We start from the raw sequence: 46,308 nt of genomic DNA on the forward strand, positions 1-46,308 counted from the left end.
CTGTGCGTGCGGCCCGATTCGCCGCTGGTGCAGCGCGCCGAGGTGCGGAAGAGCGACTTGGCGGGGCAGACGGTCGCATGCCTTACGCCCACGGAATTCAAGAACGTGCGCGAGGAGCTTCGCCCGCTTGAAGAGGGCGAAGAGAGCTGCACGTTGCTTTATGGCGACGAGATGATCGAGGTCCTCGAGCTTGCCATGCAGAACGATTGCTGCGCCATCACGCTTCGTCCGCATATTCCCATTTTCGCGAAGGAAGGCTTCGTGGCCATTCCGATAACCGATGCGTCCTGGGGCTTTTCGCTCGCGTGGCGTGCCGATCGCGCGCTAAGCCCTGCCGACCAGGAATTCGTTTCGGCCATGGAGGCCCATCGCGTCATGCACTGCTAGCGATAGCGTTCTGCTCGCTTTCCCATTCGGTCTCCGTGCACTAAAAAGGGAAGGCGATATGCTCGCCTTCCCCATTCCGAGTTTTGTATGTGGCTGCGAAGCCTACAGGGCGTACCAGGCTACGCCCTCGCCCGACCAGCCCAGGCCAACCAGGGTAACATGCTCTTCCATGCTCGTCGTGAAGTTATGGGCACCGGCGATGGCGTTGGGGTTGTACTCGCGCCAGACGGGCGTGCCGTCCTTGCCGGCGGAGTACCAGCCAATGCCCTCGTAGTTCCATCCGAGCGACACCAAGACGTCGCGCTCATCGGAGCTCATCGTGTAATGATGGTCGCCCGCGTTGGGGTTGTACAGGCGATAGACGGGCGCGTCGGACTCCACGGGAGCAACCCAGCCAACGCCTTCGTAGGTCCAACCGGCATCAACGACGTTCTGTCGCTCCGCCTCGTTCGACGTGTAGAAGTGCTCGCCCGAATTCGGGTTGTACAGGCGGAACATCATCGCGCTTTCTTCCTCGTCGCCCTGCGCGTACGCGGCCATATCGTCCGCGTAGGTCACGGGGTCGGTCAGCTCGCCCTGCGCGTTCAGGCCGGTGGAAGCGAACGGCGTGGAGAAATCGCCCTCGCTCAGATATGCACGCAGTTCGGTGAGCAGGGCATGCGCATGGTCGTAGACCTCGCGCGCGGCAACGGAATTCGCCTTGTTCGCGAAAGCGGTGCGTGCCTCGTCGCCTTGGGCGGCCTGCATCAGCTCGTCGACGGAATCCTGCTGCTCTACGATTTCAGCCTGCAGTGCGTCGAGATACGCACGCACGCCATTGGCGGTGTCGGCGCGATGGTTGTATGCCAGGGTGTTCAGGTCCATGAACACGTAGGCAAGCGCCTTGGAATCGGCGTCTTCCATGGCCCGCGCCTCGTTGGCGGCAACCTTCGTGGCATCATTGCCCTCGTTTTCGTAGCCTACGTGCGACGTGTCGTCGTCAAACGTCTCGGCGGAGGGGTAGTATTCGGCATCCGTCTCGGTGAGGAGTGCGGAATAGCTCGGCACGAACACGCTGAATTCGCCGCGCGAAAGGGCCATCCACTGTACGGTGGCCAGCTGGTCGTCCAGCCCCTCGCGGCACTGGAAGATATGCCCCTCGACGGTGCGGTTGTTGCCGATGGCGTACAGATCTGCGTTCTCATTCGCGTCGACGTCGGTACCCTCGCCACGAGCGGCAATCGAACGCAGCACGTTGGTGAGCGTGTAGTCGCTGCCGCCCGGCTGGAAGAACAGCTGCGGGTCGGCGATGGAGGCCACCTGCCCCTTTTCGTTCAGCGTGTAATCGGTGCCTGCGACCAGGTTGTCGCCAAAGTACTTATGTCCCTGCACGTAGCGGGTATTCTGGCCCACGCCATCATTGTCGAGGCCATAGCTTTTGGCCACATTGATGGAGTTGTCTTCGAAGGTCGCAATCGTGCCAGCTTCGGTGGGGACGGCCACCAGGCCTGCGGAATGCAGGCAGCGCGTCGTGTCGTTGATGTCGACCGCGTACTGCAGGCACGACATGTTCGGATTCACGGACGCGACATCGGAGTCCATGCGAATGGCAATCCACTGATGGCCGGAGAGCTGCTGGAAGTTCCACACCTCATCCGGATCGCCAATCCAAATCTGGTTGCAATCCTGCGAGCCCTGTTCGTTGATGATGGAGCCAAGGAGCTCTACGCCCTCGCGCGCCGTGGAGGCCTCGGAGAGCACGACGTCGGCGATGCTGTATTCGCCAATGCCGTTGTCGAGCAGCGGGTCGATGTTGCTCACGGCGTCGTTCACGGCGGTCGTGAGCGTGGAGTCGACGGTGACGCCCTTTTCGTTGATGCCCGCTTCGGAGTAGGCGTTGGGCGCGTCATCCCAATCGGAGGGCAGGTCGCGCACGTAGGTATAGCGGAACGTGGCCCCCGGGGACGTGCGCGTGAAGTTCTGGGCGGAATCCTGTTCGGGGCCGTTTTCGCCACTCCAGTACGTCTTGCCCGCGGTTGCCTGCTCGACGCCAAACTGCTTGATGTAGCGGTTTGCGGCGTCTTCCGAACGACCGTAGATGGTGTCGCCCGAGCTCGTGAGGTCGGAGCCCACGTAGACCTGCGTGCAGGCCAGCGCGGTGGCGGGCGAAATCACCAAGGACAGTGATAATGCGCCTGCGGCAAGCGCTCTCGACATTCTGGAGAATCTGAAATGCACACTCATGTTCTCATCCCTTTCGTTGTCCTTGCGATGGAGGCGTACCTTCTCTTTGTGCCATTCGAAGACGCGGCAGTGATATTGCGCGAGACCCCAAATGCGCCCCATCCAAGTCGGCCATGGCATCTCCCTTGTCATAGCCGGCATTCCCAAACGGCCTGCATTATACCTTCACAATTCGACCGCAAACCCCACAAACTTTGAAAGCTTCGCCAGTTTTTCCGCGAATGCGATATTGGTAATTTACCTGGGATTATGCAGATATGTGCATATAATTGCACGTGTTTTCATTTCGCCTGAGCATCGCCCCAGCGGAAGCGATGACGCCATTCGGAAAACTGTTGCACACGTAGGCTAGAAGTGCTGAGACCTCGCGAGGGGTTGATGTGGCTCGTTATGCGGGATTGCGTAAGGCAACGGCGAGAGGTCGGGGTGGCTTCGGGGGTTATGCGGGCTGGTCACATCATGCATCGTTTGGGGCGCGCGATGCGCTCTTCGATGTTGGATTGTTGCATGGGATTTCTTCGCGTTCCCGGGCTTTCTGGCGTGACGCGGCCCCGTCACGCCAGTGCGAAGGTGTTGAGTTTGCGGGTGAAATTATCGCATGGGCGATTTTGCCGTGCCGTTTTTGAATGCATTTCGTAACGTTGCGAGCATGGGGCGGGTTTTGCGCCCGGGCGTTTTGCGCTGCGGATGGGAAAGTTTTTTCGAGCTGCCACTTGCAAAAGGTAACATCTGTCTCTAATATGGAGACAGATGTTACTGATGTAACAGGAAAGGAAGAACAATGCATAGCACGAAGGGCCCCTTGCCCGAACCTCCCATCTCGTTGCAGCAGCAAGGTGTTCCGTCCCATTCGATGGGGGTCGCCGCGCCGACGCCGCAGCCGCAAACTCATGCGGCGCCCGCGCCCGTTCCCTCGCAGGCCTCGGCGCCCGCGTATGTTCCCCCCGCTCAGGTGCGAGCCGCATCGGCTCCCGTCCCTCCTGCGTCGATGCCGCTTGCTCCGAGCGCGGGGCAGTACGCCCCCGTGGCTGCCGCGCCGGCGGGCGCTTCATGTTCCCCGGCTCCCACGCTGACTCCGTCGGCCCCTGCCGCCGGTGCGGAAGAAGTGCTTGGCCGTAACGTTACGGCTATCCTGGCCTCCGTCCTGGTGTTCGCCGGTCTCCTTCTGCTTGGCGTGACCATGATCCCGCTCTTCGATGACGTGCTGAAGGTTGCGTTCATGTTCGCGCTCTCGGGAACACTGGCGGTTGCGGGCAGCCTGCTTGCCATCTTCAAGCGCAATCCCTTCTCGTCGGCGCTCATGGGGTGCGGCATGGGGTCGCTGTTCATTTCAATCTTCGCGACGCACGTGCATTTCGGCATGCTTAGCGAGCTACCGGCGTACGCGCTCCTGTTGCTCTGGATGGCGGTGTGCATGGTGCTCATCTGGAAGACCGAGTCGATGCTGCTGGAGATTGTGCTGCAGCTGGGCCTGGCTTTTTCGGTGTGTCTGGGCTGTGCAGCGGATAGCCCGAAGCTGCCGCTGGTCGTGGGCTACCAGATTGGCGCGAGCTCCATTGTGATCGTTGGCAACTTGCTGGTGTTTCGCAAGATGTATCGCACGAGTGTGCTGGTGGCGCTGGCGCTGAGCGTTGCCGTGGGGCTGCGTCTGTGGGTGAGCTTCGCCTTCACGTTCGGCCACTCAACCAGCGGCGATGCCGTCGGCTGGGCTGTCGCACTGCTGTTCGTGCAGTTTGCCACCACGCTCGCGCTTGCCTGCCTGCTGTTCGCCTCGATTTGGAGCGAATGCAAGAGGCTTGCTCCCGCCGACCGGTATCGTGCGCTTTCGAGGTGGCGCTTCCTGGTGGTTCTTGGCGTGCTGGCACTCGCCACGGCGATGCGCGTAAACGTGTTCAGCACGCTGGCTCAGGCGATTCCCACGATGTTGGTCGGCCCGAGCGACATCGTGAACTTCACGGCCGAGACGTGGGCCATCCTGGTTTCCGCCATTCTGTTTGGCCTCGTCATGCTCGCGCTCGTACTGTTCGCCCGCAGCATCGCGAGCCGCAATGCCGCCGTTGCCGGTCAGCTTCCGGCCGATTCCTCGCTGGTTGATTGCGCAAGGCGCTTGGCCGTGTTCGCGGTAACGCTGCTGCTGAGCATCGAGGCGCTGGCCCTTTGCGTGTACGGCGTGCACACGCTCTTCTTCGATTGCGTTCCCATGCTGGGCGTTCTCTGGCTGGTTGCGCTGAGCGCGATGGCGCTGCGCCGGGGCCTCGAAGCCGTTGCGTTCGACATAGTGGCGTTCGTGCTGCTCTGCGTCGATGCGGCGTTCATGACGTTCTTCGGGTTCCCGGAATTCACCGAGTGCCTGGACGTTTCCACTTCCGTTGCGCTGGGTGCCGTGTACGTTGTTGGTCTGGCGCTGGCCATTGGCTTGCAGATGCGCGCGATGAAGATGGGGCAGACGGGCGCCGTGCTATTCGCCGTGGGCGTGACGGGTATGGTGCTGTCGTGCCTGCTCTTCTGCACGCCCTGGGTCGATGGTGGCATCGCATGGAGCATTGCCTGCATGGCCTGCGCGCTTGTATGCGTCATCGTGGGGTTTGCGGCACGCATGAGCGGCCTGCGCCTGTACGGCCTGATTCTGGTGCTGCTGAGCGTGCTGAAGCTCGTGACGATCGACCTGCTGTTCCTCGATTCGCTTGCGCGCGTGATGGGTCTGGTGATTGGCGGCCTCATCTGTTTCGCAATCAGCGCGCTGTACAGCTTTGCGGTGAAGAGCCTGCGGCAGGCGTAGGGCACGTAATTGGCTGTGGCCAGCGTGCGTGTCGGGTCGCCCCGTAGTTGAAAGCCTGCCCTACCTGGGTTGTTTCCTGGGTAGGGCGGGCTTTATTGCTGGCGTTCGTACCGCGAGCCAAGTCTGCGTGCGAGCTTGCTATCCCCTGGCGACTAGCCCGCCAGCATATGCGGCGCCAACGCATAGTACGCAGGTGAGCGCTACGTAGCCAATGGCGGCCAGCCAGGCATCGCGGGTGGCTAGGTTGACCACCTCCAGGCTGAATGTCGACATGGTGGTGAAGCCGCCGCAGAGCCCTACGCGCAGCATTAGCGATACGCTCTCGTTGTCAATCGTTCCGCGAAAGACCAGGCCAGCGATGAGGGCTAGGGCAAAGGACCCCACGACGTTTATGGCTAGCGTTCCCCAGGGAAACATGTCGCTGGGAATGATGCTTCCAATGAGGTAGCGCAGGATGGACCCGATGAATCCTCCCGCACCTACGGCGAGACAGTTGATAAACATGGTGCTCCTTCGTTTGCTTGCGCGCTTTACAATAAGCCCCAGCAGACGATCGACCTTCCAGGAGGCCCGATGAACAACCTAAGTCCATTTTGCACGTGTACCGATTTGGAATGCCCTATGCATCCCACGAACCAGGAACGTGGATGCGGCCCGTGCATTGCCAAGAACCTCAAGGAGCGCGAGATTCCGTCGTGCTTCTTCAATTCGCTTGATTTGGCGGAAGAGCCCAAGTCGTACTTCTACGAGGACTTCGCCCGCGCCGTGCTTAGCCAGGAGAAGGCCAATTAGCCTACCCCGTGAACGCGGCTTCTCGGTGAGGGTCGGCTACGTGCAACAGCGCTGCAGTACGCTGGGTGATTTCCTGGCAGGAAAGCTGCGGATGATCCATGAGCCAATGTTGCACGATGCCGAACAGCCCCGACACCACGAAGTGGAAGAGGAACTCCACGTCGGCGGGCGAAAGCTTCGGATTGGCCGCCTCCCATGCCGCACGGTAGCGCGCAAAGAGGTCTTCCTGTACGCGGTCCACGAAATTGCCCTCGCCACGATTTGCGAACGCCGCCTTCACGAGCACGCGGTTCTTGTCCGCGAACGCGACCAGCTCGGGCGTGAGGGTGGTGATATCTGCCGGCTTGCCATCCAGCAGATCCTTGTAGTCTTCGAACAGGTCGTTCTGCATGGCTAGCAGCAATGCGAACTGGTCGGAATAGTACTTGTAGAAGGTCTTGCGCGAAATGCCCGCGCGCTCGCACACCTCGATGACCGTGATATCGTTCACGGGCTTTTCCGCGAGGAACGTCAGGAACGATTGGTAGAGGCTTTCCTTCGTGTAGCGAAGGCGGGAGTCTCGGGGGTTCCGTTCGATTGCGGGCATGATACCTCTTTCTACAGATGTAACCTATTGCCCATTATAGACGCTTTTCATGCCCTCTGTCGCACAAGATGCAGCTTAAAGGCACAATACGCGACCCCAATGACAGCGTACGTAACTGCAGTGGAAACGTACCCCGCGAAGTCGGGCGATGCAGGGCCAACGTAGACGGCATGCCCAATCGCCAGCAGCAGGCCCTGCAGCGCCAGTAGCGCCATGAACGGATACGCCAGACGCTGCAGCCTTTTCCACTTCCTGCCGCTCATGCGCTTGCGAACGCGCTTGAACGACGTGATCCAGGGAACGAGGAAGCAGACAAGCAGCGGTACGCCCACGAATGTCGTGGCAGCGAGCATCCAAGGAGCTGCGCTGCCCCAGATGGAGCCCCAGTACGACGTTAGCGATAGCGGCACCATCGCTACGACGCGAATCGAGTGCGCCATGATGATGAACCCAGCCAGGATGGAAAGCTCGCTCCGCGCGGAAAGAAGCGTGCGCGTGAAGCTCCATCTGCGGGGCAGTGCGCCCGCGAACATAACCAGCAGATAGAGCGCCACGCCCGTGTACACGCTTCCCATCAGGCGCGCAACGGCGTACAGCGCCGGGATGCCCTTAACCGCGCTGATGGATGCGATTATTGCCGCAACGATGACTGCGACGTAGAACGGCGCCGGATGCTTCCGAAGCGTGTTGGCGCAGAGCAGGGTAAATGAGATCGCCACCACGAGCGCTTGCACGATGTTCGGCACGATGGTGGGGATGAATGGAAAGAGGGATGTTGGCTGCATGCATGTCTCCTTGCGTGGGTTGCGCCGAGGTGTGGTGGGGCGCGATGGGTCGCATGATGCTCGCGACGTCAGTGAAGCTCGGTCGGGCTATTTGCGGTTTTGCTCGCATCCTAGCGGGTCTCGTCGTAGTGCGCTGTTGTTTCTACAACGTTAGAGCGCTGTCCTTGGCAAATGCTTTGGAATCGTGCGGCTGATCGCTACATGCAGAAGATGCGCATCGAGCGCTTCAGCTGGGCATGGCGGGCCGCGACTTGCTATCATCGGGAAAACCCCGCGCATCGGAAGGACGCACGCTGTGAAGTACAAGCTGCTGCTCGTTTTGGCCACCGTAATCTGGGGCAGCTCGTTTGTAATCATGAAAGACCTGGTGAACGACTTGCCGCCCGCATGGCTGCTCTGCGTGCGCTTCGGCATGGCCACTCTCGTCATGGCGCTCGTGTTCCTGAAGCATCGCAAGCTCTATTTCGATCGCGACCACATCAAGTACGGCATCATCATCGGCCTGCCCCTGTTCGCGGGCTACTACTTCCAAACGCTGGGCATCACCGATACCACGCCGGGCAAGAACGCGTTCCTCACGGCGTCATACTGCGTCATCGTGCCGTTCCTGAACTGGGCATTCTCGCGCAGCAAGCCCAACCGCTTCCACGTGGTCGCCGCATTCATGTGCCTGGCTGGCATCGGTCTCATCAGCTTGAACGGCGACTTCAGCGTAAGCTTCGGCGATGGCATGACGCTCATCGACGCCTTCTTCTACGCCTTGCAGATCATCTTCATGGCGAAGTGGGGCAGCGGGCGCAACCCCGTGGTGCTCACCATGTGGCAACTCGCCACCATCTCGGTGGGCTGCGGCCTCATCTCCCTGGTCACCGACGTGCCACCCGCGCTCTCCAGCGTCTCCGTCGAGGCGTGGCTCTCCATCGTCTACCTGGCGGTTGTGGTCACGGCGGTCGCCATCCTCTTCCAGAACGTGGGCATCGCGCATGTGGAGCCTGCCACGGCCGGTTTGCTCCTTTCTCTGGAATCGGTGTTCGGCGTGCTCTTCAGCATCGGCCTGGGCTACGAAAACCTCACGCTTCGCGTGCTCGCGGGCTTCGCGGTGGTGTTCGCCGCCATCGTCGTTTCCGAATACGTTCCCCAAGCGCTCGCGCGACGGCGGGAGTAGCTGCGCGTTCGGGTACAATCGCGGGGGAGGGATGACCATGAAGCTGAAAATAGGGACGGTGGCCAAGCTCACGGGCTTTTCGCCCAGCGGCGTGCGCTACCTGGAAAGCCGCGGCGTCGCCAGCCCATCGGGCGGCCGCGAGGGCACGTATCGCATGTACACGCTCGACGACGTGGCGCGCCTGCTGGAATGCCGCAACTACCGCGAGTGCGGGTTCGACATCGAGGAAACGGCCGAGCTCTTCCACGCCGAAGAGGCATCCGCCGTTGCCGGCAAGCTGCAAGATCGCGCCAGCGCGCTGCGCGAGGAAATCGCCTTTCTGGAAAACCTCGAGGCGTTCATCGAAGACCGCGCTCGCGACACGGAGGCCATCGGCGCAGGTTGCAACCCCGTTCTGATGTCTTCGCCCTCGCTGTACTGGGCCCCGTTGTGGATCCCCGAGGAAAAGGAATCCTCCGCGTACCCCATTCCCGACGGCAACGACGGCTTCGACATCCCCTTTGCCGACTCGAGCGTCATCATCGAGGGCGGCGTGCAGGAACCCACGGGCGTTCGCGTCGGCTACGCGATGATGCGCCGGTTCGCGGCGCGCGTGCCCAGCAGCCCCGAAGCGCAATTCGTGCCTGCGTCGAAGGCTGTGAAGGCCATCGTGCGCATCGGGAAAGACTTCGAGCCCGATCGCAGCGACCTTGCCTGCGTGGCGGAATTCATTCGGCGGCACGGCCTGGTGGCGAAGGGCGATGCCCACACGCAGCGCCTGTGCACCATCCACGTTCCAAACGAGGTGCGCTACGACGTGCTGTGGCAGCCAGTGAGCGAGTAGAACCCTACAGCGGCTGTAGGGTTTGCCGCCGTTTTCCCCTGGAATTGGGTGCGTTTTCCCGCGAAACTCGCGCTTGACTTTGCAGTGGCTGAAGCATCGATGATGCTCCCAGAGGCCTCGGAGGGAGGCCGTGAAATCAAGGGAGGATCCACTATGGAATCTATCGATGTGAGCCGCCGCTCATTCATCAAGGGCGGCCTGGCTGGCGCGGTTGCGCTGGCTGCTGCAGGTTCGCTCGCCGCGTGCGGCACTGCCAAGAAGGATGCCGCGGGCGACGCCCCTTCTGCTAAGGAGCAGATCGCCGTCGAAGAGACGCGCGAGGCCGACATCGTCGTCGTAGGCCTGGGCGCATCCGGCCTGATGGCAGCCCTTTCCGCTGCCGACAAGGGTGCGAATGTCATCGCCATCGACTCTGCCCAGAACTTCGAGGGCACCACGAACACCCATACCACGGGCGCATGGATGATTGGCAGCAAGGAGCAGCTGAAGCATGCCGACTACCTTACCGAGCAGGAAGCGTTCGAATGGATCGAGCCCGGCACGCATTACCAGAGCAACGGCAAGGTGCTGCGCAACATCATTCGCTCCAGTGCGCAGGCCGCGAACTACCTCATCGACGGCGGCGTGAAGCTCATGTACGCCTTCGAGGGCTCCACGAAGGACACGCCGATGCTGTCTCGCGGTGGCCACATCTACCTGGAGGAGGGCGAAGGCCGCGCGAATAACTTCCGCGACATGTGCGCCCAGCGTTCCAACCTGGAAACGATCTTCAACTGCAAGGCCCAGCAGCTCGTAGTCGACGACTCCGGTGCGGTAACGGGCGTTATCTGCAAGAACGGCAAGACGGAAACGCAGATCAACGCCAAGGCCGTTATCGTGTGCTCCGGTGGCTTCCTGGCGAACCCCGACATGATCAAGGAGCTGTTCGCGGGCGCCGTGCTGGTGAACCAGGGCATGGGCCAGAACGACGGCGGCGGCATCAAGATGTGCCAGGAAGCCGGCGCGCAGATTGGCAAGAACTTCTCCATCTCCTGCAATGAGATGGGCGCTGCCAATCTGAAGGCTTCGCCTGCCTATTCCTGGGCTCCTGGCCGTGGCACGAACCCCTGCTTCTACCTGCCCCTGTTCGGCAACATCCTGCTGGACAAGCGCGGCGAGCGCTTCATGAACGAGCAGCAGATGTGCGAGCTCACGATGTTCTCGGGTGAGCCCATGCTGCGCGACCCGTACTACTACACCGTCATCGACCAGGCCTACGTCGACCGCGTAAAGTCGAGCCCCGTGTTCGACTTCCTCACGGAAGGCACGAAGGTGAACATGGGCCCTGCGCTGCTCATGGGCTTCCAGGACGTTACGCTTTCCGACTTCGATAAGAAGATCGAAGAAGCCATCAGCCAGGGTTGGGCCGCGAAGGCCGATAGCCTTGATGAGCTGGCCAAGAAGTTCGGCCTTACGAACCTTCCCGAAACCGTGAAGACGTACAACGACTCCTGCGCCAAGGGCTACGACGACGAGTTCTTCCTGCCCGCCGATTACATGCATGCTATCGATCAGGGCCCGTACTACGTGTTCGAGTACAACCCTGGCGCGTGGGTAACGCTTGGCGGCATCAAGACCGACGGCTTCTGCCGCGCGGTCGACGCCAACAACGACGTGATCGATGGCCTGTACGTGGCTGGCGTTGACGGCGACTTCTGGAGCGTGCCGTACTTCCAGGGCGGTTCCTGCAACGGCTTCTCGCTGGCGAGCGGCGTTCTGGCTGGCAACACGGCGAGTTCCGACATCTAATTCGCATACCAACTGCCGCGTTCCCCATTCCCCTCCTGGGTAAACGATAGGCGATTCGCCCCGCGTGTCTGCAGCATGCGGGGCATTTTTGTTGGAGGAGCGTGTCTGCGTGTTCGTGGGGCGAGGCGTTGACGCGCAACGCGGTCCGTTGCCGTGCGTCTTGCGTTCGTTCACCTTAAACGTTGTGCGTTTTCGCAGGAGGGTGCTCACATCCGCATGGTAGAAGATAAGCTATCGTCGCTGGCGTGTCGGCTCGTTTGCGATATGGGTGCAAAAGAAGGACATTATGGAACAAGGCCACCTCTTTTCGTTCGTCATTCCGGCGTACAACTGCGCCGACTATTTGCCCGACGCCATCGAGAGCGTCTTGAGCCAGGACATCGGGTTCGAGCAGAACATTCAGCTCATTATCGTAGACGACGGCAGCATCGATAATACCGTCAGCGTGTGCAAGGCCTACGTCGATTCGTTTCCCCAGAACATTACGTTCATCCGCCAGGAAAACGCCGGTGTGACCGCCGCGCGTCTTGCGGGCCTGAAAGTGGCCGACGGTGCCTACGTTAACTTCCTGGATGCCGATGACAAGTGGAGCGAGGACGCATGTTCCAGCGTCTTGCCGTATCTGCGCGAGCATCCCGAAATCGCGTTCTGCGCGGCGAAGCACCTGTTCTTCGAGGCTAAAACGGGCGAGCATCCGCTGGGCTACAAGTTCAAGCACGATGCCATTTTCGATTTGGAATACGACTGGGATAAGCCCCAGCTTTCGATGACCAACGCATTCATCAGGCGCGAGCTCATCAAGCCCGAGTATTTTGACGGGAGTCTGCGCTGGAGCGAGGACTTCCTGGTCATCAATTGCATCTTGCTGCGCAATCCCCGCTATGCCGTGGTATCCACGCCAGTGTACTGGTATCGCAAGCGCTATGCTTCCGGTTCGGCCATCGACACTAGTGACTCGATGGTGGAGTGGTACGAGAAACCGGTTGAGCGCTGCAATGCTCGCCTCTTCGAGGAGTCACGGTCGCTGTATGGGCGCGTGCTGCCGTTTATCCAGCACACGGTGATGTACGACCTGCAATGGCGCGTGAAGTCCGTGCGCCCATGTCCGCTCGACGACGCCCAGATGGCGAAGTATAAAGAGCGCCTCGTGAACCTTATTCGCGATATCGACGAGCCAATCATCTTCTCGCAGCGCAATCTGTATCGCATTCAGAAGCTGAGCGTGCTTGCGCTGAAGTACGACGCGCCTTTTAGCGAGATTCAGAAGCGCCTGCATTTCACCGACCGTGGCCTCTTCTTCGAGAAGGACGGCGCGGACCCCGTTCTGTGCTGGGGTGCTGGTGGCGAGGCGCGCATGCGCGTCGATTTCCTGCAGCGTGAGGGCGATTGCCTGAAAATAGAGGGTCGCCTGCATACCTCGGTGGACGCGGATCGCGTGGGCGTTCGCGCGATTGTGGAGGATCCCGAATCGGGCAAGAGAGCCCAGGTTGTCGAGGGAAGGCTGTTTACGCGCTATGACCGTTCTGCGAACGCGCGTTTCGCCGATCGCTACTTCTTCGAGCGCGGTTTCGAAATCACCGTGCCGTGCGGCATCGTGTCCTTCCAGGTGGTTCTGTGCGAGCACGCGTGGGATGCGACCCTGGAATGGGGCTCCCGTGCGCGTTTCTGGGCTAGGGGCAATGCGTATGCCCAGTTCGACGATATCTTTGTCCGTCGCGGCGAAGCGCAGAATTCCATCAAAGTCGAGCGCCATACCAAGCTGTGGCGCAAAAAGCGCGAGTTGCTGTTCCAGGGCGATATCGTGCATGAGCGCAAGGCAATCGACGTGCTGAAGTACCGTTATTACGCGATGCGCCACGAGAAGGATACGGATCAGGTATGGTTGCTCCTCGACCGCACCGTGATGGCCGGCGATAACGCCGAGGCCCTGTTTCGCTACTTAGCGCAGCATCCCGTGAAGGGCGTGAAGCCGTATTTCCTCCTGAACCAGGATTCGCCCGATTTCGAGCGCATGTCCCAGTATGGCGAAGTCGTCGCGTTTGGCTCCGAGCGCCACAAGAAACTGCATCTGCGTGCCGATTTCATCGTGTCTTCCGCTGCCGATGCCTTTGTGTACAACCCCTTCGGCGACAAGCAGAAATACATTCGTGGACTTGAGAAATACAAGTTCGTGTTCCTGCAGCACGGCATTACGAAAGACGATATGTCGAGCTGGTTGAATAGGTGGAATAAGGATATTCGCCTGTTCGTTACCGCATCGCCGCGCGAGCGTGATTCCATCTTGAACACGCCCGCATACGGGTACGGCCCTGATGTCGTGAAGCTCACGGGTTTCCCGCGTCACGATGGGCTTATCGCCGAGGCGAAGGAGACCGCTCCCCAGAAGAAGGTGCTCATCGCTCCCACGTGGCGCGATCATCTTGCGGGCAAAACCGACCCGCAAACGGGCAAGCGCGCGCAGAACCCCGGTTTCGAGGAGACGGATTACTACGCGTTTTATCAGGCGCTTCTGAACGATGAGCGTTTTGCGGAAGCGGCTGAGCGCCTGGGTTACGCAATCGATTTCCTCATTCATCCCGCCTTCATGGAAGAGGCGCATAAGTTCACGAGCCCATTTGCCACGGTGAAGACCGAGTACGATTACCGCCGTGAATTCATAACGTCTTCGGTGATGGTGACCGACTTTTCCTCGGTTGCGTTCGACTTCGCCCTGCTGCGCAAGCCCGTGCTGTACGCGCAGTTCGATTACGACACGTTCTACGACCTGCATCCGTGGGGGCACGGCTACTTCGAGTACGAGCGCGATGGCTTTGGGCCGGTGTGCCGCGACCTCGACACCACGGTGTCGAACCTGATTGCGCTGATGGAGAACCCCGTTCTGGATAGCGAGTACCGCGCGCGTGCCGATGCGTTCTTCTACGAGCCTCCGGCGGGTTCCAGCAGGTGCAAGGAAGTCATCGAGGGTATTCTGTCCATCGAGTAGGGCGTTCACGGTGCGGATGCCAGTGAAACCGCACCGATGGCCCTGTCGTTTTCCCGCTTGCGCGTAGCCGAGCATGCTGCACCTGTTCGTGTGAAGGGGTGCAGGCTGGATGTGTGCAATCTGTTGGGGAGGGTGTTTCCGATTGATAGGCGCGGCGTGCGTGGCTAGAATCTGAAATCGAAATTCAAATTCAGAAGAAAGCGGTACGGTGACCGAGCAGCGACGATATAAGACGAAGCAGGGCGAGATGGTTTCCGCCCATTTGGCGAAATGCGCCGATTGCTATGTGAGCGTCGACGAGGTGTGGGCCGCTTTGTCGTCGGCTGGTGAGCGCGTCGGCCGTTCCACGGTGTACCGTCGTTTGGAGTCGATGGCTGCCGAAGGCGCTGCGTTGAAGGCCATGTCGCCTGGTGGCGAGGCTCGTTATCGCATCGCCAATGCCACCGTTTCGGGGCAGCTTGTCTGCTTGGAGTGCGGTCGCGCGCTTCCCCTCGACTGCAGCATGGTCGAGGAGTTTTCCGACCACGTGCTTTCCCATCACGGATTCAAAATCGACCCCGCACGTACCGTGCTCTACGGGCTGTGCGACGCTTGCAGGGGCGTGTGATGCAAGCTCTTCTCACGTCGCTCCTAGGCCTGTTAGCGGGGAAGAACCGACGCCTTGGCGTGGTTCTTGCTGTGCTGGCGTTCGTGAGCTGCGTCCTCATAGAGCTGCTCCACGATCATGATTGCGCGGGCGATGGCTGCGCTATGTGCGCCGTCGTGGCGTTTGCGCATGCGGTTTTGGCCCTGTGCGTGGCATATGCCCTGGCGCGCACTGCGGTTCGGTTCCTGCTGCGTCTTCCGCGACCGCGCATCGGCGCTCCTGTGCTGTTCGGTGGGTCTGCGCGCTTCGCCGCGTTTGCCCCTTTTCTTATTTCTGCCAACGAAACTCCTGTTGGCAGGGGCGTTCTTCTTAGAATCTAAGCTGCATCCCAAAGGCGCGACGCGCCTGAATGAGCATAGAAGACTGCTGTGCGGCATTGTGCCGCGAAGGGATGTAATTCGACATGAAGAAGATTATTTGCACCGTTGTGGTGGTGGCTTTGCTGTGTCTTGGGCTGCTTGCGGGTTGTTCGAACTCTAGCGCTCCCACGCCCGCGAATGCCCAGACGGAAAAGATCAAGGTTGTGTGCGCGACGTTCCCCGCATATGACTGGGTGCGGCAGGTTGTGGGCGACAGGGCCGACGATTACGAAATCACGTATCTCATGGCCAGTGGCGTAGACTTGCACAGCTATCAGCCGAGTGTGGAGGATATCGCGAGCATTGCCGATGCCGATTTGTTCGTGTATGTGGGTGGAGAGTCGGATGCCTGGGCTGAAGAAGCCGTTGCGGCCGCTGGCTCCTCTGCGTTGCATACGGTGAACATGATGGAAGTACTGGGCGATTCTGCCGTGGAGGAAGAACTCGTCGAAGGCATGCAGGCCGAGGATGAGGAAGAGCCTGGCGAGGGCGAAGCGGAAGAGCCCGAATATGACGAGCATGTTTGGCTATCGCTGAAGAATGCGCAAGTGCTGGTGGACGCCATACAGGCTGAATTGGCGGATGTGGATGCGGGTCATGCCGGCGAATTCGCCGCAAACGCCAATGTGTATAAGGCTGAGCTATCCAAGCTCGATGCGCGTTACGCCGAAGCCGTAGCGGCGGCAGCCAAGGACACGGTCGTGTTTGCCGATCGCTTCCCCTTCCGCTACCTCGTGGATGACTATGGACTTTCGTATTATGCCGCATTCGTGGGTTGCTCCGCTGAAACCGAGGCAAGCTTCGAGACGATTGCGTTTCTTGCTCAGAAAGTAGATGAGCTGGGCGTATCCAACGTGCTTGTGATCGAGGGCTCTGATGAGGCGATTGCGAAGACGGTGATTGCCAGCACCCGCGACAAGAGCCAGGGGATTTTGGTGATGGATTCGCTGCAGTCGGTTACTGCGGCCGATGTCGCCTCGGGCGAAAGCTACCTTGGCGCCATGGAGCGCAATCTTGACGTTCTAGCGGCTGCATTGTCGTAGGGGGTGCCATGTCGTATCTAGCATGCAGGGGGCTTTCCGCGGGATACGCGGGTGTGCCCGTTGTTTCGTCTGTCGATTTTTCCGTCGGCCCGGGCGATGCGCTGTTTGTGGTTGGGGAAAACGGCGCCGGCAAGTCGACGCTTCTGAAAACGGTTCTGGGATTGCTTCCCCCGCTCGCGGGCGAGGTTTCCCTGGGCGGGGGAGCTCCGGCATGCGAGGTGGGGTATCTTCCGCAAAAGGGCGAGTCGCAGGCTGATTTCCCCGCATCCGCGTGGGAGATTGTGATTTCGGGCAGGGCGTCTCGCCTGGGGTACCGTCCGTTCTACAATCGCGAAGACCGCGCGGCCGCCGAAATCGCGCTTCGCCGCGTGGGCGCGATGCGATTGAAAAACGCGCCGTTCGGGTCGCTTTCCGGTGGGCAGCAGCAGCGCGTGCTCCTGGCTCGCGCGCTGGCTTCCGAGGCGAGCCTTCTGGTGCTCGACGAGCCTACGACGGGGCTCGACCCCGATGCCGCCGATTCGTTTTACGGCATCGTCGACGAGCTGCGTAGCGCGGGTGCGGGCGTGCTCTGCGTCACGCACGATGTAGCGGCCGCTCTGCCGCATGCCACGCATGTGCTTGAGGTTAAGGGCGGTTCGGCGGCGTATGCTCCCGTTGCCGCGTGGAAGCGGGGTGGGCAGGCGTAGTGGGTCCCATCGAGTTGCTTTCGACGTACCTATCCTATCCATTCGTGCTTAACGCGCTGGTAGTTGGCGCGCTCGTTGCTTTGTGCTCGTCGCTTTTGGGCACCACGCTCGTGATGAAGCGCCTCTCGTATATCGGCGACGGCCTTTCCCACGTGGCGTTCGGGGCATATGCCGTGGCTTCCGTTGCGGGCGTAACGCGCAACATGCTTGTGATTGCGCCCGTAACCGTGCTAGCCGCCGTGTTGCTGTTTCGACGAGGGCAGTCGGCCAAGGTCAAGGGCGATGCGGCGGTATCCATGATGGCGGTTGCGGCTTTGGCTGCGGGCTACCTGGTTATGAACGTCTTCGGCGCGCGCTCGAATATTGCTGGCGACGTGTGCTCGACGCTTTTCGGGTCGACATCGATCCTTACGCTGACCAGCTTCGATGTGGGGCTGTGTGCCATTATGTCGATTGCCGTCGTGGGTGGGTTTGCCGCGCTGTACAACCGCGTTTTCGCTGTTACGTTCGATGAGGCATTCGCGCGCGCATGCGGTTTGCCCGTGGGGCGGTACAACCTGGTCATTGCCATCATGATTGCGTTCGTAATCGTGGTGGGCATGAACTTGGTGGGTGCGCTCATGCTTTCCGCTCTCGTGGTGTTCCCCTCTCTTTCGGCCATGCGCGTGTCGGGGACGTTCCGCAACGTCACCGTGATCTCGGCGTGCATTGGCGTGACGTGCTCGGTTGCTGGCATGCTCGTTTCCATTCTGGCCAGCACGCCCGTGGGGCCCACCATCGTATTGCTCGATGTGGCTGCCTTCGCGCTTTTCAGCTTGCTGGGGCCTTTCGTGAAGCGTGCCTGAAGTGCGTGCCGCGGATTGTTACGCCTGCTGCCGAATTAACGCAAATGTCACGTGCCAGTGTGGTAAGGGGTGCTATCATGCCAATGTTATCAATTCTCAATCCGTAACATGGGAGGAAAAAGGACATGGGTAAGCACTTGAAAGCGGTAATCGTTCTCGCCCTTGCGGCGTGCGTGGCCGTGTTCGCGCTGGCGGGATGCGCCACGCAGGGCGGCTCGAACGCGGAGGGCAATTCTTCCGCAACTACCGAAAGCACCACGAAGACCGTGGTGGACGCCTATGGCCGCAGCGTCGAGGTTCCCGCGAACGTGGAAACCGCGGCTACGGTTGGCAGTGGCGCGCGCTTCGTCGTGTACGCCGGCGGCCAGGACAAGCTGATTGCCGTCACCGAAATGGAAACCGATCCGGCCATGAATCGCCCGTATGCGGTGGTCTACAAGGATCTCTTCGCAAACCTGCCGGCCACCAGCAATGGCAATCACCTGCTGGAAACCAACGTGAACGAAGAGCAGCTCATGAGCCTGAATCCCGATGTCATCATCTCCAGCCGCAGCGCCGATGAGTGCGATGCGCTGCAGGAGGCCACGGGCATTCCCGTAGTCGGCATCAGCTACCAGAATCAGCTGTTCACCGAAAATGTGTACAAGTCCATTACCTGCGTTGCCGAGGCGCTGGGCACGGAAGACCATGCTGCCGAGGTCGTGGCGAAGCTGAAGGAATGGGATGCCGACCTGGAAAGCCGCACGGCCAACATTCCCGAAGACCAAAAGCCCACCGTGTACGTGGGTGCCGTTAACTACAAGGGCGCCAAGAGCTTCACGGGCACGTATGCCAACTATGCTCCGCTGGTAGAGCTGAACGCCATCAACGTGGCCGATTCCACTGGCCAGGACGGCGCGCTCGACGTCGACCTCGAGCAGATTGCGAACTGGGATCCCGACTACATGTTCCTGAACGCTGGCAACATGGACCTCATGAAGGAGGACTACGCCAACAATAAGGATCTCTTCGATAGCCTGAAGGCCTTCAAGAATGGCAACCTGTACACGCAGCCGTTCTTCAACTTCAATGGCACCAATATCGACACGGGCATCTGCGATACGTACTTCATCGGTGCTACCATTTACCCCGAGGCATTCGCCGACGTCGACCTCGAGGCCAAGTACTCCGAGATTTACACGACCATGCTGGGTGCCGATTTCTATCAGACGATGAAAGAGAACAAGATGGGATTTAAGAGCCTGTCCTTCTCGTAGGAAAGGCTGTTCGAGCGCAAACTATGGACGAGGAAAAGCTTACCAATACGGGGCTTGCCGCTCGAACCGAAGCTACGCGGGGCGTTTACGCGGGGTACATCCGGCGTAAGCGCCTCGTTATGGTTGTGCTTGCCGTTGTGGTGCTTGGAATCGCCACGCTGTCGATGGGCATGGGTTCGTTGGGGCTTTCGCCGCAAGAAGTTGTAATGGCCCTGTTTGGGCAGGGGTCCACGCGTGCCGTGGCCGCCGTGCAGAACCTGCGCTTGCCGCGCGTGCTCACGGCTATCGTGGCGGGCATCGCCCTTTCGCTTGCGGGCTGCTCGTATCAGAGCGTGCTGCGCAATCCGCTGGCTTCGGCAAGCACGCTGGGCATTTCGCAGGGTGCCGCGTTCGGCGCCTCGCTTGCCATCATCGTGTTTGCGGGCGGTGATGCCGTTTCCGCAGCGTACGAGGGTGTTTCCACGGCCGAGCCAGTTAGCACGGCGATCTGCGCGTTTGGCGGCGCCATGCTTTCCACTATCGTGATTCTTCTGCTTTCGCGCGTGCGCGAGATGACGCCCGAAAGCATCGTGCTGCTGGGCGTCGCGCTTTCGGCGGCGTTCACGGCAGGCACCACGCTGGTGCAGTACTTTGCCGAGGATTCCCAGGTTGCCGCCGTGGTGTTCTGGACGTTCGGCGATTTGAGCCGCGTGAGCAAGAGCCAGCTGGCCATTATGGCGGGCGTTACGCTCGTGAGCGCCGTATTCTTCTTCCTGCAGCGCTGGAAGCTTAACGCCATGGAGTCGGGCGAGGTGCTTGCTCACGGCTTGGGCGTGAACGTGAATCGCGTGCGCCTGGCAAACATGCTTGTGGCCAGCGCTGCCGCTTCCACGGTTATCGCGTTCTGCGGCATCATCAACTTCGTGGGCTTGGTCGCGCCGCATATCATGCGTCGCTTGCTGGGTTCCGATTACCGCTTCCTGCTGCCGGCTTCCGCCCTGGCGGGTGCGGGCCTGCTGCTCGTTTCCGATATTCTGTGCCATGTAGTGGTGGCGCCGCTCATTCTGCCCATTTCGGCTATCACGTCGTTCGTGGGCGCGCCGATATTCATTTACCTGCTGTTCAAGGGGGTTAACCGCTAATGCTCGAAGCGCGCGACCTCCATTACTCCTATCGACCCGATAGGCCCCTGCTGCAGGGGATTTCAATCGACATCCAGCCTGGGTCGTTCCTTGCGATTCTGGGCGTGAACGGGTGCGGCAAGTCGACGCTGCTCTCGTGCCTTTCGGCCATGCGCAGGCCCGAGCGCGGCGAGGTGCTGCTCGATGGCGTGTCCATTGCCGAGGTGAAGCGCCTCGATCGCGCACGCAAGATTGCGCTCGTCGCGCAGCATAGCCATGCGAACAGGCTCACGGTGTACGACGCCGTGCTGCTGGGGCGCCACCCGCTCATGCAGGGTGCGCCTTCCGAGGCCGACTACGACGTTGTCGACGACGTGCTTTCTCGCCTGGGGCTTGCCGAGTATGCCCTGCGCTATACCGACGAGCTTTCGGGTGGCGAGTACCAGAAGATGGCGCTGGCGCGCGCGTTCGTGCAGCGCGCCGAAACGCTGCTGCTCGACGAGCCCACCAACAATCTCGACCCCGCCAATCAGCAGGAGGTTATGCAGGCCGCCCGCGACGAGGTCGATGGGCGCGGCATTGCGGCTGCGGCGGTTATGCACGATATCAACCTGTCGCTGCGGTATTGCGATAGGTTCTTGTTCTTGAAAGATGGAAAAGTGGATGCGCTGGGCGGGCGCGAGGTCGTTACCGCACAGCGCATCAGGAGCGTATACGGGATGGACTGCGACGTCATCGAGCACGATGGCCGGCCCGTGGTCATCCCCAAGTAAGGGAGCTGGGTATGGGCGATATTGCCGAGTATTTCGACGCGCGCGCCGCGTCGTGGGATCAGATGGAGCACACCACGAAAAGCCGTGTTCAGGGGGCCGTTCTGTCGCTGTGCGGCATTGGCGAGGGTTCGCGCGTGCTCGATGTTGGCTGTGGCACGGGCGTGATGACGCCACATTACCTCGAGGCGCGTGCGTCGGTGCTGGGCGTGGACGTATCTCAGAAGATGATTGACATCGCGTGCCAGAAGTTCGCAGACGAGCCGCTGGCGTCGTTCGTTGCATGCGATGTGCTTGACCTCGACGAGTCCGAACCGTACGATGCGCTGGTCATCTACAATGCGTACCCGCACTTCATGGATAAAGAGGCCCTGGTGGAAAAGGCCTATCGACTGCTTAAGCCAGGTGGGCGCTTCGCCGTGGCCCATGGTAGCGGTAAGGACACTATCAACGCGCATCACGACGCCGTTGCCGCAGGCGTGAGCACGGGCCTTCGTCCCGTTGCCGAGGAGAGCGCCATCTGGGCAAAGCTCTTTACGCTCGAGGCTCAGGTGGACACTCCGGGCTTCTACGCCTTCTCGGGCGTACGCGCATAGCGCGCAAAGCGGCCCTGACGAGAATCGCCAGGGCCGCTTGTCTAGCAGCTGCTTATGTTCGGTCATGTTTAGCCGTTAAAGGCCTGTTCCTGCGAGTAATTCTGGACGTACGTGCTCTCGATGTGGCACATCGTGGAGCAGAAGCTAGGCTGCTCGTGCCAGATCATCATGCCAATGCCCACAAGGGCAATAGCCACTACGATGATTCCCAGGATGATGGGCTTCTTGCTGCGCTTCTTGGTTGGCTGCGATGCGTTCGACATGTTCTCTTCGTTCATGGTGCGCTTCCTTTCTGCAAGACGAAGCGCTTACGCTACCGAGGACATGCCCAGCAGGGCGTCGCCCTCGTCCAGGAGCTGATTGCCCAGGTCGAGCGTGTGGCGATAGTACGTGGGGTTGTGCGCGCCCTCGCTGTTCTCGGCTGCAGCCAGGTTCCAGTAGTAGCATGCCTCGCGCTGGATCTGCTGCATGTGCGAGCCTTGCGGCAGAATCTCGTTGTCGCCGCCGTACACGAATTCGTATTCGGCATGGCGTACGGCGAGCATCTTCGCACCCGTGGAAGCGTACGTCCAATCGGCGTAGTTGTGGTCGTTGTGCCACTTCAGAGCCTTTTCGGGCACCATGTCGGAACGGCCGTTGTCGTAGGGGCTCGTGGGAATGCTGGTGCCGGGCGCCATCGAGTAGTCGCAGTGGCACTGCCCGCAGACCTGGCCCTCCATCGACGCCACGGTATGGTCGGAGCCCATCGAGCGCACCCACTCGGCGCGGTCGACTTCCAAGTACGCCTCGCCGTCTTTCATGGGCGTGTTGCCGTGGCAACTTGCGCAGCTCACGTTTTCATCCAGCTCGCCGATGATTTCGTTGAACGGGCGGGAATGCACCGCTTCGCCCTCCTGGTCTACCAGGTTGGAATACTGCGGACTCTTGCAGGTGATGCAAGCGGCCTTCGTCTTTGCGCCGTTCCCGCGACAATCGCGACAACGGCAAGCGTGCCCATGGTAACGACAAGCTTCTTTCTTACCATTGAAGGCCCCTCCTTATGGTCCTATATGTCCTGATCGGCGCCACCGCACAATGCCGCCGACTCCTCGAACGTAATCCTATGGACAAGCCTCCAATGCGTGTAGGCACACTTCGAAGCGGGTTTTTGGGGACGCTTTCGAATGTGGTGTAAAGTTGTTTCGGGCAGTACTGCATGGGCGTGACCCGTGCAAACAGGGATGGAGGGCCGATGCTTCTCGTAGACAAGAGCAGCGCCGAACCGTTTTACCAGCAGATATTCCGGAACATCGCGGCCGCCATCGAAAGCGGCGCGTGTTGCGAAGGCACGCGTTTGCCGTCGATTCGCGCATGCGCGAAGGACCTGGATGTTTCCGTGACAACAATCGAAATCGCGTACCGCGAGCTCGTGGCCGAGGGGTACGTGGAGGCACGTCCGGGAAGTGGCCATGTGGTGTGCCGCGTGAACGACGCCGAACACTCCAAGATCAAGCATGCCCCCGAATACTATGCGGCACTCGAGCGCCTGCGCGCGGGGTCTTCTGCGCATCCGCCCGCGATGCACTACGACTTTGCGTATGACGCCATCGATCCTGGCATATTCCCGCTTGCGGCCTGGGCGCGCACGTCGCGAAACGTCTTTTTCGGCGAGGGCTCCGAGCGCTCGTTCTTCTATGACGACTCGCAAGGGCTGCGCCGACTGCGTACGGAAATCGCTGCGCACGTGAATGCCGAGATGGGGCTCGACTGCAGCTCCGAGCAGGTGCTTGTCATGCCTACCACGCGCGATCTGATGAACGAGATCCTTACGTTGTTCGACGCCTCCCAAACGACGGTTGGCCTGGAGAACCCCGGCTACGACGAGGCCTATACTGCGGTTGCCCGCCTGGGATTCCGCACGCGTGACGTTTCCGTGTTTCCCACGCCAACGCCCGAGGAGTACCTGCGCGCCGTCGATGGCGTGAACATCTTGCTCACAACGCCGTCGTGCCAGTTCCCCACGAATATCGTGATGCCGCAGGATGTGCGTGAGGCGCTGGTGGCGTGGGCGGGCGAGACGTCGGCGTACATCGTGGCCGACGAGTACGGTTGGGAACTCGAATCCGGGGTGGGGCGCACCCCATCGATGGCGGCATTTGATACGCAAGGTCGCGTGATTACGACGGGTACGTTCTCGAATTCGTTCTCACCGTCGATTTGCCTGAGTTACGCGCTGCTTCCGCCTCAGCTGATGCTGCGCTGGCGCGGCCGTTCCGCGCATATGCATCCGCGTGTTCCCTGGCAGACGCAAGCGTCGATGGCGTCGTTCATGTGCGAGGGGCAGTGGGATTCGCACGTGAGACGCATGCGCCAGGTAGTTGCCAAGAAGCGCGATGCGCTTGTGGGCGCGCTGCGCGAGCATATGGGTAATGCAATCGAGATCGTTGTGGGGCGGCAGTACGCGCTCGTGCGCACGACGGATTCCCGTGGCGAGGCGGAGTTGGTAGATGCGGCGGCAAAGGCTGGCATTCGGGTGTATCCCACGTCGCGCTATTGGGTTGGCTATCCGCACCCTAGTTGGGATTACGTGCTTGTGGGCTATGCGGGCATCGAGTTCGACAATATCGCGCCAGGCGTTGAGGCCCTAGCGTGTGCTTGGGGTTTCGATTCGTAGTGCTTTTCACGCATAAGAGTTAGGCTATACTAACTCAATATATGCAAAGTGAAACGAAATAGATTCGCGATGCATCGAAATGATGTGCGTTGTCGGATCGATGCGCTCGCGGCAAGGTGGCCCCATGAAACGACACTTCCCCGAATCGCGCCAGGTGAACTGGATGCTCGTGGCTTGCATGGCATGCGTGATGCTGTGCGAGGGCTTCGACATCATTATCTACAGCAGTCTCATTCCCGCGCTCATCGCCGATGGCTCAATGGGCATCGCGAGTGCCGAAGCGGGCCTTATCGGGAGCATGACGTTCCTGGGGATGTTCGTGGGCGGCGTGTTGGCGGGTTGGGCGCAGCGGCGGTTGGGCTACGTGCGCTCAATTGCGCTTGGCGTCACGTGGTTTAGCATTGCGATTGCGCTGTCGTCGCTATCCGCGAGCGCATGCATGCTGGGCGCGTTGCGGTGCCTGGCTGGCCTGGGTTTGGGCTGCGTGCTGCCCATCGCCATGTCGCTCGCGCGCAGCGGGGCCTCGAAGCACATGGCGCCGCTGGTCATCAGCCTGGTTATGACGGGCATCCCGTTTGGTGGTCTGGCTGCGGCGTTCGTGTGCGCGTCCCCGGCATTGGGGTTGGGGTGGCGTGCGCTTATGCTCCTTGCTGGTACGGCGGGCGTTCTGCCTGTCGCCATCGCTGTGCCCATCGCGTCAAGGCAACTCGCGCGCTTGCGCAAGCCTCTTGAGCCATCGGGGGCATCGCCCATGCGCATGCTGCGTGGCATGCCGCGGAAGCGCGCCCTGGTCCTGGCGTCGCTCTGCGCTATGACCTTTCTCTTCCTGATGGCGTACTACGGCATTAGCACGTGGCTTGCCCAGCTCATGCGCGTGTTTAGCCTGCCGCTCGAAAACTCTCTCCAGCTGATGGTGGTGCTGAACTTCGGCTGCGTAATGGGCTCGCTGCTTACGGCGTGGCTTGCGACGCGCGTGAGTGCGAGGGTAGTGGCTATGGCGAGTGGAATGCTCGCGGCGTTGTGCCTGTTCGGGATTGCGATGCGCCCCAGCGTTGACATCGTGCTCATGGGGCTGGTGTTCTTCGCGGGCGTTGGCGCCATCAGCGCCCAGAACCTCACGAATGCGCTGGTCTCGAACGCATTTCCGGAGGAGTTGCGTGCTACTGCCCTGGGGCTGTCGCTTGGCGTTGGCCGCCTGGGCGCGGTGGCATCGCCCGCTGCGGGTGGGTTCTTGCTGCAAGCTGGGCTGGATGCGGGCTGGGTGCTCGTGATGCTCGGGCTTGCCGATCTTGCGGGCGTTATGCTGCTGGTGCCGTACGCCACGCACGAGCGTGTAGCGGCGCAGGTTCTCGAGGCATGAAAAAAGCCGGCTCGATGAGCCGGCTTGCGAAATCAATGGAGCGGACAACGGGGTTCGAACCCGCGACCCCCACCTTGGCAAGGTGGTGCTCTACCAACTGAGCCATGTCCGCACAGGAATTAGTATTCTAGCCTGTATCGCTGCGATTGCAAGGGGAAATTCGGAAATGAGGACGCTCCTTCATATTTCCTCTTGAAAGTCGCGTTGCGGGCGTCGTAATCGCCTCTACGCGCGCGGGGTAACCAGGAAATCGTCTCCGCGATAGCCCAGCATGAAATCGCGCACGCGTTCTCCCTGTTCGCCCACGGGAATGCGGAAGAGCGGGAAGCAGGCGGCGCCGTGAACGTCGGGGTCCATGGGGCGCAGCTCCAGCAGATTGTCGAGCTCGCCGTCCAGCGTGATGCCGCGCGCGATGGCATCGTAGTCGATGCTGCAGCCGGTTTCCCAGCTTGCGGGCGTTTCCAGCACGCCCATGCCCGTCGGCTCGCTGGGCGCGTGGGCGAGCACGTCTTCCCAGTCGGGCGCGTCGTCTGCAAGGTAATACGCGTACGTGCGAATGCCAAACGCGTAGTAGCCAACGTCGGTGCCGCACAGTCCTGCGAAGCGCAGGGGATTCAGCTCGATGACATGCACGTTCGCGGGGTTGGCCATCGCCTCGACGGGGCTTTGCCCTGGCTCGTGTGCCACGCGAATCTCCGCGTGCAGGCAGTAATTGCGGAATTGGAAGGTCTCGTTCGCGCGGCGGAACCATGCGGTTAGCGCGGGCGCTCCTGTGCGGATGATGCTGGGGCTCGTGAAATACAGGTGGTCGGACGTGTCGGCGCCGTCGCGGAAGTCATGCTGGAGCACGTTCAGAATCACGGGCTTGCCGGCGCCATCAAAGTACAGGTCGACGGCGTATTCCTGCCCGGAAAGGTATCCCTCGATGATGAAGCGGTCGGCGGTAACTACGCTTTCGGGGTGCACGTTGCGCGTTGCCATCTCGCGTTCGAGCAGGGCGATCGTGCGTGCCCATTCTTCCTGCGCGCGCACGACGTGCACGCCAAAGCTGATGAATCCGGCAGCAGGCTTCACAACCAGGGGAAATTGCAGGTGAGCGGGGTCGAGTGCCAGGAGCTCTTCCATGCTGCATGCGCGGAAGAAGAAGCCCGGGTCCACCGCGGTAAGCGCACGGCGCGTCTCGACCTTGTCCTTGCAGAAGCGGATGCAGCGCAACAGGTTTTCATCGTGTACGTTGTCGAGCACCCAGGAAAGCGCGCTTTCGGAACTCGTGTACAGGCGCTCGCCGCCGTCAATGCGCGAAGCGGCCTCCGCCGCGTCGACCAGGTTGAGCTTGCGCCCGCATTCTGCCTGCTCTACGGCGAATTCCGTGCGCAGAACGGGGTGCTGCGACTCCTCAAGCCAGTCGAGCATGACGCCCGATGCGTACGGTCCCTCGAGAATGAACATGTCCCCTCCCATTGCCTTGCCTTCATAGCATGTAGGCAAAATGGTACGGCGAAGCCTCGGAGCCGTCTACCCGCGAGGGTTGCGAGGCTAGCACATGGCGCGTGCGCATCGCATGAGCTGGGCCGCAAGTTTAATGATTGCGCGGTAGTATCCCGTAGGCGCTACCTGGCCAATGCGCTCGCAGAAGGCGTCGATCCATGCAAGGGGATGCTCGTCCAGAAAGGAGGCGAGCTCGGCAGGCGCTGTCTCGCCGGTAGCGACGCGCTCGCAAAGAACTGACGCATAGAGCAATTCGAGCCCTACGTGGTCTTCGTACTGGTTGCTGGCTCCTTCGACCTCCAGGTTTGCTTGGGCAAGCAGGTGCTTCATTTGGATTGTCGACTCTCCGAAGCCAACGGAGCTTCCGCTACGCCACGCGGTTTCCCAGGGCGCGGCAGCGGGTCTCGGCGGCCCGACGAATAGCTTGGCGTATTCCACGTCGACGCGCTGAATGGCCTCATCAGGCGCTTGCTCGCTCGCGATGTGGGCGTATCGTGCGCACGCGGCGACTGCGTCGCGCACGTCTGCATCGTCAAACGTGGGGAAGAGCTTCCAGAAATCCAGGCTAAGGCCGAGTCGTCCCGTCTGCCCCATGGGCGCAAGGAGGGAATTGCCTAGGAAGGCGAACGCGTCGGCAAGGTCGTACCAGGTTTGCTCGGTTGTGGTCATGGTTGCCTTTCGAAAGGGGTGCGGCCGCCCCGAAAGGCGGCCGCCGAGGAGGATGACTAGTGCTTCGCGGTTGCCTCGTCGCTGGTCGCAGGCGATTGCGTCTTCAGCAGTATCGTCGACAGCACGATGAACGCAAACGCTCCCAGCGAGATCACGCCGACAACCACCAGGATTTCGATGGGCGTGGGTGTGTACGTTCCTACCTGCGCCCACATGTTCGCAGGGTCGTTCTGCGCGGCGAACGTTCCCAGGGAAATGCCGTTGGCTCCCTGGATGTTGGGTGTAATGAAGCTCGTCAGCAGCAGCCAGCAGCGCTTCGCGAAAACGCCCAGAACTACAAGCACGCACGACGCCACAACGAGTCCGCGCTTCTCGCGGTTCTTGGAGAAGGCGAGCACGCAGAATGGCACAAGCAGCCCGCCGATGACCTCGAACCAGAAGAACGGGGCGGTTGCGCCGGTGAGCATATGGCCGAGCGCAATGGCTTCGCTCGCGGCGGGGTAGGCCATGGTGAGAACCTCGCAGCCGATGAAGAACGCGTCGACTGCGATGCATACGGCGAGCAGGCCGGAAAGGCTCTTGAAAAGCGAGGCGCTCGTCTTGAAAATGCTGGTGCGGTCGAGCGCGGCCAGCGCGATGATTAGCAAGGCGAGCCCCGAATCCATGGCGGACGCCACGAAGATTGGTGCCATGATGGCCGAGTGCCAGGCGCGCGCAATCTGCAGGCCGAAAATCCACGCGGTCACGGAGTGCACCAGAATGGCAACCGGCAGGGCCACGCGCGAGAGCGCAGTGACTTTGCGCTCTTCCCCGCGTGTGATGAACACCAGGTCGAGCACGTTGATGACCAGGTAAATCGTGATGACGGTCATGTCCCATACGAGCACCGAGGAAGGGTTGGGGCCGGCTAGGATGCGCCATACGCGCTGAATGCCGCCCAGGTCGATGAGGATGAACAGCCCGGCGCAGCAAATGCTAACGATGGAGGTGATCACGGCTGGCAGCGCGACCTTCTTGAATGCCTCGATGTTGAACACGTGAGCCGAGCTCGCCACGATGAGGCCACCTGCAGAAAGGCCCACGAACAGCATGAACATGACGATATATGCCCCCCAGGAGTTGATGTTCGACATGCCCGTGACGGCGAGGCCATTAGCAAGCTGGTAGATCCAGGCGGCAATGCCGGCTATGGTCAGCGTGCCAAGTGCAATTAGCGCGCCCTTAGCCTTTGTGGAAATGTGCATTGGTATCGCCTCCTATTCGAAGTAGTGGACTTTGGGGCGCGTGCCCTTGTCCTCCAGTAGAACGTACGCGTTGTTTTCCCTGATGGTTCGCGAAATCTCTGACTCGGGGTCGTCAAGGTTGCCGTAGATGCGCGCGTCGACGGGGCAATTCTGAACGCACATGGGAACGTCGCCGCTATCTGCGCGCTCTTTGCAGAGCGTGCATTTCTCCATTACGCCGCGCGGTCGCACGGGGACGGCCTTCTCGCCGTAGTTGAAGCCAGTGTCGCGCAAGGGCTCGGCCCAGTTGAACGTGCGTGCGTTGAACGGGCATGCGGCCATGCACATGCGGCAGCCGATGCACTTGTCGTAATCGATTTCCACGCGTCCCGCCTCGTCGGTGTACGTGGCGCCCGTGGGGCATACGCGCTGGCAGGCTGGGTTGTCGCAGTGTTGGCATGCGAGCGGCAGGTAGGTGCGAGAAAGATGCGGGAAGGTGCCTTCGGCGCCGTCGTAAGTGTCGGTCCCCTCGTTCAGCACGCGGTTCCAGAGCATGCCATCGGGAACGTTATTGCTCATTTTGCACGAAAGCGCGCAGGTGGAGCAGCCGATGCAGCGGCGGCGGTTGATGGCTATGGCTAGCCTGGTCATGGGTTACGCACCTACTTTCTTGATTTCGACGAGCGTGTCGTTGTAGGGAATCATCGGGCCGAACAGCAGGTCGTAGCCGCGTTCGGTGAGCTCGTCATTGCATACCGACTGCATGAGCGTCCCGTTCATGTATTGGGCGTACGTCGATTCGGCCATATATGCCATGTCGGGCTGGATGGCTTCGTTTAGCAGTACCTTGGTGCGGAAGCTGCCGCGGTCGTTGAAGACTTCCACGTCATCGCCATTCTGCAACTCGCGAGCAGCGGCGTCTGCGGGGTTCAGCTCGATATGCGGTTCGTAGAACTGCTGAATCCACTTCGCGCCCGAGTAGCAGCTGTGCACGCGGAAGCGCGTACGGCCCTGCGAGAACATGAGTGGATATTTCTCGCGTAGCGGGTTGTCGACATAGGCTTCTTTCGGGCTTTCCCATGCGGGGAAGGCCTGGCCCCATGAAACGAGGTTCTCGTAATACGGCTCCTGCTTGCCCGAGGGAGTGTGGTATTCCATGCCCACTTCGGGGCCAAGCGGGTCTTCGCTGCCCAGAAGCTTGAGCGCGCCGTCTGCCTTGAATAGGGCGTCGAGCGTGAAGCCTTCGATTTGAGGGTCGTCGCTTTTCAGGACGGCTTCCGCGTATTCCACGGCCGTGGCGGGGTAGAGACTTCCGTAGCCCATGGCCTCCGCGATGCCTTTTTCGATGTAGAAGTCCTGCTTGGCCTCGAACAGCGGCTCGATGATCTTCTGATTCTGCAGAATGTAGCCATTGGCGCATTTCACGCCACCTACGGAGTCTGCGCTTTCGAACTTGGAGCAGCTGGGCAGGATCAGGTCGACGTAATCGCAAACCGAGCTGTGATAGATGTCGGCGACGCAGATGAAGTCGAGCGATTTGATCCATTCCAGCGTGCGGTTCCAGTTTGCCGCTTTCTGGGTGGGAATATCGCCGAAGAACATGGCGGCATGAACCTTGTCGGTGCGCGCCATCTCGAAGAAGCCCTGCGGACTGGGGCTGGGCTTCGCGTCGGCGGGGAGCTTCCATCTGCCCAGTTCCGCTTCGTAGGGCGTGACATGGTAGCAGTAGATGCCGCAGCCAGTGCCGCGCTTGCCGTAGTTGCCCGTGAGCGAGGCGATGAGCGCGTAGCAGTGACCGGCGATGTCGCTCGTTCCGTACTTGTCGATGCCGCCCACGCCGTTGCAAATGATGGAAGGGCCTTCGGCGTACTGTTCGGCAACGCCGGCAATTTGCTCGGCGGGAACGTTCGTGATCTTCTCGGCCCATTCCAAGGTGTATTCGCTCATGGCTTCGCGCAGGCGCGTGAAGAGCGTGCATGCGGTGCGACCGTTAACCGTGAAGGTGCCCTCGAGCGCGGGGTCTTGCGCTTCGGTTGCGCGAACGGCGGCCTGCTTCGCATTGTCCCAGACCATGAAGGCCTTTGCGGGTTTTACGACGTCTTCGGGCAGCTCTTCGCCTGCGGCTTTCGCCTCGGCTGCAGCCTTCTCGTATGATGCCATGGCTGCGGCCGTTGCTTCGGGGGTGGCGTCCAGCAGCTCGCCCGTTTCCTCGTCGATGAGGAACGGGAAGTGCGTATGAGCCATGACGTGTTCGGTGTCGTACAGCTCATTTTCCAGAATGTGATGCGTCATGCCCAGGAACAACGCGGGGTCGGTGCCGGGGCGCAGCGCCACCCATTCGTCGGCCTTGGATGCCGTGGTGGAGAAGCGTGGGTCGCAGACGATCATCTTCGTTCCCGCTTCCTGCGCCTGAAAGAACCCACGTGACCACATCATGCCCGTTTCCAGGACATTGCAGTTCACTATAAGGATGGTTTTTGCTTGAGGCCACTCCCATATCGTGTTGAGTGCGAACATGCCCGAAAAGGCGAAGGCCTGGTTCAGGCCGTTGCCCTGGCCCATGTCGTATCCTTCCATTCCACCAGCTTGCGCGTGCAGAATCGATGCGAGCAGTGGCTTAAGGCGCTGCTCTGCTTCGGTGGAGTGCTGAATCCACAGGGCGTCTTCGCCGTATGCCGACTGGCACTTCTCGAACTCGCGCGCGATGATCTCGAACGCTTCATCCCAGGTGATCACCTCGAACTCGCCGCTTCCGCGCTCGCCCACGCGGCGCATGGGCGACTGGATTCTTGCATCGCCGTAGATGTGCTGAATCTCGGAAATGCCCTTCAGGCACACGTTGTGGAAACGATTGTCGCTGTTGGGGCGCGGCTCGATCATGCAGAGCCGCCCATCGCGCACCGTGCATTTGAGCATGCAGTTACAGAGGCAGTGCTCGTTGTGGTACGTGAAGGCGATGCGCTCGTTCGAGTCGTCTGCCATGGCGCTTGCCGGCTTCAGCCAGGTTTCGGCTGTGGCCATTCCGCTTGCGCCAGCGGCGATGGCGCCGCTGGCCAGCGCTCCCTTCAGGAAACCACGACGCGTAATGCGGCCATGCCCCATGCGTTGTCCTTCCATTCAATCCCTCTCTTTCTCGTCCGGGGGGTGGGCAACGTGTTCGATACCGGTTGCCCTCGGCAAACGGTATCGTGGCGTGGGGGTGGGGCGATATTGCCAGAATTTGAAAGCGGGGCTTATGCCACGTTTTGGGAAAAGTGGTAATGGAGCCGCGCGGCGGGTATGCTTCAAAATGAGATGGCGTGAAGTCATGAGAGGGGGCGTTATGGCCGCGGAACGGGACCCCAGGGTTGTTAGGACAAAACGCGCGATTAGGCAGGCATTCGAGGAGCTCATTGCCGAGAAGAACGCCGATCGCATCAAGGTGAAAGAGCTCACCGATCGCGCCGGGGTGAATCGCAAGACCTTCTACCTGCATTACGATACGATCGAGGCTCTGTTCGATGAGGTGGTCATCGAGTTCATGGATGAGTACTTTGAGCATCATGAAACCACGGTCGACATGCCGAAGGATGTCCATGGGCATGCGAGTCGATTCTTCCTCTACCTTGTCTCGCAGGGCGAACGCGCGGAGCGCCTTGTCTGCCATGCGGGAAGTTATGACTTTGGTGGCAAGGTGTACGCCGAGCAGATGAACCGCTATCGCGATGCTGGCGCCGACCCGTTCGACTGGCTCCCAATCGAGGAAGAAGAGCTCGTGCTGCATTTCATACGGGCGACGGGGCTCGATTTCTACCGTCAGTGGGTGCGCGGCGGCCGAGCCGTTCCCGCGGAGCGTGCGGCGGAGCTCCTCGCATCCCTCACCTGTCATGGCGTTGATGGGCTTATGAGATAACGTCCGTCCGCCTAACCTGCGCCCTGCCTTGACCGCGCGTGGCGTGACGTGCAAGATGGTGCATGTCCTGCGGGCGCCTTCCGCCCGCGTTTCCGAAGAGCGAATGGGGAGTGCATGGTCGAATCGCTGCAGCAAGATCCAGCGCGCGACGAGGAACTTATCCTGGTCGACGCACTCGACCGTCCTCGAGGCAGCGCCACCAAGGAGCGCGCCCATCGCGAGGGGCTGCTCCACCGGGCGTTTTCCGTCGTTATCGTGCGCTACGCCCAGGGCGCCAAACCGCAGATCCTGCTTTCGCGCCGCGCCCCCGGCAAGTACCATTCCGGCGGGCTGTGGACGAATTCCTGCTGCTCGCATCCGCGCGTGGGCGAGAGCCTGGAAGAGGCCGTGACTCGTCGCGTGCGCGAGGAGCTGGGCGTGGAAGCTGTCAGTCCTGTTGAAATCGATGCGTTCGTATATCGCGCGCCGTTCCAGAATGGCCTATGCGAGTACGAGTTCGACCATGTGTTCGTAGCCGAATGCGAGGGCGATTTGCGTCCGTCCCCCGATGAAGTGTCGGACGTGCGTTGGGTCGATGCGGAAGAACTCGCTGTCGAGCTGTCCGAATGCCCCGAGCATTTCACTGCCTGGGCGTATACCGTCCTTGCGAAAGCGCTCGCGTATCTCGAGCGCGCCTAGGCTGGGCTGCTGCGCACCCCTGAAGCCGCCCGGCTATTTCCCGCGCTTGCGCACCTTCTCGCGCAGCGCCTCGAACTGGGCCGTTGCCGATTCTGCGCCCCGTACGCGGAAGCCCTTCACGCGCGCGACCGACGTGCGCGCGAGCACGCCCACCTGCTCGGCAATCTCGCGACGCGTGAGGCTCGTAAGGCGTTCGCGCTGCTCGGACAGGCTTTGCCCCGTTGCGACGGCCGATTCCACCCACTGTGACATGCGTTCGTCGACGGTCGTCTCGATGCGCTTCGCCGCTTGCGCGAACTGCGTGAGCGCGGAAATGGTGAGCGTCGCGTCCACTGCCAGCAGCGCCACGGCCACGAGCGCGATGATCTCCATTGTCATGGCGGGCACCACGGCGTTCACGTCCTGCGCGAACGGGAACAGCACGAAATACACGAGCAGGCCACCCGCGCCGAACAGGAGCGATGCCGGCAGGCAGATGCGCCCGTTCAGGTTCAGCGGCATGTTCGAGTAATCCCACCAGTACGCGCCGAAAATCGCCTCGAGCGCCCAGTGCGTGCCGTATTCCAGCGGCATGCTGCCAATGCACGTGATGAGGAAGACGTGCCACCAATCGAGCTGCACGCCCGCCTGGCTTAGCAGCGAACATATCAGGATGGCCGCCATGGCCCCGGCGCCGTAGATGGGGCAGATGGGCCCGTACAGAAAGCCGCGATTCTGCCAGCTCTGTTCCTTGATGGTGCAGTAGATGGTTTCGTATACCCAGCCCAGCAGGCTAAACACCATGAACCATACGACGCATGCGCTTACCGACACAGGCTCTTCGCCTCCTTGCGCATGAGCAGCGTTTCCATGAGCGCGCAGTACTTGTCGGCGATGCAGATGATGGCAGCCTCGCGCGAGCGCGGCACGCGCGTGATGCCGATGGGCCACATGTGCGATTCGATTGCCCGGGCCGCGTGCTCGCTTATGCCGAACCGTGCCTTCGCGTTGCGGCTAGCGCACAGCGGGTGCCTATACGAGTGTTGCCAGCCACTGCCATGCCAGTCGTACAGGTAGAAATCGTGCAGCATAGCTGCCGTGGCCAGCGTGCGCTCGTCGGCGCGCAGGCCCAGGTGGCGGTTGATCCAGAAGCTCGCGTCGGTGACGTTGCGGCAATGCGCATACGTGGAAACGGCCCCGTGCTGCACGAAGTCGTTCATGCTCTGCACGCGTTCGTCGGCGTAGAGCCCTTCGAGCATGCCGTCGAGCTCGCGTATTTCATCTGCGGAAAGTTTCATGGCGCATCAGTATAGCGCGGTGTTGTGGAGCACCTGCGGGGAAGGGGTCGCGCCTGCGAGGCGGCCTGGTGCGCCGCTGGGATGCTGGCCGGGCGAGGGGAGCCTGGGTGCAATCGCACCACCTGCCGTCTTACTCCTTGCTGCTGAACGTCTTCGGGTTGAACGTCTCAACCAGGTCGATGAGCTGCTGCCTCTTGTGCACGCCCAGCTTGCGGTACATGCGCTTCACGTGCGTGTTCACGGTATTCTCGCTCACCAGCAGCTCCTCGGCCACGCGTTTGGCGGAATGCCCGTGCGCGAAGAGGTTCAGGATCTCGGCCTCGCGCTTCGACAGCTCGTAGTGCTCGGCGGCTAACGCCACCTGTTTCGAAAGGCGGTCTTGCACTTCTGCTTGCTTGCCCTCGCGGTTGCCCGCCGAAGCGCGCTTGCGCGGTTCGGGCGTGGCCGACGTGGACACGAACTCAACGTGGTCGGCATGCTGCTCGCCCGCGGCAGCGCCCACGGGCCGCGCGTTATGCGCTACGTACATGGCGAACGCCAGGACGTATGCCATGACGAACGCGCTTGCGATGGGCACGTCGGCGCCAGCGAACGAAAGCACCGATGCGAATTGCCCGGTGATGAAGCCGAAGTCGTGCATCGCGTAGATGATGGCGCCCGCGAAGCCGTACACGAACGACACCGTTACGCCGCGCACGCGCGCGGCCTTCTCGCATTGCAGCATCATGATGATGATCGCACAGCCGTAGATGGCGTAGGTGATGGCGGCGAACACCTGCAAGTGCTCCTCGCCAAACAGCGGCATGGCCGCGATAATCGCCATGAGCACGGGGAAGATGATGCGGAACAGCGAAACGGTGTTGATGCGCATGGGGCGGCTCGACCACAGCGCGTACAGCAGCAGCGACGAGATGAAGACGCCAATCATCGACGCCGTGTTCACGATTTCGCCGTTCGCGGGCGTGGATACGGCAATCGAGCGCATCACGCCGCTCGCGAAACCCACCGAGCCGATGCACACGGCAGCCTTCCAATGGTCGCGGATGACTTCCCGATAGCTGTTCAGGCGCTTCTTCTCGTCTTCGAAATGCTCGAACTCCTCGGCTTCGCCCGCATGCCCTGCGCGCGCCTGGCGCATGGCCAGCGTGAACAGCGGCATGAACACGAGTGGCACCAGGTACACGGTCATGGCGATGGGGATGAGGTACAGCGCGAAGTACACCACGGGCGCGTATGCCATGCCCTTCAGCAAATCCACCGAGCTCTTGCGTTCCTTGCTTGCAGCGAAGATGACGTTCCACTGCATGAAGAAACCGGCGGTGTTGAAGCCGATGAGCACGCCGCCGATGAGCGTGAGCTCGAGCGCGCGCTCCGGCAGGTACGTCGCGCCGATGAGCGCGATCCATCCCAGCGCATAGGGAACCGAGTTGTGCTCGAGGAGGCGCTTGAGGCCCGCGAGCGCGGGGAAGCGCGCGCAGAGGATGCACAGCACGAAGTACAGCATGAAGGCAATCGACTGCGTGAGGAAGAACGAAACGGTGATCTCGCGCGCCTGGAAGCTCATGGGCAGAAAGGGGAAGACGCCGCCCCAAATGACCGTTGCGTTAACGGCGATGAAGAGTGCGTAGCCCAGGCTGATATACGTGGGCTTCAGGCTCTGTATGGTGGTGCGCAGCGCGGGTTTCGACATTCGTTTCCTTCTGTTTCTTCTTTTGCGCCTATTGTTATGCCAAATTCAATGAGATACAACCGAATACGCTTAAGTCACTGATTTTTGGTGACACTTTGAACTGCGCGGATGTCTATAGTTGGCTGCGAAATCGTCTGTTGCGCAACAGAGAAGACGAGAACAACTCAAGCTGAAAGCAGACAGTAAGAGGAGGAAATTGATGAACGACGTCACTATGAATCGCCGGTCGTTCGTGAAGACCGCGGGTGCGCTCGGCGCGCTTGCGGCTGCCGGCGGAGCAATTAGTGCGGACGGCCCTCTTTTCGGAGAAGCCTCTATCGCTCATGCCGACCCCGCAGAAGAGATTCTCTGGCATCACTGCGGCGTTAACTGCGGTGGCACCTGTCCCCTGCAGTGCCATGTGAAGGATGGCTCTATCGAGTACATCGAAACCGACAACACGGGTTCCAGCGACCTGAATTCCCTTCAGGTGCGCGCCTGCCTCCGCGGCCGTTCCATTCGCCGTTGGCTGCAGTCGCCCGACCGCCTGAACTACCCCATGAAGCGCGTTGCGGGCACGAAGCGCGGCGAGGGCAAGTACGAGCGCATTTCCTGGGATGAGGCGCTCGACACCATTGCGAGCGAGATGAAGCGCATCCGTTCCACCTACGGCGACTCCGCCATGTACGTCCACTACTCTTCGGGCGTTTCCTCGGGCATCATCGGCAGCACCCCGGTCAAGCGCCTCATGGGCCTCACCGGTGGCTTCCTGAAGACGTACGGCACCTACAGCTCCGCGCAGATTTCCGCTGCTGGCACGTACACCTACGGTGGCGGCAGCTACGGCAGCTCGTTCCTGACGCTGCAGGACAGCGAGCTCGTGGTCATGTTCGGCGACAGCCCCGCCGACACGCGCATGGGTGGCGGCGGCCACACGTGGGACTTCGCTCGCATGCGCGAGAACAAGAACCTGCGCGTCATCTGCATCGACCCCCGCATGAGCGACACGGTGTGCGGCGAAGGCGGCGAGTGGATTCCCATCGTCCCCGGCACCGACGGTGCCCTCTGCGCTGCGCTTGCCTATCAGTGGATCGAGAACGACCAGGTGGACCTGGAGTTCCTGCATAAGTACTGCGTGGGCTACGACGAGGAGACGCTGCCCGAGAGCGCCAAGGGCAAGAACGCTTCCTACAAGGATTACATCCTGGGCAATGGCCCCGACAAGACGCCCAAGACCCCTGCCTGGGCTTCCGCCATCACCCGCATCCCCGAGCAGCGCATCATCGACCTGGCCGAGGAAATGGCCCAGGCCGACCCGGTGTTCATCGTTCAGGGCTACGGCGTTGAGCGCCATTCCAACGGCGAGAACGCTGCCCGCTGCATCATGCTCCTGCCCCAGCTGCTGGGCCAGATTGGCCAGCCGGGCATGAACGACGGCCGTCGCGAGGGCAACAACAGCATCACGGCCATCGCTTCCTTCCCCGCGGGCACGAACCCCGTTCCCGACACCATCTCGTTCTACACGTGGCCCGATGCCATCGATCACGGCGAGCAGATGACGGCCAAGAACGCTGGCGTCCAGGGCGTGGAAAAGCTCTCCGCTTCCATTAAGTTCCTGTTCAACTATGGCGGCAACGCCCTCACCAACCAGCATTCCGACATCAACGCCACGCACGACCTGCTGCAGGACGAGAGCAAGTGCGAGTTCATCGTGACCTCGGAAGTCTTCATGACCGACTCCGCGAAGTACTCCGACATCATCCTGCCCGACCTGGCCGTACAGGAACAGCTCGACATCTCCAAGGGCGGCTATGCCGACAACAACGAGGTCCTGTTCTTCTGCAAGCCCCTCTACGAGCCCGTCGGCGAGCGCCGCGGCATCTACGAGGTCTGCACCGACTTGGCTGACCGCCTGGGCGTGAAGGAGGCCTTCACCGAGGGCAAGACGCGCGAAGACTGGCTGCGTTCGCTTTACGAGCAGTCCCGCGCCAAGGATTCTTCGCTTCCCACGTGGGACGAGGGCTTCGAGATGGGCGTGTACAAGCGCGACACGAAGCCGCTGGTCTCCCTCGAGAAGTTCATCGCCGACCCCGAGGCTAACCCGCTGAAGACCGAATCCGGCAAGATCCAGATCTACTCCGAGAAGCTCGCCGGCTTCGCCGAGACCTGGGAGCTGGGCGACAAGGAAGTCATCACGGCTCTTCCGCAGTTCGACCCTGCGTTCGACAGCTACCTCGACACCACCGAAGAGTATCCGCTGCTGCTCACGGGCTTCCACTACAAGGCCCATGTGCACTCCTCCTACAGCAACAACAGCGTTCTTCAGACCGCTGCCCTCCACCAGCTGTGGATCAGCCCCGAAGATGCCGAACCCCGCGGCATTTCCACGGGAGACACGGTGCGCGTGTTCAACGACCGCGGTGAGATTCGCATTATGGCGAAGGTTACTGGCCGCGTTATCCCCGGTACGGTCATGATGCCCCAGGGCATGTGGCACGACGCCGACATGGATGGCGACCGCATCGACAAGGGTGACTGCATCAACACGCTTACCCGCTACCGTCCCACGGCTCTGGCGAAGGCCAACCCCCAGCATTCGAACGTGGCGCAGGTCGAGAAAGTGAGTGAATAACCATGACCCAGTACGGTTTTCATTTCAATGCCAAGCGCTGCACGGGTTGCAAGACCTGCCAGCTGGCATGCAAGGACTATAAGAACCTGGCGGACGACGTGTCCTTCCGCAAGGTATACGAATACGGCGGCGGCGAGTGCACGTCCAACCCCGACGGCACGGTGAGCCACAATACGTTCACCTACTACCTGTCGGTGTCCTGCCAGCATTGCGACAATCCCGCGTGCACGAAGGTGTGCCCCACGGGTGCTATGCACAAGGACGAGGAAACCGGCCTGGTCTCGGTCGACTCCAACCGTTGCATCGGTTGCGGATATTGCCAGATGGCGTGTCCCTACAACGCCCCGAAGGTAGACCGCAGCGTGGGCCATTCCGTGAAGTGCGATGGCTGCAAGGACCGCGTCGCCGAGGGCAAGAAGCCCATCTGCGCCGAGGCCTGCCCCCTGCGCGCCCTGGAATTCGGCCCCGTGGGCGAGGTTTCCGCGAAGGGCGAGCGCGCCGACGTGGCCCCGCTGCCCCGCAAGACCCTCACCGATCCCAACCTGTACATTGTCGAGCCGAATCATGCGCAGCCTTCGGATGCCAACAACGGCCTGCGCAGCGCCGACGGCATGGTTCAGAACTACCTGGAGGTGCTCTAAATGGAAATGGCAATCTCCGAACTGCCTTTGGCCCTGTTCACCACGTTCGTGCTCATCGGTGCCGGCGCCTTCGTCTTCCAGGCGTGCACCGCGATTTTCGCGGGCGTGGGCGAGGCTAAGAAGGGCATCGACATTATGGTGCTCGTGCCCGTCGTGATCGTGCTCGTTGGCTTCGCGTTCGCGTTCGCCCACCTGGCGAACCCCCTGAACGCCCCGTTCGCGCTTTCCGGCATCGGCCATTCGCCGCTGTCGAACGAAATCGCGGTGGGCTCGCTGTTCACGCTGCTCGCCATCGTGTACTGCGTCCTGATCGCCGCCGGCAAGCTCTCGGGTTCCGCCCGCAAGGCCTTCGCCGTCGTGCTGGGCGTGTGCGGCCTGCTGTTCGCCGTGTTCACGGGCCTGGCCTACTACGTCGAGACCATCATCTCGTGGAGCCTGGGCTTCACCATCGCCGAAACGGTGGGCCTGTCGCTGCTGGCCGGTTCCATTCTGGCGATGCTCCTGGCTCGCGCCGCCCATGCCGACGCGGCCCTGGCCGATGGCGCGATGCGCACCATTGCCGCCATCCTCGTGCTGGCTGGTTGCGCGGTTGCGTTCGTGGCGCTCATGCTGCACGTCTCCACGGTGTCCGGCTTCGAAACCGCCGTGTTCTCGGGTGCCGACATTGCCGCTGGCGCCATGCCCATGGCCATCATCGCGGTTGCCCTTGGTGTCGTGTCCGCGTTGGTTGCTTGCGTCGGTCTTCTGAATGGTGCAAAATGGGCGCTCCCCGTTGCGTGCGTGCTTGCGCTCGTGGCGGTGTTCGCCGCGAGGCTCGCGTTCTACGCGATGCAGTTCCCCGTGGCGCTGTAGTGTCACTCGAACCCTTCGCCCCTAGGGTTTTGTAGCAGAGAGGAGGGGCCGTGAACGATTTCGTTGCGCTAAGCGCGCAATTCGCCTGGAGCGAGATATCGCTGGTGCTGTTCACGGCCCTTTCCCCGTCGGGCGTCATCGCCGCCATCATCATGATGTGCTGGTCGATGGACGCCTCGCTTTCCGCGAAACGAAGGCTCGCCATCGAACGCAAGCTCTACATTCCGCTTGTGGTCTCGATGGTGGGCCTTGTCGCATCTGCGTCCCATCTGGGCACTCCCAGCAACGCGCTCTATGCGCTCACGGGCATTGGGCGCAGTCCGCTTTCGAATGAAGTCGCGTCGGGCGTGGTGTTTCTGGGGCTGCTGGGCCCGTACTGGTACGCGACGTTTTCCAATCGCTTGGGCCAGAAGCTGCGCGCTGCGTGGCGCGTCCTCATCGTGGTCACTGGCCTCGCGTTCATCTCGTTCGTTTCGCTCGCGTATTCCGTTGAATCCATTCCTGCGTGGGATTCTCCGCTCGTGCCCGTGGCCCTCTGGCTGAACGCGCTCGCGGGAGGTCCCGTGCTCGCGCTTCTGGCCCTGCAGTGGGCTGGTGGCATTACGAAGGCGATGGGGAAGCGCGTGTGGTGCCTGTTCTCCGTGTCCGTGGTGGCGGTTGCCGTGAACGTGCTGGTGTATGCCCTGTACTGGGCGGCGCTTTCCGGCGTGGGCAACTTCACCGTCATGGCATCCGACCTGGTGCCGTTCTACGTTCCCGCTATCGCCGTGTTTGCCGCGCTGTGCGCGTGCGGCCTGGGCCTTGCCGCACTGGCAATCCTTCGCATTGGGAAGGGCTCCCAAGCGGGCGTTATTCCGCTGCTCGCGGGTTCCTGCGCTCTGCTCTTCGCGGGCATCGCCATCATGCGCTTCGTGTTCTACATGCTGCATCTCACGTCAGGTCTGGGCTTGTAGCGGCCCCTTGTTTTCGCGGGTGTATACTGCTTGCGACTAGCGAAAGGGGCGTGCATGCGAAAGACTCAGGTGGCTATAGGGTTCGCCCTGCTTGCTGCCGTTTTCTACGCGATCAACGTTCCCTGCGCCAAGCTTCTCATGAACCACGTGCCCGCCACGTTCATGGCATCGTTTTTGTATCTGGGTGCGGGCGTTGGCGTGGGCCTTATGTACGTGGGCCATTGGAAGGGCGAAGCGTCTTCCGAACGCCTTGCGCGCACCGACGCTCCCTATGCCGTAGCCATGGTCGCGCTCGATATCCTCGCGCCCATCTTCCTCATGGTGGGCATCGTACTGGGCACGGCTTCGAATGCCTCGCTTCTGGGCAACTTCGAAATCGTGGCTACCACGCTTATCGCGTTCGCCGTGTTCCGTGAAGCGGTGTCGGCTCGCCTGTGGGTGGCCATCGCGTGCATCGTGGTGGCGAGTGCCATTCTTTCGTGGGGCGGGGAAGGATCGCTCGAGTTTTCCGCTGGCTCGCTCTTCGTGCTTCTTGCCACTGCATGCTGGGGTCTCGAGAACAATTGCACACGAAGGATAGCTGATCGCAGCACGTATCAAATCGTCGTGCTGAAAGGCGCGTTTTCCGGCGGTGGTGCGTTCGTGGTTGCGCTGCTTCTGGGCGAGCAGTTGCCCAGTCTTCCCTATGCGCTGTTGGCCATGGCCCTGGGGTTCGTGGCGTATGGCCTGAGCATCTTCCTGTATATCCGCGCTCAGCGCGATCTGGGTGCCGCCAAGACGAGCGCGTATTACGCTGCGGCTCCCTTCGTGGGGGCGTTGTTGTCGTTTCTGCTGTTGGGCGAAGCACTAACGCCCGGGTTCCTCGTGTCGTTGCTGGTGATGGCAGTGGGGACGGTGCTCGTGGTGGCCGATACGCTTGCCCGCGAGCATGCCCATGTGCATACGCATACGGTGGTGCACATGCACGACGGGACGCTGCATACCCACGTGATCACGCACGTGCACGGGCATGTGCATTATGGTGTCGCTCGCATTCACAGGCATCATCACACGCGCGAGGTGCTGCTCGACGAGGCGGGCGTTCATCATTCGTAGGCATCTTGTGCGACTATGCGGTTCCCTTCTTGGGGTGGGCGGCGCAGGCCGCCTTTTCTTTTTCTGCGTGCGCAATTCGCCGTGAAATTGCTAGTTGCAGACGTTGACGAACGCCCCTCGTGTGCTAGTATCACTAAAACCTAGTAAAGTACTAGGAATTAAAATTTGCGAGAAGGAGAAGCACATGGTGGATGGTACTGCCAGCGTGACGGCGAAGCTCTGCTCGTTCGTGCGTGCCTACCATTGCGGGCACGACCGCCAGCGGATTTTCGACGACTTTCTGGCCCGCGACCTCATCGGCGATGAGGAGTACCGGCAGATGCAGGATTTGGTGCAATGCGAGTTTTCACAGGGGTGTCCCGTGGAGCCGTGTAGCTCCTACGATACCTGTCCGGCTGCGCGCTACTATCTTTCGCCCATCCTGCTCGCACGCGTTGCGTTCGCGGAAGAGCGCCTGGAGGAATTCATTGCCACCCATGGGGAATCGCAGTACGTCATCTGCGGTGCTGGCCTCGACACGTTTTCCCTGCGCAACGCTGACGGCCGCGTCCGCGTGTTCGAGCTCGACCATCCCGACACGCAGAATTACAAGATTGATCGCATTGAGAAGCTGGGTTGGGGCCCGGCGGAGGGCGCGACGTTCGTGCCCATCGATTTCAACACCGACAGCTTGGAAGAGCGACTGCTGGCAAACGGCTTCGACCCATCCATCCCGTCGTTCTTCGCGCTCATGGGCGTGACGTACTACCTCACGCTTCCCGTGTTCGAGCAAACGTGCAAGGCCATCGCGCGCCTGCAAAGCCCCGGAAGCGTGCTCTGCTTCGACTTCCCCGATCAGACGGGGCTCACGAGTGGCTATTCCGAGCGCATCGAGCGCCTGGCGCAGTTCACCGAGAAGCTGGGCGAGCCCATGGCAGGAGGCTATCAGCTGGCCGACGTTGCCACGAGCCTGCGCCGCGCGCAGATGGACATCGGCGTCTACATGTCGCCGGCGGTGATTCAGCAAACCTATTTCGATGGCCGCGCCTCGGAGCTCGAGGCCTACGAGGGCATCCATTTCATTTCCACGGTAAAAGCCGGCGTGCTCGCTGGTCAGATGGCATAAAGGAGAAGTATGAGCACCTACACGCATTTCGATTCTGCCCTGATTCATGGGGGAACGATGCCGGATGACCCGGCGCATTCCGTAAACGTTCCCATCTATCAGACATCTACGTACGCCCAGCATCTGCCCGGGCAGTTCTACGGCTACGAGTACTCGCGTACGGGCAACCCCACGCGCGCGGCGCTCGAGTCGCTCATCGCCGAGCTGGAAGGTGGCGAGCGTGGCTTTGCGTTCGCATCTGGCATGGCTGCGCTCACCGCGGTTCTGTCGCTGCTGGCGGCGGGCGACCGCGTCATCATTTCCAGCAATGTCTATGGCGGCACGTTCCGCGTGATCGACAAGGTCTTCAACCGCTTCGGCCTTACCTACGCGATGGTCGATACGTCCAACCCGCAGGCCGTCGAGGACGCTATCGACGACGCGACCACGGCCATTTTGGTGGAAACGCCCGCGAACCCGCTGCTCACCGTTACCGACCTGGCAGCGGTGGCAGAAGTCGCCAAGCGCCACAACTTGCTGGCCGTTGCCGACAACACGTTCATGACCCCGTACCTGCAGCGCCCGCTGGAGTACGGCTTCGACATCGTGGTGCATTCCGCAACGAAGTACCTGGGCGGCCATAGCGACGTGGTTGCCGGCCTGGTGGTAAGCGCCCGCGCCGACCTTTCCGACCGCATCGCCTTCCTGCAGAACTCCACGGGTGGCGTGCTTGGGCCCTTCGATTCGTTCCTGCTGCAGCGCGGCATCAAGACGCTGGGCGTGCGCATGGATCGCCACGTGCAGAACGCCCTGGCCATCGCCGAATACCTGGAAGCGCACCCCGGCGTGCGCAACGTGTACTACCCTGGCCTGAAGACGGCCGAGGGCTACGAGGTGAACGCGCGCCAGGCGCGCAACGGCGGTGCCATGATGTCGTTCGAGCTTGCCGAAGGCGCCGACACCGACGCCTTCTTCCTCACGCTCGACCTGGTTGTTCTGGCCGAGAGCCTGGGTGGCGTGGAGTCGCTCGTGTGCCACCCTGCCACGATGACGCATGCCGCCATCCCCGCCGACATTCGTGCGAAGGTGGGCATCACCGACGAGCTCATTCGCCTGTCGGTAGGCATCGAAGATGTGAATGATTTGATTGACGATTTGCGTCGCGCCATCGCGGCCGCAACGGGAGTGGAGGCATAGGAATGGCCAGGTTCGAATCGACGCGCGAGCTGCTGGGGAATACGCCAATCGTGCGTCTGAACAACGTGGGCGTTCCCTCGTCCGTTCAGCTGTATGCGAAGCTCGAGCTGTGCAATCCCAGCGGGTCCACGAAGGACCGCATTGGCGTGGCCATGCTGGAAGACGCGGAGCGCACGGGGCGCATCACGCCTGGTGCCGCAATCGTGGAGGCCACGGCGGGCAACACCGGCCTGGGCATCGCGTACGCGGCCCTGAACAAGGGCTACAAGGTCATCCTGGTTATTCCCACCAAGTTCTCGCTGGAAAAGCAGGTGCTTGCCCGCGCACTGGGCGCCGAAATCGTTTCCACGCCCCGAGAAGAGGGCATGCTGGGCGCCGAGCGCAAGGCGCGCGAACTGCGCGATAGCATCCCCGGCGCCGTTTCGTTCGAGCAGTTCCGCAACATGAGCAACCCGCAGGCCCACTACGAGACCACGGGCCCGGAAATCTGGCGCGACATGGAAGGCAAGATTGACTACGTCGTGGCTGGCGCGGGCAGCGGCGGCACGTACTCGGGCGTGATGCGCTATCTGCGCGAGCAGAACCCCAACATTCGTGGCATTCTGGCCGACCCCATCGGCTCCACCATGGGCGGCGGCGAGCATGGCGACTACGAAATCGAGGGCATCGGCAACGACTTCATCGCCGATACGATGGACATGAGCCTCGTCGACGAGGTGATCAAGGTGTCCGACGATGCTGCGTTCAAGGCTACGCGCCTGCTGGCGGCACGTGAGGGCATTTTCGCGGGCTCTTCGTCGGGCGCGGCCCTAGCGGCGTCGCTCGAGTTCGCGCGTAGGGGAGTGGAGGGCACTATCGTGACCATCTTCCCCGACCGCGGCGACCGCTATTTCACGAGCGACTTGTATGCCCCGTTCGAGTAGGGGCGTGGTGCGCTAGCCGTCTTGCCTGTGGGCTTGGTGTAAGGGTAAGCGTCCGCCTATCTGCGGCATAAGCTATGAAGCTGGCCTGGAGCATACGCTTCAGGCCAGCGTTTTTGCTGCCCGTATCGCGTCTTTTGACGTTTGCGAAAGAGGCTGCGGCAAAAAGAGGCGTGCGTATGCGGGAAATGCAACGACGCACATACCGCATCGTTTTTGGCGGTGGCGATAGCGCGAATCGCCTGCAGCAACGCGCAGGGCCGGCCACCTTGCGGTGGCCGGCCCCGTGACGAGAAGGAGACGATGTAAAAGAGACGCCTTAGTAGGAGAAGAGAGCAGTGGAGAGGTAGCGCTCACCGGTATCGGGAAGGATGGCGACGATGAGCTTGCCAGCGTTTTCGGGGCGTTCCGCG

41 protein-coding genes, 1 tRNA gene and 1 pseudogene are annotated in these 46,308 nt (G+C 61.3%); 27 read left to right on the forward strand and 16 right to left on the reverse strand.

From position 1 onward, the window contains the following. Positions 1-387: LysR substrate-binding domain-containing protein (locus tag AC04P6_RS00240; RefSeq protein WP_475564579.1), on the forward strand; the 387-nt coding region annotated here is incomplete at its 5' end. 102 nt (positions 388-489) lie between these two features. On the opposite strand, the gene AC04P6_RS00245 is transcribed toward AC04P6_RS00240, so the two are convergent. Next, positions 490-2,541 carry a C69 family dipeptidase gene (locus AC04P6_RS00245; RefSeq protein WP_475564580.1) on the reverse strand — a complete coding sequence of 684 codons (2,052 nt, stop codon included), beginning with the start codon at positions 2,539-2,541 and terminating at the stop codon, positions 490-492. Between the two features lie 1,057 nt (positions 2,542-3,598). Between AC04P6_RS00245 and AC04P6_RS00250 the strand changes: the two genes are divergently transcribed. Beyond that, positions 3,599-5,389 (forward strand): hypothetical protein, encoded by a 1,791-nt coding sequence (locus AC04P6_RS00250; protein WP_475564581.1) that lies wholly within the window; start codon positions 3,599-3,601, stop codon positions 5,387-5,389. Between the two features lie 138 nt (positions 5,390-5,527). Here the strand turns inward: AC04P6_RS00250 and crcB are convergent, their stop codons facing one another. After that, the gene (gene crcB, locus AC04P6_RS00255) at positions 5,528-5,893 is read right to left on the reverse strand and encodes a fluoride efflux transporter CrcB (RefSeq protein ID WP_475564582.1); all 366 of its coding nucleotides are present in this window, start codon (positions 5,891-5,893) and stop codon (positions 5,528-5,530) included. A 69-nt stretch (positions 5,894-5,962) separates the two neighbouring features. On the opposite strand from crcB, the gene AC04P6_RS00260 reads away from it, so the two are divergent. Beyond that, positions 5,963-6,181: a DUF6485 family protein gene (locus tag AC04P6_RS00260; RefSeq protein ID WP_475564584.1), complete on the forward strand. Its 219-nt coding sequence runs from the start codon at positions 5,963-5,965 to the stop codon at positions 6,179-6,181. A 1-nt stretch (position 6,182) separates the two neighbouring features. On the opposite strand, the gene AC04P6_RS00265 is transcribed toward AC04P6_RS00260, so the two are convergent. Then, positions 6,183-6,767 carry a TetR/AcrR family transcriptional regulator gene (locus AC04P6_RS00265; protein ID WP_475564585.1) on the reverse strand — a complete coding sequence of 195 codons (585 nt, stop codon included), beginning with the start codon at positions 6,765-6,767 and terminating at the stop codon, positions 6,183-6,185. A gap of 47 nt (positions 6,768-6,814) precedes the next feature. Then, complete coding sequence (locus AC04P6_RS00270) at positions 6,815-7,552, reverse strand: hypothetical protein (protein ID WP_475564586.1); 738 nt, start codon at positions 7,550-7,552, stop codon at positions 6,815-6,817. A 295-nt stretch (positions 7,553-7,847) separates the two neighbouring features. Here AC04P6_RS00270 and AC04P6_RS00275 point away from each other — a divergent pair, with 295 nt between their 5' ends. The 5 genes from AC04P6_RS00275 (at position 7,848) to AC04P6_RS00295 (ending at position 14,918) form a co-directional block, all read left to right on the forward strand. Then, complete coding sequence (locus AC04P6_RS00275) at positions 7,848-8,717, forward strand: DMT family transporter (protein ID WP_475564587.1); 870 nt, start codon at positions 7,848-7,850, stop codon at positions 8,715-8,717. Between the two features lie 37 nt (positions 8,718-8,754). Continuing rightward, the gene (locus AC04P6_RS00280) at positions 8,755-9,540 is read left to right on the forward strand and encodes a helix-turn-helix domain-containing protein (protein WP_475564588.1); all 786 of its coding nucleotides are present in this window, start codon (positions 8,755-8,757) and stop codon (positions 9,538-9,540) included. A gap of 153 nt (positions 9,541-9,693) precedes the next feature. Further along, a complete protein-coding gene (locus tag AC04P6_RS00285) occupies positions 9,694-11,328 on the forward strand; it encodes an FAD-dependent oxidoreductase (RefSeq protein WP_475564589.1) in 1,635 nt (544 codons plus the stop codon). A 286-nt stretch (positions 11,329-11,614) separates the two neighbouring features. Further along, positions 11,615-14,311, forward strand: a complete 2,697-nt coding sequence (locus tag AC04P6_RS00290; protein ID WP_475564590.1) for a bifunctional glycosyltransferase/CDP-glycerol:glycerophosphate glycerophosphotransferase — start codon at positions 11,615-11,617, stop codon at positions 14,309-14,311. A 208-nt stretch (positions 14,312-14,519) separates the two neighbouring features. Continuing rightward, positions 14,520-14,918, forward strand: coding sequence for a Fur family transcriptional regulator (locus tag AC04P6_RS00295; RefSeq protein WP_475564591.1), 399 nt, complete (start codon positions 14,520-14,522; stop codon positions 14,916-14,918). 32 nt (positions 14,919-14,950) lie between these two features. On the opposite strand, the gene AC04P6_RS00300 is transcribed toward AC04P6_RS00295, so the two are convergent. Then, positions 14,951-15,088 (reverse strand): hypothetical protein, encoded by a 138-nt coding sequence (locus AC04P6_RS00300; RefSeq protein ID WP_475564592.1) that lies wholly within the window; start codon positions 15,086-15,088, stop codon positions 14,951-14,953. A 272-nt stretch (positions 15,089-15,360) separates the two neighbouring features. Here AC04P6_RS00300 and AC04P6_RS00305 point away from each other — a divergent pair, with 272 nt between their 5' ends. From AC04P6_RS00305 to AC04P6_RS00335, 7 genes are all read left to right on the forward strand, one after another. Next, entirely contained in the window at positions 15,361-16,359 is a 999-nt protein-coding gene (locus AC04P6_RS00305; protein WP_475564593.1) for a metal ABC transporter substrate-binding protein, read from the forward strand. An 8-nt stretch (positions 16,360-16,367) separates the two neighbouring features. Further along, positions 16,368-17,045, forward strand: coding sequence for a metal ABC transporter ATP-binding protein (locus AC04P6_RS00310; protein ID WP_475564594.1), 678 nt, complete (start codon positions 16,368-16,370; stop codon positions 17,043-17,045). A gap of 44 nt (positions 17,046-17,089) precedes the next feature. Continuing rightward, positions 17,090-17,890: a metal ABC transporter permease gene (locus AC04P6_RS00315; protein ID WP_475564595.1), complete on the forward strand. Its 801-nt coding sequence runs from the start codon at positions 17,090-17,092 to the stop codon at positions 17,888-17,890. Between the two features lie 125 nt (positions 17,891-18,015). Beyond that, a complete protein-coding gene (locus AC04P6_RS00320; RefSeq protein ID WP_475564596.1) occupies positions 18,016-19,146 on the forward strand; it encodes an ABC transporter substrate-binding protein in 1,131 nt (376 codons plus the stop codon). A 23-nt stretch (positions 19,147-19,169) separates the two neighbouring features. Further along, complete coding sequence (locus AC04P6_RS00325; protein ID WP_475564597.1) at positions 19,170-20,267, forward strand: FecCD family ABC transporter permease; 1,098 nt, start codon at positions 19,170-19,172, stop codon at positions 20,265-20,267. Next, positions 20,267-21,019, forward strand: coding sequence for an ABC transporter ATP-binding protein (locus AC04P6_RS00330; RefSeq protein ID WP_475564598.1), 753 nt, complete (start codon positions 20,267-20,269; stop codon positions 21,017-21,019). Before AC04P6_RS00325 ends, AC04P6_RS00330 begins: the two co-directional genes overlap by 1 nt. A gap of 11 nt (positions 21,020-21,030) precedes the next feature. Beyond that, positions 21,031-21,612, forward strand: coding sequence for a class I SAM-dependent methyltransferase (locus AC04P6_RS00335; protein ID WP_475564599.1), 582 nt, complete (start codon positions 21,031-21,033; stop codon positions 21,610-21,612). A gap of 68 nt (positions 21,613-21,680) precedes the next feature. Here AC04P6_RS00335 and AC04P6_RS00340 read toward each other — a convergent pair whose 3' ends face one another. Both AC04P6_RS00340 and AC04P6_RS00345 read right to left on the reverse strand, forming a co-directional pair. Continuing rightward, entirely contained in the window at positions 21,681-21,890 is a 210-nt protein-coding gene (locus AC04P6_RS00340) for a hypothetical protein (protein ID WP_475564600.1), read from the reverse strand. Positions 21,891-21,920: 30 nt separating this feature from the next. Then, a pseudogene (locus AC04P6_RS00345) lies at positions 21,921-22,565 on the reverse strand (ammonia-forming cytochrome c nitrite reductase subunit c552); the annotation flags it as partial. Between the two features lie 278 nt (positions 22,566-22,843). Here AC04P6_RS00345 and pdxR point away from each other — a divergent pair. Both pdxR and AC04P6_RS00355 read left to right on the forward strand, forming a co-directional pair. Continuing rightward, complete coding sequence (gene pdxR, locus AC04P6_RS00350) at positions 22,844-24,265, forward strand: MocR-like pyridoxine biosynthesis transcription factor PdxR (RefSeq protein WP_475564601.1); 1,422 nt, start codon at positions 22,844-22,846, stop codon at positions 24,263-24,265. 124 nt (positions 24,266-24,389) lie between these two features. After that, a complete protein-coding gene (locus AC04P6_RS00355; RefSeq protein WP_475564602.1) occupies positions 24,390-25,625 on the forward strand; it encodes an MFS transporter in 1,236 nt (411 codons plus the stop codon). A gap of 36 nt (positions 25,626-25,661) precedes the next feature. Here the strand turns inward: AC04P6_RS00355 and AC04P6_RS00360 are convergent. The 6 genes from AC04P6_RS00360 to AC04P6_RS00385 all read right to left on the reverse strand — a co-directional run bounded on the left by AC04P6_RS00360 (position 25,662) and on the right by AC04P6_RS00385 (position 32,122). Then, positions 25,662-25,737, reverse strand: a tRNA-Gly gene (locus tag AC04P6_RS00360). A gap of 113 nt (positions 25,738-25,850) precedes the next feature. Then, positions 25,851-27,086 carry an ATP-grasp domain-containing protein gene (locus tag AC04P6_RS00365; protein WP_475564603.1) on the reverse strand — a complete coding sequence of 412 codons (1,236 nt, stop codon included), beginning with the start codon at positions 27,084-27,086 and terminating at the stop codon, positions 25,851-25,853. A 75-nt stretch (positions 27,087-27,161) separates the two neighbouring features. Next, positions 27,162-27,782 carry a TorD/DmsD family molecular chaperone gene (locus AC04P6_RS00370; protein WP_475564604.1) on the reverse strand — a complete coding sequence of 207 codons (621 nt, stop codon included), beginning with the start codon at positions 27,780-27,782 and terminating at the stop codon, positions 27,162-27,164. Positions 27,783-27,838: 56 nt separating this feature from the next. Beyond that, positions 27,839-29,026, reverse strand: coding sequence for an NrfD/PsrC family molybdoenzyme membrane anchor subunit (gene nrfD / locus AC04P6_RS00375; protein ID WP_475564605.1), 1,188 nt, complete (start codon positions 29,024-29,026; stop codon positions 27,839-27,841). 12 nt (positions 29,027-29,038) lie between these two features. Next, positions 29,039-29,656: a 4Fe-4S dicluster domain-containing protein gene (locus AC04P6_RS00380; protein ID WP_475564606.1), complete on the reverse strand. Its 618-nt coding sequence runs from the start codon at positions 29,654-29,656 to the stop codon at positions 29,039-29,041. Positions 29,657-29,659: 3 nt separating this feature from the next. Continuing rightward, a complete protein-coding gene (locus tag AC04P6_RS00385) occupies positions 29,660-32,122 on the reverse strand; it encodes a molybdopterin-dependent oxidoreductase (protein ID WP_475564607.1) in 2,463 nt (820 codons plus the stop codon). Between the two features lie 205 nt (positions 32,123-32,327). Here AC04P6_RS00385 and AC04P6_RS00390 point away from each other — a divergent pair, with 205 nt between their 5' ends. Both AC04P6_RS00390 and idi read left to right on the forward strand, forming a co-directional pair. Then, positions 32,328-32,897 (forward strand): TetR/AcrR family transcriptional regulator, encoded by a 570-nt coding sequence (locus AC04P6_RS00390; RefSeq protein WP_475564608.1) that lies wholly within the window; start codon positions 32,328-32,330, stop codon positions 32,895-32,897. Between the two features lie 114 nt (positions 32,898-33,011). Next, the gene (idi, locus tag AC04P6_RS00395) at positions 33,012-33,575 is read left to right on the forward strand and encodes an isopentenyl-diphosphate Delta-isomerase (RefSeq protein ID WP_475564609.1); all 564 of its coding nucleotides are present in this window, start codon (positions 33,012-33,014) and stop codon (positions 33,573-33,575) included. A 33-nt stretch (positions 33,576-33,608) separates the two neighbouring features. On the opposite strand, the gene AC04P6_RS00400 is transcribed toward idi, so the two are convergent. From AC04P6_RS00400 to AC04P6_RS00410, 3 genes are all read right to left on the reverse strand, one after another. Then, positions 33,609-34,388: a putative ABC transporter permease gene (locus tag AC04P6_RS00400; protein WP_475564610.1), complete on the reverse strand. Its 780-nt coding sequence runs from the start codon at positions 34,386-34,388 to the stop codon at positions 33,609-33,611. Beyond that, on the reverse strand, positions 34,379-34,852 hold the full coding sequence (locus AC04P6_RS00405) for an HD domain-containing protein (protein WP_475564611.1): 474 nt from the start codon (positions 34,850-34,852) through the stop codon (positions 34,379-34,381). Before AC04P6_RS00405 ends, AC04P6_RS00400 begins: the two co-directional genes overlap by 10 nt. A 130-nt stretch (positions 34,853-34,982) precedes the next feature. Beyond that, the gene (locus tag AC04P6_RS00410) at positions 34,983-36,542 is read right to left on the reverse strand and encodes a helix-turn-helix transcriptional regulator (protein WP_475564612.1); all 1,560 of its coding nucleotides are present in this window, start codon (positions 36,540-36,542) and stop codon (positions 34,983-34,985) included. Positions 36,543-36,741: 199 nt separating this feature from the next. On the opposite strand from AC04P6_RS00410, the gene AC04P6_RS00415 reads away from it, so the two are divergent. The 8 genes from AC04P6_RS00415 (at position 36,742) to AC04P6_RS00450 (ending at position 45,898) form a co-directional block, all read left to right on the forward strand. Beyond that, positions 36,742-39,153 carry a DMSO/selenate family reductase complex A subunit gene (locus AC04P6_RS00415; protein ID WP_475564613.1) on the forward strand — a complete coding sequence of 804 codons (2,412 nt, stop codon included), beginning with the start codon at positions 36,742-36,744 and terminating at the stop codon, positions 39,151-39,153. 2 nt (positions 39,154-39,155) lie between these two features. Beyond that, the gene (locus AC04P6_RS00420; protein ID WP_475564614.1) at positions 39,156-39,794 is read left to right on the forward strand and encodes a DMSO/selenate family reductase complex B subunit; all 639 of its coding nucleotides are present in this window, start codon (positions 39,156-39,158) and stop codon (positions 39,792-39,794) included. Beyond that, positions 39,795-40,646 carry a dimethyl sulfoxide reductase anchor subunit family protein gene (locus AC04P6_RS00425; protein ID WP_475564615.1) on the forward strand — a complete coding sequence of 284 codons (852 nt, stop codon included), beginning with the start codon at positions 39,795-39,797 and terminating at the stop codon, positions 40,644-40,646. A gap of 50 nt (positions 40,647-40,696) precedes the next feature. Further along, positions 40,697-41,599 (forward strand): dimethyl sulfoxide reductase anchor subunit family protein, encoded by a 903-nt coding sequence (locus tag AC04P6_RS00430; RefSeq protein ID WP_475564616.1) that lies wholly within the window; start codon positions 40,697-40,699, stop codon positions 41,597-41,599. Positions 41,600-41,653: 54 nt separating this feature from the next. Next, a complete protein-coding gene (locus AC04P6_RS00435; RefSeq protein ID WP_475564617.1) occupies positions 41,654-42,694 on the forward strand; it encodes a DMT family transporter in 1,041 nt (346 codons plus the stop codon). A 184-nt stretch (positions 42,695-42,878) separates the two neighbouring features. Beyond that, positions 42,879-43,799 (forward strand): class I SAM-dependent methyltransferase, encoded by a 921-nt coding sequence (locus AC04P6_RS00440; RefSeq protein WP_475564618.1) that lies wholly within the window; start codon positions 42,879-42,881, stop codon positions 43,797-43,799. Positions 43,800-43,808: 9 nt separating this feature from the next. Beyond that, positions 43,809-44,975 carry a trans-sulfuration enzyme family protein gene (locus tag AC04P6_RS00445; protein ID WP_475564619.1) on the forward strand — a complete coding sequence of 389 codons (1,167 nt, stop codon included), beginning with the start codon at positions 43,809-43,811 and terminating at the stop codon, positions 44,973-44,975. Between the two features lie 2 nt (positions 44,976-44,977). Continuing rightward, complete coding sequence (locus tag AC04P6_RS00450) at positions 44,978-45,898, forward strand: PLP-dependent cysteine synthase family protein (protein ID WP_475564620.1); 921 nt, start codon at positions 44,978-44,980, stop codon at positions 45,896-45,898. Positions 45,899-46,308: the final 410 nt, after the last annotated feature.

It is taken from the genome of Denitrobacterium sp. (assembly GCF_056180635.1).

What these genes read in the sequence shown, in the direction of transcription:
- nrfD (WP_475564605.1), bottom strand. Translation starts at nt 29,026, where the DNA reads ATGCACATTTCCACAAAGGCTAAGGGCGCGCTAATTGCACTTGGCACG.
- AC04P6_RS00305 (WP_475564593.1), top strand. Translation starts at nt 15,361, where the DNA reads ATGAAGAAGATTATTTGCACCGTTGTGGTGGTGGCTTTGCTGTGTCTT.
- AC04P6_RS00425 (WP_475564615.1), top strand. Translation starts at nt 39,795, where the DNA reads ATGGAAATGGCAATCTCCGAACTGCCTTTGGCCCTGTTCACCACGTTC.
- AC04P6_RS00440 (WP_475564618.1), top strand. Translation starts at nt 42,879, where the DNA reads ATGGTGGATGGTACTGCCAGCGTGACGGCGAAGCTCTGCTCGTTCGTG.
- AC04P6_RS00260 (WP_475564584.1), top strand. Translation starts at nt 5,963, where the DNA reads ATGAACAACCTAAGTCCATTTTGCACGTGTACCGATTTGGAATGCCCT.
- pdxR (WP_475564601.1), top strand. Translation starts at nt 22,844, where the DNA reads ATGCTTCTCGTAGACAAGAGCAGCGCCGAACCGTTTTACCAGCAGATA.
- AC04P6_RS00320 (WP_475564596.1), top strand. Translation starts at nt 18,016, where the DNA reads ATGGGTAAGCACTTGAAAGCGGTAATCGTTCTCGCCCTTGCGGCGTGC.
- AC04P6_RS00265 (WP_475564585.1), bottom strand. Translation starts at nt 6,767, where the DNA reads ATGCCCGCAATCGAACGGAACCCCCGAGACTCCCGCCTTCGCTACACG.
- AC04P6_RS00330 (WP_475564598.1), top strand. Translation starts at nt 20,267, where the DNA reads ATGCTCGAAGCGCGCGACCTCCATTACTCCTATCGACCCGATAGGCCC.
- AC04P6_RS00385 (WP_475564607.1), bottom strand. Translation starts at nt 32,122, where the DNA reads ATGGAAGGACAACGCATGGGGCATGGCCGCATTACGCGTCGTGGTTTC.
- AC04P6_RS00340 (WP_475564600.1), bottom strand. Translation starts at nt 21,890, where the DNA reads ATGAACGAAGAGAACATGTCGAACGCATCGCAGCCAACCAAGAAGCGC.
- AC04P6_RS00325 (WP_475564597.1), top strand. Translation starts at nt 19,170, where the DNA reads ATGGACGAGGAAAAGCTTACCAATACGGGGCTTGCCGCTCGAACCGAA.
- AC04P6_RS00390 (WP_475564608.1), top strand. Translation starts at nt 32,328, where the DNA reads ATGGCCGCGGAACGGGACCCCAGGGTTGTTAGGACAAAACGCGCGATT.
- AC04P6_RS00250 (WP_475564581.1), top strand. Translation starts at nt 3,599, where the DNA reads ATGCCGCTTGCTCCGAGCGCGGGGCAGTACGCCCCCGTGGCTGCCGCG.
- AC04P6_RS00300 (WP_475564592.1), bottom strand. Translation starts at nt 15,088, where the DNA reads ATGCGCAAACGCCACGACGGCGCACATAGCGCAGCCATCGCCCGCGCA.
- AC04P6_RS00450 (WP_475564620.1), top strand. Translation starts at nt 44,978, where the DNA reads ATGGCCAGGTTCGAATCGACGCGCGAGCTGCTGGGGAATACGCCAATC.
- AC04P6_RS00420 (WP_475564614.1), top strand. Translation starts at nt 39,156, where the DNA reads ATGACCCAGTACGGTTTTCATTTCAATGCCAAGCGCTGCACGGGTTGC.
- AC04P6_RS00355 (WP_475564602.1), top strand. Translation starts at nt 24,390, where the DNA reads ATGAAACGACACTTCCCCGAATCGCGCCAGGTGAACTGGATGCTCGTG.
- AC04P6_RS00365 (WP_475564603.1), bottom strand. Translation starts at nt 27,086, where the DNA reads ATGGGAGGGGACATGTTCATTCTCGAGGGACCGTACGCATCGGGCGTC.
- AC04P6_RS00280 (WP_475564588.1), top strand. Translation starts at nt 8,755, where the DNA reads ATGAAGCTGAAAATAGGGACGGTGGCCAAGCTCACGGGCTTTTCGCCC.
- idi (WP_475564609.1), top strand. Translation starts at nt 33,012, where the DNA reads ATGGTCGAATCGCTGCAGCAAGATCCAGCGCGCGACGAGGAACTTATC.
- AC04P6_RS00270 (WP_475564586.1), bottom strand. Translation starts at nt 7,552, where the DNA reads ATGCAGCCAACATCCCTCTTTCCATTCATCCCCACCATCGTGCCGAAC.
- AC04P6_RS00285 (WP_475564589.1), top strand. Translation starts at nt 9,694, where the DNA reads ATGGAATCTATCGATGTGAGCCGCCGCTCATTCATCAAGGGCGGCCTG.
- crcB (WP_475564582.1), bottom strand. Translation starts at nt 5,893, where the DNA reads ATGTTTATCAACTGTCTCGCCGTAGGTGCGGGAGGATTCATCGGGTCC.
- AC04P6_RS00370 (WP_475564604.1), bottom strand. Translation starts at nt 27,782, where the DNA reads ATGACCACAACCGAGCAAACCTGGTACGACCTTGCCGACGCGTTCGCC.
- AC04P6_RS00290 (WP_475564590.1), top strand. Translation starts at nt 11,615, where the DNA reads ATGGAACAAGGCCACCTCTTTTCGTTCGTCATTCCGGCGTACAACTGC.
- AC04P6_RS00415 (WP_475564613.1), top strand. Translation starts at nt 36,742, where the DNA reads ATGAACGACGTCACTATGAATCGCCGGTCGTTCGTGAAGACCGCGGGT.
- AC04P6_RS00405 (WP_475564611.1), bottom strand. Translation starts at nt 34,852, where the DNA reads ATGAAACTTTCCGCAGATGAAATACGCGAGCTCGACGGCATGCTCGAA.
- AC04P6_RS00335 (WP_475564599.1), top strand. Translation starts at nt 21,031, where the DNA reads ATGGGCGATATTGCCGAGTATTTCGACGCGCGCGCCGCGTCGTGGGAT.
- AC04P6_RS00445 (WP_475564619.1), top strand. Translation starts at nt 43,809, where the DNA reads ATGAGCACCTACACGCATTTCGATTCTGCCCTGATTCATGGGGGAACG.
- AC04P6_RS00410 (WP_475564612.1), bottom strand. Translation starts at nt 36,542, where the DNA reads ATGTCGAAACCCGCGCTGCGCACCACCATACAGAGCCTGAAGCCCACG.
- AC04P6_RS00310 (WP_475564594.1), top strand. Translation starts at nt 16,368, where the DNA reads ATGTCGTATCTAGCATGCAGGGGGCTTTCCGCGGGATACGCGGGTGTG.
- AC04P6_RS00435 (WP_475564617.1), top strand. Translation starts at nt 41,654, where the DNA reads ATGCGAAAGACTCAGGTGGCTATAGGGTTCGCCCTGCTTGCTGCCGTT.
- AC04P6_RS00380 (WP_475564606.1), bottom strand. Translation starts at nt 29,656, where the DNA reads ATGACCAGGCTAGCCATAGCCATCAACCGCCGCCGCTGCATCGGCTGC.